Genomic DNA, 55,224 nt, shown 5'->3' with positions numbered 1-55,224 from the left:
GGCACGCGCAGGATCGAGGCGAAGATCGGCACCGTGGTCAGCACCAGCACGAGGCCGACGACGTTGCCGAGATACATCGAGGCGATCAGGCCCCAGACGAAATCCTTGTGCTCGACGAACAGCAGCGGCCCCGGGTTGAGGCCCCACACCATCAGCCCGCCGAGCAGGATCGCCGCAGTTCCCGAACCCGGAATGCCGAGTGCGAGCATCGGCAGCAGCGCCGAGGTCCCCGACGCATGGGCTGCCGTCTCCGGCGCGAACACGCCCTCGATCCGACCCTTGCCAAAACTCTCCTGATCCTTGGAGAAGCGCTTGGCGAGGTTGTAGCCCATGAACGAGGCCGCGATCGCGCCGCCCGGCGTGATGCCGAGCCAGCAGCCAATCACGGACGAGCGCAGCAGCGTCACCCAGTATTTCGGCAGGTCCTTCCATACCGACAGCACGACGCGGAGCGAGATGCCTGCCGCGTGTCCGCGCAGCGCCAGGCGCTCCTCCATCGTCAGCAGGATCTCGCTGATGCCGAACAGGCCGATGACGGCGACGAGGAAGTTGATGCCGCGCAACAGCTCCGCAGAGCCAAAGGTCATGCGCAGCTGCCCGGACACTGTATCCATGCCGACGCCGGCGAGCAAAAGCCCGAGCGACATCGAGATCACAGTCTTGTGCTTGGCCTCGCGGCCGAGACCGACGAAGGAACAGAAGGTCAGCAGATAGACCGCGAAGAATTCCGGCGGGCCGAACTTCAGCGCGAATGACGAGATCATCGGCGCCAGGAAGGTGATCAAGAGCACCGCGACCAGTGAGCCGATGAAGGACGAAGTGAACGCGGCGGTCAGCGCTTCGGCCGCCCTGCCCTGCTGGGCCATCGGATAGCCGTCGAAGGTGGTCGCGACCGACCAGGCCTCGCCGGGGATGTTGAACAGGATCGAGGTGATGGCGCCGCCGAACAGCGCGCCCCAGTAGATGCAGGACAGCATCACGATGGCGGATGTCGGATCCATCGTGAAGGTCAGCGGCAACAGGATCGCGACGCCGTTGGGGCCGCCAAGCCCGGGCAGCACGCCGACGAAGATGCCGAGCACGAGCCCGACCATCATCAGCAGCAGCGTCTTCCACGTCAGCAGGACGGCAAAGCCGTGCAGCAAGAGACCGAAGGCTTCCATGTTTCGAAATCCTGTCGATCGCTCAGTAACCGAAGGCCGCTTCAAGCGGCCCCTTCGGCATAATGACATCGAATGCGATGTCGAAGGTCACGAACATCGCGGCGGTGAAGATGAAAGCGGTCAGCAGCGACTTCCATAGCGCGATCTTGCCGACGATGCGCATGAAGCCTGCGATCAGGAGGAAGCTCGCGACATAGAGGCCGAGATATTGGGTGGCGAGGCAGAACAGGAAGGTCGGCACGAACACCGCCATCACCCGGCGCAGCTGCGCCCGGGTGATGAAGGTCTCCGCCGCCTCGCGACGCGAGACGAAGGCGGCGCCCAGGCCATAAAGGCTGGCGGCGCCGAGGATGACCGAGAGATAGAACGGGAAGTAGCCCGGCTGCGGCCCGGTCGAGTCCCAAGACGCGCCGGTGCGCCAATTGTCCCAGCCGAGCACCACTGCGAGCGCGAGCAGCAGCAGCGAGACGACGATGTCGACGATGCCGGTAGAGACGACGGCAGGCGAATTTTCTTCAGGCGCGGTCGGATCGTCGACGACGATCTCAAGTTCTGTCTTGGACATGGACGAGACGGTCTCGGTTGCGAAGGCAACGATTGGGATAGCGTGCTGATGCAATCAACGTCAATGCAGCCTTCAGCTAACCTTGGAACGTTCGGGAAACGCGCTCGCAAGCGCAGCACGATCCGCACTGAGGACGCCGCGCTCGGTGATCAATCCCGACACCAGCCTCGCCGGTGTGACATCGAATCCGAAATTGGCGACCGTTGAGCCGTCGGGAACCACGCGCACGGTCTCGATCCGTCCATCCGCCGTACGCCCGGTCAGGTGCGTGACCTCGCTGGCCGCGCGCTGCTCGATCGGGATCTGCCTGATACCATCATCGATACTAAAGTCGATGGTCGGCGACGGCAGCGCGACATAGAACGGCACGCCGTTGTCGTGTGCAGCGAGTGCTTTCAGATAGGTCCCGATCTTGTTGCAGACGTCGCCATTGGCAGCGACGCGATCGGTCCCGACGATCGCAAGGTCGACCATGCGATGCTGCATCAGATGGCCGCCGGTGTTGTCGGGAATCACGGTGTGCGGCACGCCGTGATGGCCGAGTTCCCAGGCGGTGAGCGAAGCGCCCTGATTGCGCGGCCGTGTCTCGTCGACCCAGACATGGACCGGGATGCCGCGGTCATGCGCCTGGTAGATTGGTGACGTCGCCGTTCCCCAATCGACGGTTGCAAGCCAACCCGCATTGCAATGCGTCAGCACGTTCACCGGCTCGCCCGGCTTCTTGGTCGCGGCGATCGTCTCGATCAGGCCGAGGCCGTGACGGCCGATGTCGCGGTTGATCTCGACATCTTCATCGGCGATCTCGCGGGCGCGGGCATAGGCCGCATCCGCGCGGGCCGACGCTGCAAGCGGCGCGAGCGCGCGCTGCATCTCGTCTATCGCCCACTTCAGGTTGATCGCGGTCGGCCGGGACGCGGCCAACATCTTGCCGGCGCGCTCAAGCGCCGCGTCAGAAGCATCGGCGCGCATCGCAAGCGCCATGCCATAGGCCGCGGTCGCGCCGATCAGCGGCGCGCCGCGGACCAGCATCGAACTGATCGCCTCGCCGGCCTCGTCAGCGGTCGTGATCTTCGCGACAATGAATTCATGCGGCAGCCGGCGCTGATCGATCGCTCCGACCGACCGGCCGTCGGGCTCGAGCCAGATACTGCGAAAATGCCGACCATCTACTTTCATGTGCGTAACACCCGTCCGGCGACTGCATCGAGCTTGGCAAGAAGCTGCGGATCACGCGCTGTGGGCGCCGTGATCAGCGCGGTATCCAGCGCGCAATCCGTACCGATCGGACACGGCTCGTGCTCGCGCGGGAAATCCCGCGCCAGACGCGCGACCAGCGCCTTTGCCTTCTCGGCGTTCGAATTCAGCACGCGGATGATATCCTGCACCGTCACCGCATCATGCGCCGGATGCCAGCAGTCGAAATCGGTGACCATCGCCACGCTGGCGTAGCAGATCTCGGCCTCGCGGGCGAGCTTGGCTTCCGGCATGTTGGTCATGCCGATCACCGAATAGCCTTGCGCCTTGTAAGTCAGGCTTTCCGCGAGCGAGGAGAATTGCGGCCCCTCCATGCAGAGGTAAGTTCCGCCGCGGGCGAACGCGATGCGCTCGGCTTCGGCCGCGGCGGCGAGATGCTTCGCCAGCAACGGCGATACCGGATGCGCCATCGAGACATGCGCGACGCAGCCCTTGCCGAAGAACGAGCTCTCGCGCTTGTGGGTGCGATCGACGAACTGGTCGACCAATACGAACGTGCCCGGCGGCAGCTCTTCCTTGAACGAGCCGCACGCCGACAGCGCGACCAGGTCGGTGACCCCGGCCCGCTTCAAGACGTCGATATTGGCGCGGTAGTTGATATCGGACGGCGACAGCGCGTGTCCCGGGCCGTGCCGCGGCAGGAATACGATCGGCAGTCCCGCCATCTCGCCACGGCGCAGCGGCGCCGACGGCTCGCCCCAGGGACTCGCGATCGCTTCCTCGTGGACATTCTCCAGGCCCGGCAGATCGTAGATGCCGGATCCGCCGATGATCCCCAACACGGCTTTGGTCATGATCGCTCCACGGCTAGCCGGACGTCCGGCCATACTGCGGCGCAGTAATCACCGCGCCGCTGCCGCTTGCAAGGCAATTCCGGCCTGAGGGTACGCAAACCGCGACCGCTACTTCGCGACAAAACCCGCCGCATTCATGAGCGAGGCGTTCTGCTTGTCGTCATCCTCAAGGAACTCGACCATGTCCTTGCCGGTGAGGAAGATCGGCTTCAACGCCTGCTTCTCCATGTAGTCCTTGTATTCCGCCGTCTGCGTCACCTTCTGGAACAGGTCGACATAGAAGGCCTGCTGCTCCTGCGTGACCTTGCCCGGCAGGAACATCGCGCGCAGCATCAGATACTGCACGTCCAGCCCCTCCTCCTTGCAGGTCGGGATATCATTCCAGGATTGCGTGTCGGTGACCTTGGTCTTGTAGGAGATGCGCTCCTTGTCGAACACGCAGAGCGCGCGAACCTGGCCGGCGCGCCAGACCTCGAGATTTTCGCTGGGATTGTTGACGTTGGACTCGGTGTGGCCGCCGACCAGCTGGGTCGCGGCCTCGCCGCCGGACTTGTACGGCAGGTAGGAGAATTTCGCGCCGGTCTTCTGCTCCATGAACACGGTCAGCACGTGATCCTCGCGCTTCGAGCCGGTGCCGCCCATCTTGAACGGCGCGCTGGCCGCCTTGGCGGCATCGATGAACTCCTTCACCGTCTTTGGACCGTTCGCGTTGTCCCACAGCACGAACTGGTCGAGCGCAATCACCGACACCGGCGTGAGGTCGCGCCAGTTGAACGGAATCTTGGCCGACAGCGGCAGCATGTAGATCAGCGAATAGGCGATCAGAACCTTGTTCGGATCGCCCTCGCTGGACTTCATGTACATCAGCGCTTCCGCACCCGACGCTCCGCCCTTCAGCGACACCACCATCGGCTGCTTCATCAGGTTGTTCTTCTGGATCGCCGCCTGCATCATCCGCGCCATCTGGTCGGAGGCGCCACCGGCGCCGGCCGCAACCACGATCTCGACCGGCTTGCTCGGCTCCCAGCCGGCAAACGCCGGCGTGCTCAGCAGCAAAGCCGCGATGGCAGCCGTGGTTTTCACAATCTGTCCCACGTGTTTCTTCCCTATCTATTTGTTCGGCTTGGCAAAACCTGCGAGGTGGCGGGTGCGGTCATTGTGCCGAGAATAGGAGTGAGTTCAAGCCGCCGAACTGCCGCATGGCGTATGACTTTGGAATGAGGTGAGTGAGCGGACGGAGTCTCGCAGCCGGCCGCATACACCATCGTCGTCCCGGCGAAGGCCGGGACCCATACGCCGCAGCAAGAGTTGTGGGCGGGACTCGTCATTCCAGCATCGCGCAATGACGACCATTCGGGGTTATGGGTCCCGGCCCCCGTGCGCAATTGCGCACTAGGCCGCGACGACGCTGAATATGTTGCACGGTCCGTAAGAGCCCCGGTGCCGGCTGCTACTTGCCCTTGAAGTTTGGCGCGCGCTTGTTGAGAAAGGCGTCCATGCCTTCGCGAAAATCCTCGCTCATATAGGCGCGCAGGATCAGGTCTTCGCCTTCGTCGCGCGACAGCGTGCGGCGGATGCGGCGGACCGCTTCCTTGGTCACCTCTAACGTGATCGGCGCATGGCCGGCGACGAGCTTCGCGGTCTCGTCGGCCCGGCGCTGCAAGGTCTCAACATCGGGTACGACTTCGTTCAGCAGCCCGAGCGCCAACGCTTCCGGCGCTTCGACGAGGCGCGCCTTGAAGATCAGGTCCTTGGTCCGCGCCGGACCGATCAGCGACACCAGCCGCGAGATGTTGGACATCGAGAGGCAGTTGCCGAGCGTGCGCGCAATCGGGAAGCCGATCCGTGTCGCCTCGGTGCCGATGCGGATGTCGCAGCATGCGGCGATGCCGGCGCCGCCGCCGGTGCAGGCGCCGGCAATCGCGGCGATGACAGGCACGCGGCACTGTTCGAGCGTACCGAGCACGCGGTCGATCCGCGCCTCATAGTCCAGCGCATCCTGCGCGGTCTTGAACGCACGAAACTGCGAGATGTCGGTGCCCGAGGCGAACGCCTTGTCGCCAGCGCCGGTCAGGATCAACGCCTTGATCTGATGATCCTGATTGATGTTCTCGCAGATCGAGGCCATCTGCTCATACATCGCAAAGGTCAGCGCGTTGCGCGCCTGCGGCCGGTTGAACGTGATGCGCGCGATCCCGTCGGCGACGGAGTAGATCAGGTCTTCGGTCGGTGCGACGGGCGCGTTCATGTCTCGCTCTTTCTGTTCGTTACGATTCGATTTTCAGGCCAAGGCCTCAAGCGACTTTCGAGGCCTGCGATGGGTCGCGTCCCTTCAGGATATCCATCGCCGCCAGCACGCCGCCGCCACGATGCGGCACCTTGGCCAGATCAAGGCCCATCTCGACGCCGGACAGCGTGCCCATCAACATCAGGTCGTTGAAGTGACCGATGTGCCCGATCCGGAACACCTTGCCCTTGACCTTGTTAAGGCCGGTGCCGAGCGACATGTCGAAATTATCCAGCACAACCTTGCGGAAGTGGTCGGCGTCGTGGCCGTCAGGCACCCGCACCGCGGTCAGCGCCGGCGAATGCGCGCCCTGCTCCTGGCACTGCGTCTCCAGGCCCCAGACCTTGATCGCGGCGCGCGTCGCTTCGCTGTGGCGCTTGTGGCGGGCGAACACGTTCTCCAGCCCCTCCTCCTCCAGCATCTTCACCGCCTCACGCAGGCCGAACAGAAGGTTGGTCGCGGGCGTATAAGGCCAGGTGCCGGCCTTGTTGATGTTGATGACCTCCTGCCAGTCCCAATAGGAGCGCATCCCCGGATTGGCCTTCGCCACCGCCAGCGCCTTTTCCGACACGGCGTTGAAGCCGAGGCCGGGCGGCAGCATCAGTCCCTTCTGGGAACCGGCGATCGAGACGTCGATGCCCCAGGCGTCATGCTCATATTCCAGCGAGCCGAGGCCGGAGATGGTGTCGACCATCAGCAGCGCCGGATGCTTCAGCGTGTCGAGGATCTTTCGGACGTTGAGCGGATAGGTCACGCAGGCGGTGGAGGTCTCGTTATGGACCATGCAGACCGCCTTGATCTTGTGCGCCTTGTCGGCGGCAAGCCTGGCCTCGATCTGCTCGAGGTCGGCGCCGTGGCGCCAGTCGCCCGGAATGAAGTCGACGTCGAGCTTGAACTTGTCGGCGATGCCGTGCCACAGCACGGCGAACTGGCCGGTCTCGCACATCAGCACCTTGTCGCCGGGCTGCAAGGTGTTGACGATCGCGGCTTCCCAGGCGCCGGTCCCCGACGAGGGGTAAATGATCACGGGCTGCTTGGTGCGGAACACGCGCTGCATCGCAGACATCACGGCAAAGCCGATCTCGGCGAATTCGGCACCGCGGTGGTCCATGGTCGGCATGTCCATCGCCCGCAGCACCCGGTCCGGCACGTTGGTCGGTCCCGGAATCTGCAGAAAATGCCTTCCAGTATGCACAGTCATGAGCGTCTTTCCCGGTCTTGCCTTGGTCTTGGTAAGCCGCTCGCATATCACTATTCGCCGGGTTTGTCCTAGGCCCGGCGGGGGGCCGTCATGCATATCTGACGGCGCTCCGTCGGTGCCGGCAGCCGCTCATCCGGCGGCCACCACCTTGCCCGGCACCGTCAGCCCGCTCGCCTCCTCGAACGGCCGTTCGGGGTGCATCAGGAACGCCGAGAAACCGCCGAGCAGCAGCAGGCCCATCGACATCAGGAACGGCAGGTACCAGTTCCCGGTGGCGTCAATGACGAAGCCGGCAACCAGCGGCGAGACGATCGCCGCGAAGGCCGAGCCGGTGTTCATGATCCCCGCGGCGGTGCCGGAATATTTCGGTGCGATATCCATCGGGATCGACCACATCGGACCGATCACGAGCTCGGCGCAGAAGAAGCCCGCCGACAGGCACAGCGCGACCACCGTGATGTCGTGCACGAACAGGATCGGCATCAGCGAGAGCAGCGCACCGGCGAATCCCACGATCGTCACGCTGAGCCGCGCCAGGCGCACATTGCCTGTCCGCTCGAGGATGCGATCGGAGATGACGCCGCCGATGCTGTCGCCGACGACGCCGGCAAAGAACACGCCGGATGCGAACAGCGCCGAGTTCTTCAAGTCGAGGCTGTAGTTGTTCTTGAAGAACAGCGGCAGCCAGTTGAGGTAGAGCCACAGGCACCAGCCGTAGCAGAAATAGGTCAGGGTCACCGGCCACATCCGCTGCAACAGCGGTCCCCACGGCACCTTCGGCCGCTCGCCCAGTGGGCGCGGCGGCAAGGTCGCGAGCTCGGCCGCGGTGATCGAGGCATGATCCTTCGGCTCGTTGCGGAAGTACCATACCCACACGATACCCCACAGCAGACTGACGATACCGAGCACGACGAATGCGCCGCGCCAGGTCAGCCAGAGGATCAGGAGCGCGACGGCCGGCGGGGTCACCGCATTGCCGAGCCGCGCAAACGAGTGTGTCAGGCCTTGCGCGAAGCCGCGGCGGTTCGCCGGCGTCCAGTACTGCATCGCGCGCGTCGCGGTCGGAAACGTCGCGCCTTCGCCGAACCCGAGCGCGAACCGCGCGACGAACAGGGCAGCGAGACCATGGACAAAGCCGGTCATGATGGTCGCCGCAGCCCAGATCATGCCGCACCAGAACAACGTCTGGCGCGGTCCGAAGCGATCGCCGACCCAGCCGCCGATCACCTGGAACAGCAGATACGGATAGGCGAACGCCGAGAACACCAGGCCGAGGTGGGTGTTGGAGAGGCCAAGCTCCTTCTGGATGTCGCCGGCGGCGGTGCCGATGTTCACCCGGTCGACATAGGTGATGAAATACATCACGCAGAGCATGGCCAACACGACGTGGGTGGCCTTGAACCGGAGCCTCATATCCCCTCCCTGGTCTGCGATTTTCTGGTTGTTGGTGTCGCTAGGTGCCGACCACCTTCAGATGCGACGACGCATTGCGCTGGTCGCGCTGTTCGAGCAGCTTCATCGCAACCGCGACGCCACCCGCGCGGTGCGGCACGCCGGCGACCGACAGCCCCATCTCGACGCCGGTGAGCGCGCCAAGCAGCGTCAGCTCGTTGCACTCGCCGAGATGGCCGATGCGAAACACCTTGCCGGCGACCTTCGACAGGCCGGAGCCGAGCGACATGTTGAAATTGTCGAGCACGACCTTGCGGAACGCATCGGCATCATGGCCGGGCGGCATCAGCACCGCGGTCAAAACCGGCGAGAATTCCGCGGGCTCCTGGCACAGCACCTCGAGCCCCCAATGATTGACGGCGGCACGCGTCGCGGCGGCGAGCCGCTGATGGCGCGCGAACACGTTGTCGAGCCCCTCCTCCAGCAGCATCGCGATGGCCTCGCGCAGCCCGTAGAGCAGGTTCGTCGCCGGCGTATAAGGGAAGAAGCCGTTGGCGTTCGGCTTCAGCATCTCCTCCCAATCGAAATAGGAGCGCGGCATCTTGTTGCTGCGCGACGCGGCGCGGGCCTTTTCCGAAATCGCGTTGAAGCCGAGGCCGGGCGGCAGCATGAAACCCTTCTGCGAACAGCTGACGCTGACATCGACCTTCCACTCGTCGTGCCGGTAATCGACCGAGCCCAGCGAGGAGATGGTGTCGACCATCAACAGCGCTGGATGCGCGGTGCGGTCGATGGCGGCGCGGATGTCACCGATCCGGCTGGTGGCGCCGGTCGAGGTCTCGTTGTGGACGACCATCACCGCCTTGATGCTGTGCGCGGTGTCATCAGCGAGTTTTGCTTCGATCTGGCCGGGGTCGGCGCCGCGGCGCCAGTCACCGGAGATGAAGTCGACCTCGATGCCGAAACGGCCGGCCAGTTGCCGCCACAGGGTGGCGAAGTGGCCGGTCTCGACCATCAGGACCTTGTCGCCCGGCGACAGCGTGTTGACGATCGCGGCTTCCCAGGCGCCGGTGCCCGAAGACGGGAAGATCACCACCGGACCATTGGTCTGGAAGATTTTGGCGCTCCCTTCGAGCACCGTCCGGCCAAGCGCGGCGAACTCCGCGCTGCGATGGTCGATGACCGGCATATCCATCGCGCGAAGAATGCGATCCGGAACGGGGCTCGGCCCTGGAATCTGCAGAAAATGGCGCCCTTGATGCATGAGAACCTCCCAATCGCCGGATTCCGGCTCTTCGTGGAGCTATTTTGCATTCATTTTTTGTCTTTTCAATCCAATTTTGGTATTCGAATTGGAAGATCGACGCGACCGCGACGGCAAACTATTGTTCAGAATATGAAATCCGCGATTCCCGAAACCGGGGTTCCGATCACTCCGCCCGTCGCCGGCAATGGCGGCGACCGCCAGGAGACCTCGCTACACGGCGAGATCCTGCTGCGGCTCCGCGACCATGTGGTGGAAGGCAACATTCCCGAGGGCGCCCGTGTTCCGGAACGGAAGCTCTGTGAGATGCTGGGGATCTCCAGGACGCCCTTGCGCGAGGCGCTCAAGGTGCTGGCCGCCGAAGGCCTGATCGAGCTCTTGCCCAATCGCGGCGCGCGGGTGCGCCAGCTCAGCCAGCGCGACCTCGAGGAATTGTTCGACGTCATGGCCGGGCTCGAGAGCCTCGCTGGACGACTGGCGTGCGAGGTCATCACGGATGAGGAAATCGCGGCGATCGAGCGGCTGCACTACGAGATGTACGGCCACTATTTGCACCGCGACATGCACGGTTATTTCCAGAGCAACCAGCAGATCCACGAGAGCATAGTCGCGGCCGCGCGCAACGAGACGCTGAAGACGACCTACGCCAATTTCGCCGGCCGGATCCGCCGTGTGCGCTATTCCGCCAATTTCGCCCGCAAGCGCCAGCGCTGGGCCGAGGCGATGCGCGAGCACGAGGCGATCCTCGATGCACTGCGCCGCCGCGCCGGCAGCGAACTCAGCGACATCCTGTTCCAGCACCTGCGCAACAAGCGCGGCGCCGCCATCGAGCACCTCGCTGAGGGGCAGGACAGCGCCCCCGAGGCTGCGCCTCACGGCAGCTAGCCTTGCTCATTTTGCATTCATAATGTAACTCTGATCTCAACTGAATGAATAATCCGCGGGCAATATTGGTTGCGCCGTGGATCACATTGGATCTGGGATGAAGAACGCCTCATCGCTCGAACAGCGCCTGCGGTCCGACCTGACCGGCGACGTGTTTTTCGATGCCTTCAATCGCGGCCGCTACGCGACCGACGCCTCGTTCTACCAGATCATGCCGGCCGGCGTGGTGGTGCCGCGGACCATTGACGAGGCGCTGCGGACGCTTGCGATCGTCCGCGACGCCGGGCGGATCGTCACCCCGCGCGGCGGCGGCACCTCGCAATGCGGCCAGACCGTCAATGACGGCATCGTGGTCGACCTGTCCAAGCATCTGAACAGGCTCATTTCGCTCGACGTCGCGAACCGCACCTGCGTGGTCCAACCCGGCATCGTGCTCGACGACCTCAACCGACAGCTCAGGAAGCACGGGCTGTGGTTTCCGGTGGACGTCTCGACCGCGTCGCGCGCCACGATCGGCGGCATGGCCGGCAACAATTCCTGCGGCGGCCGCTCGCTGCGCTACGGCACGATGCGCGACAACACGCTGTCGATGGATGCAGCGCTTGCCGACGGCACGCTGCTGCATTTCGGCGAGGTGCCGCGCGATCTGACGCGGGTCAATGCGTCCGACAGCGGCTTGAGGCTGTTCCGCGACATGCTCGATCTCGGCGAGCGCGAGGCGCTCGAGATCGCGGACAAATTCCCCAAGGTGCAGCGCCGCGTCGGCGGCTATAACCTCGACGCACTGGTGCCGCGCAACGCGCCGAACAACATGGCACATCTTCTGGTCGGATCAGAGGGCACCCTCGCCTTCACGACGCAGGTCGAGCTCAAGCTGTGGCCGGTGATCCGCAACAAGGCGCTCGGTGTCTGCCATTTCGGCAGCTTCTACGAGGCGATGGACGCGGCCCAGCATCTGGTGAAGCTGCGGCCCATTGCTGTGGAGCTGGTCGATCGCACCATGATCGCGCTCGGCCGCGAGATCGCGATGTTCCAGCCGATCATTTCGGCCGCGGTGCGCGGCGATCCCGACGCGATCCTGGTGGTCGAGTTCGCCGAGGAAGATCAGGCCGACAATCTCGTCCGCCTCAAGCAGCTCGGCGCGCTGATGGGCGACCTCGGCTTCGGCTGGGACAAGCCGCAGCGCAAATGGGGCGGCGTGGTCGAGATCGTCGAGCCGGCGCTGCAGACCGGCATCGCCGATTTCCGCGCCGCCGGCCTCAACGTCATGATGTCGATGAAGCAGGAGGGCAAGCCGGTCTCCTTCGTCGAGGATTGCGCGGTGCCGCTGCCGCATCTCGCCGACTACACCGAACGGCTCAATGCCGTGTTCGCCAAGCACGGCACCCGCGGCACGATGTATGCGCACGCCTCCGAGGGCTGCCTGCATGTGCGGCCGGTGCTCAACCTCAAGCTCGAGAAGGACGTCAAGGCAATGCGCGCCATTGCCGAGGAAGCCTTCGCGATGGTGCGCGAATACAAGGGCTCGCATTCCGGCGAGCACGGCGACGGCCTGGTGCGCTCGGAATTCCACGAGACGATGTTCGGCGCGCGCATCGTCGCCGATTTCCGCGAGGTCAAGCAGCGCTTCGACCCCGGCAATACACTCAATCCGGGCAAGATCGTCGATCCGCCCGGGATGGACGATCGCTCGCTGTTTCGTTATTCGCCGGATTACCGCGTCGGCGAATTGAAGACCGTGCTCGACTGGTCGGCCTATCCCGGCGCCGGCGGCGGCTTCCAGGGCGCGGTCGAGATGTGCAACAACAACGGCGCTTGCCGCAAGCTCGAGGGCGGCGTGATGTGCCCGTCCTATCGTGCCACGCGCAACGAGAAGGACGTCACCCGCGGCCGCGCCAATACGCTGCGGCTCGCGATCTCAGGCCAGTTGGGTGCGGACGCGCTGGCCTCCGACGAGATGATGGAGACGCTGAAGCTCTGTGTCTCCTGCAAGGCCTGCCGCCATGAATGCCCGACCGGCGTCGACATGGCCAAGATGAAGATCGAGGTGTTGGCGGCGCGCGCGGCAACGCACGGCCTCTCGCTGCGCGACCGGCTGGTCGGCTATCTGCCGCGCTACCTCGATCTCGCCTCGCGCTTCGCCCCACTTGCGAACTGGCGCAACAACAGCCCGCTGCTGCGCGCGCTGTTCGAGAAAATCGCCGGGATCAGCGCCAAGCGTGCCTTGCCGGAATTTCGCCGCGACACCTTCCGGCCCGACGCCGAGGTGCTGGGTCCGGCGGGCGGACGCGAAGTGGTGCTGTTCGCCGACACGTTCAACCGCGGTTACGAGCGGGAGAATCTCGACGCCGCGATCGAGGTCCTGGTCGCCGGCGGCTATCGCGTGCATCTGCCGAGGCCATCGAACGGCGCGCGGCCGCCGTGCTGCGGGCGAACGTTCCTGTCGGCCGGGCTCGTCGAACAGGCCCGCGCCGAGCTCGACCGGCTGGTTGCGACCTACGCGCCTTTCGCGGCCCGCGGCGTGCCGATCATCGGCCTCGAGCCGAGCTGCCTGCTGACCCTGCGCGACGAGCTGCTGTCGCTGCGTTCGGACGACGCCGCAAAGAGCGTCAGCGCGCACGCGCTGCTGTTCGAGGAGTTTCTGGTGCGCGAGGCCGAGGCCGGACGCCTCGCGCTGCCGCTTGGCGCGGTCGCCGGCAAGGTCGTCGTGCACGGCCATTGCCACCAAAAATCCTTTGGCGCGTTCAAGCCAGTGGAGAAGGTGCTCCGCCTGGTGCCGGGCCTCGACGTCAAGATCATCGAGTCGAGTTGCTGCGGCATGGCCGGTGCGTTCGGCTATGGCGCGGACACCTATCAGGCTTCGATCGAGATGGCCGAGCTGTCGCTGCTCCCTGCGGTTCGCAGCGCCGACCAGGACACGCTGATCGTGGCCGACGGCGCCTCCTGCCGGCACCAGATCAAGGACGGCAGCGGGCGCACGCCGCTGCATGTCGCCAGCGTATTGGCGATGAGCCTGAAACGTGCGACATCGAAATCCAACCAATCATTGCCGACAAAGGACTAAGCCCATGGCTGAGCTCACTCTCGACACCGCCCGCAAGATTCTGGATGCCGCCCTCGCCAAGGGCGTCGAGAAGAAGCTGAAGCCGCTGGTCGTCACCATCCTCGACGCCCGCGGCGCGGTGAAGGTGACGGCAGCACAGGACGGTACCAGCCTGATGCGGGCCGAGATCGCCCACGGCAAGGCCTACGGCGCGCTGGCGCTCGGCATGGGATCGCGGGCGCTGTTTCAGCGCGCGCAAGAGCAGGCCTATTTCATCGATTCTGTGAACACGTTGGCGCAGGGCCGGCTGGTGCCGGTCCCCGGCGGCGTGCTGATCATGAACGGCTCGACCCTGCTCGGCGCCGTCGGCGTCAGCGGCGACACCTCAGACAATGACGAGATCTGCGCCGTGGCCGGCATCGAAGCGGCCGGCCTGAAGGCCAACGCGGGCTGAGCTGCCGGGCCTGCTCTGTCGGGCCTGCGTGGCCAGGGCCCGCACTCATAGATCTTGGTCGATGTCCGGTTCGCCCCGACATCGACCGCCTCCGTGCAACCGCAGCGACTCTCGCGATGGACGAAAAGGCGGCATCGCTGACGCGCTACCATGTCGCTGACGACGGCTTCGATCGAACGGCCTAGCCGTGAAGTTGCGCGTTGAGGCCGTCCCAGTTCGGAGTCCGCCTGGTTGCCTCAAGAGCGCCGCTCTGGGAGTTACGCCGAAACAGCAGGCCCTTCTGGCCCGAGAGTTCCTTAGCTTTCAGCACTCGGCCATCCTCCAAAAGGATGCGCGCGCCTGCCGTGACATAACAGCCCGCTTCGACGATACAATCGTCGCCCAATGAAATGCCGATACCGGCGTTGGCTCCGATCAGGCAGCGCTCGCCAACTGTAATCCTCTCTTTCCCTCCGCCGGACAGAGTGCCCATGATCGACGCTCCGCCACCAATGTCGCTGCCGCTTCCCACAACCACACCGGCGCTGATCCGGCCTTCGACCATGCAGGGACCGAGCGTGCCCGCATTAAAATTGCAAAAGCCTTCATGCATGACGGTTGTACCCGGAGCCAAGTGGGCTCCGAGCCTGACGCGATCCGCATCTGCAATTCTCACATCCGCGGGCGTCACGTAATCAGTCATGCGCGGGAACTTATCCAAGCCCGTCACTTCGAAGGCGAGGGAACGCTTTCGCGCTCCGAGTCGCGCGTCCGGTACACGAGAGGGTTCGCAGGGACCGAGAGTCGTCCAGGCAACGTTTGGTAACAGACCGAATATTCCGTCGAGGTTCAGGCAATTCGGCTGGACGAGCCGATGGCTCAGCAGATGGAGGCGAAGATATGCGTCGTGCACATCAGCCGGCGCCGATGCAAGGGAGTCAATTTCCGTACGAATGGCAACGATGTCGACATTGCGGATGTCGTCGTGTCGCGCACATCCGTCTGCCGCCTCACCCAACGACCTGGTGATCTCGTCGCTCGTCAGCCGTACCGTCGCCGCCTTGCCGGGCTGCGCAACCAGGCTCAGCCGAAGAAACCAGGAATCCAACACGCGACCGTCAGCGGCAATCGTCGCAAATCCCTCGCCGCTCGCGCCCCTCAGCTCCATCGTCATTTGAATTTCTCACATTACGATCCTACGCGTAGTGCATACGCGAGTTCTCGTAGAATTAGCAACTTCTGAACTCTCAAACACGTCCGCTTTGGGTCATTTTCGACGGATTCAGCGGGTATTGTCGGCAGGCGCAACCCCTGCCTATCGCCCGGTCCAGGTCGGCTTGCGCTTCTCGCCGAAGGCCTTGAGGCCTTCCTTGGCGTCCTCGGTCATCGCGAGCAGCGCGATCTGGCTTTCGGTGTAAGCGATGCTTTCGTCGAACGACATCGAGGCGATCGCGCGCATGGCGTATTTGCCGCGGCGGATCGCCGTCGGCGACTTGTCGACGATGCGGCCAATCAGCCAATCGACCTTGGCGTCGAGCTCGGCCGCCGGCACGACATAGTTGAGAAGGCCCGCGGCCTGCGCGGTCTTCGCATCGAACGGCTCGCCGGTCAGCGCCCATTCGTTGACGAGGCGTGGCGGCGCGATCGACTGCAGCAGGCTCAGCACCTGCATTGGAAACACGCCGACCTTCACCTCCGGCAGACCGAAGATCACGCCATCGCCGGCCACCGCCATGTCGGTCATGCACAACAGCCCCATGCCGCCGGCCATGCAGACGCCGCCGACCCGCGCGATCGCGGGCTTGGTCGCGTTCTGCGACAGCCGCAGCAGATCGGCATAATCGACATTCGGCCGCGAAAAATCCATTGAGAACGCCGCGCCGCTGTTCTGCAGATCGGCACCGGCGCAGAACGCCTTGTCGCCGGCGCCGGTCAGCACGATGACGCGCACGTCCTTGTCGTCATGTGCCTCGCGATAACCCCTGGCGATGCCCGCGATCACACCGGCATTGAGCGCGTTTCGCTTGTCCGGGCGGTTGATGGTGATCCAGTAGGCCTGCCCGCGCTTTTCCAAGAGAACGCTGTTGTCGGTCATGTTTCCCGCCTTCTTTCCTGCCCATGTGCTGTTGTCAGCCGCCATTTGCGGCAGGATCGGCACCGACTGCAAGCAGGATTATGCGACGGCCGGCGCCTTCCTGATCCAGACCTTGTTGTCGTGGAATGCGGCGCCGCCGACCGGAGCGACGGCTTCGGCCCCGGTCAACATGTTGATGCCGCGGCCGCCGATATGCGACTTGTTCGGATGGATCGACTCGGCGATCAGCACGCCGCGGCGAACGCCATCGAACAGCTTTGCAGTCAGCGTGGTCTCGCCGCGCGTGTTGCCGAGCGTCACGGCATCGCCATCCGCGATCGACAGGCCAGCCGCATCGTCGGGATGGATCATCACGGTCGGCGCGCCCTCGCGGGCCTGCGACGATGGCGTCTCGTTGAAGCTGGTGTTGAGGAAGCTGCGCGACGGCGACGTCGCGAGCCGGAACGGATGCTGCGCGTCCGCCTCCTCGATGATCGTCCAGTGGTCGGGCAGCGAGGGCATCTTGTCCCACGCGCCCATCAGCCCGCCTGAACCGACCGGCACCTTGCCCCAATCGACCTTGAAGTGGAACTTCTTGTCGGCATGGGCAAAGCCGTCGAGATAATGCGAGGTGCGGAAATCGGGCTGCAGATCGCGCCAGATGTCGGCCTCCAGCGCCCCGATATCGCCGTGCCCGCTCTTCTTCAGCGTCGCATCGATCAGCTGGCGCGGCGTCATGTCGAAGCCGGGATGCACGGCGTTCAGTCTGCGGCCGAGCCCCTGCAGCACCTCGTGGTTCGAACGGCACTCGCCGGGCGGATTGATCAGCTTCGGGCCGATCGAGATGTGCTGATGGCCACCGCCGTAATAGAGGTCGTCGTGCTCCATGAACATCGTCGCCGGCAGCACGATGTCGGCCATCTGCGCCGTCTCGGTCATGAACTGCTCATGCACCGCGACGAACAGATCCTCGCGGGCAAACCCCTGCCGCACCAGCGCCTGCTCGGGCGCCACCGTCATCGGATTGGTGTTCTGGATCAGCATCGCCTTGACCGGCCCGCCGCCGCGCAGCGCCTCGGCATCGCCGGTCAGGATGCGGCCGATCTTCGACTGATCGAGCACCCGCGTCGTGGGATCGATCGCGTCGTGGCCCTCGATGATCGACTCGTCGAAGCGCCAGATTCCGGCATTGTTGAAGAACGCGCCGCCGCCCTCATATTGCCAGGCGCCCGTGACGGCCGGAATGCACGACGCGGCGTGCATCTGGGCGGCGCCGTTGCGGCTGCGGGTGAAACCGTAGCCCAGACGGAAGAACGAACGCTTGGTCTGTCCGACCAACCGCGCGAACGCCTCGATCTCCGCGACCGGCACGCCCGAGATCGCCGACGCCCATTCCGGCGTGCGGGTCTTCAGATGCGCCTCGAGCTCGTCGGGGCAATCGGTATAGCGCGCGAGATAATCGCGATCGGCAAATCCCTCGCGGAACAGCACGTGCATCACGGCGCAGGCGAAGGCGCCATCGGTCCCCGGCCGCAGCAGGATCTTGATGTCGGCCTGCTTCATGGTCTCGTTGTTGTAGACGTCGACCGCCGCGATCTTGGCGCCACGCTCCTTCCGCGCGCGGGACGCATGCGTCATCACGTTGACCTGGGTGTTCACCGGGTTGGTGCCCCAGATCACGACGAGGTCGGACACGCCCATCTCGCGGGGATCGACGCCGGCGATCTTGCCGGTCCCAGCGGCAAAGCCGATGCGCGCGATGGTCGAGCAGATCGTGCCGTAGAAGCGCGAATACTTTTTCACATGCGACAGGCGATTGAGGCCATCGCGCATCACGAGCCCCATGGTGCCGGCGTAGTAATAAGGCCAGACCGACTCGGCGCCGAACTCGCGCTCGGCGGCATCGAAACGCGCGGCGATCTCGTCCAGCGCCTCGTCCCAGGAAATCCGGGCGAACTGTCCGGAGCCCTTTGGCCCGGTCCGGCGCAGCGGAACCGTCAGCCGCTCGGCGTGATGGATGCGCTCGGCATAACGCGCCACCTTGGCGCAGACCACGCCGGCCGTATAGGTCTGCTGTTTGGAGCCGCGCACCCTGCCGATCGAACGTCCTTCGATTACCTCGACGTCGAGCGCACACGCCGAGGGGCAGTCGTGCGGACAGGTGGAATGGCGGATGTCGACCTTGGCATGCTGGTTCATACCAAATTGGTAACATCAAATATCCCCTCCGCCGAGGGGCATTATTGACCCAGCCCGGGCAAAAACCGGGCATGAGCCATGCGACAACGGCCGAGACAGACTGCTATCGGCCTGAACCGTCGGTCAAACGCGGAAGATGCGGGTGTAGCGCGTCTTGATCGATTCGCCTTCCCGCTCCACCGCCGCCGGATCGTCCTTCATCGTCTTGATGTCCTTCAACGGCTTGCGCCCGGCTTTCTCCTGGGCCTGCGCGTGGACGGACCTGAGGCCGCCGATCTCGACATTGAGCTGCTGCCCCTCGCGCCCGAGCGCGAACGACTGAAACAGCCTTGCCGCATTGGGATGCGGACAGTCCTTGAAGATCCCATTGGGGCCGACGATGATCGGCGATCCCTCGGTGGCATAGACCGGCTCGACCGGGCGGCCGGCTTCCTTCAACTGAAAGATGTTGTACTCGTTGCCGTCGGCCATCACCGCGCGCTCGCCGAGATCGAGCTTCTTCGGCGGATCGGTCGAAGACTGCACCTGCATGATGTTCTGCTTGGCGAGACGCTCGAAGAAACCCCAGCCGAGATCACGCTGCATCTGATAGGTCGCGGTCATGATGGTGCCGCTATAGCCGGGATGCCCCTTCACGATCTTGCCCTTCCATTTCGGATCGAGCAGATCGGCAAAGCTCTTCGGCGCCTCCTCGGCCTTCACGAGATTGGTGTTGTAGGCAATGATCGACAGCCAGACCCGGAAGCTGGCGAACTGTCCGTCCGCATCGCGATGTTCGTCCGGATAGTATTTCGCGACCTCATCCGGGACATAGGGCGCAAGGATGCCGTCGCGCTTCCACACGATGAAATGTGCAGCATCGGAGGAATTGACGACGTCGACCGCGTGAATGTTGCTGGAATATTCCTGGCCGACCCGCTGGAACACACGCTCCGCGCCAGTGCGTTCGACACGCACGGTGATCCCGGCATATTTCGCTTCGAATGCCTTCGCCAGCTTCTCGGCGACCGGCAGGTCAGTCGAAGTGTAGTAGACGACCTGTCCTTCCTTCTTCGCGGCCTCGATCAGCGCCGGCGTCACCGGTTCCGCAGGTGGCGCGGCAGCCGTCACGCGCGTTGAAAAGGCGGCGCCCGCCAGCACGGCGCTGGAGCCCTTCAGCAGATCGCGCCGCGATAGCCCAGGATGTTTCCTCATTTGATTCCCCGCACGTGATGGCGAAGTTTGAGTACACCGCCCTCCCGCTCTCATTCCGATGCGCGAAGACGGAGTCTGTCGTCGACAGAGCCTTCAGGTTGCAGCTAGACTTCTGATCAAGAAACAAGACTAAAGTTGGGGGAGACGATCAATGGCGGGCTTTCGGTGCGCCTTGATGTGTGTCGCGGCATTGCTGACCGTGTCGATGTCGGGCTCACGTGCCGACGCCGAGGATTACCCTGCGCGGCCGGTCAGGATCATCGTTCCCTTCGGCCCCGGCGGTCCGGCCGACGTCGTTGCGCGGCAGATCGGCAGCATCCTGCAGGAAAGCCTCGGCCAGCCCTTTGTGGTGGAGAACCGCACCGGCGCCGGCGGCGTGATCGGCACGCTCGAGGTCGCCAAGGCGCCGGCCGATGGCTACACCCTGCTGATGATGTCGAACACCCAGACCGCGAATGAATCGCTGGTGCCCCAACGCAAATACGAGCTGATGCGCGACCTCGTGCCGGTCGCATCCCTGAACACTTCGGATCTCGTGATCGTGGTCCACCCCGCCGTGCCGGCAACGACGTTGCAGGAATTCATCGCGCTCGCAAAGGCGGAGCCCGGAAAGCTGAACTACGCTTCGTCGGGCCAGGGGACGCCGTATCACATGGCGGGCGAATTGTTCAAAGCCATGGCCGGGATCAACGTCGTGCACGTGCCCTACCGCAACAGCGGCGAAGCCCGCAGCGGCGTCATCGGTGGCCAGGTCCAGATGATGATCGATGCCGTGCCGGCGATGGCACCGAATGTTGCCGAAAACCAGGTCCGCGCGCTTGCGACCACCGGCAAGACCCGTTCCGCGGTGCTGCCCAACATTCCGACAGTCATCGAGGCGGGCGTTTCCGGCTATGAGGCGACGATCTGGCTCGGCCTGATGGCGCCAGCGGGTACGCCGAAGCCGATCATCGACAAACTCAACATGGCCGTAATCGCCGCGATCAAGCGGCCGGAGGTCGCGAAGCTCTGGGCCGAACAGGGCGCGGTGCCGATGACGATGACGCCGGAAGCATTCGACACGTTCCTGCGCGCCGATATCGTGAAGTGGGCGGACGTCGTCAAACGACTGGACAAGACCGAATAGTCACGTGACGGCAGGACCGGGGTGATGGAACAGTGCACATGAAGACGTTGAATATCCTGAGCGGCGGCGCGGCGCAGGGACTGGTGCGCAGCCTTGCGCCTGCGTTTAAAGCCGAAACCGGCCTCGGCATTGCCGGTGATTTTGGCGCAGTCGGTGCCATGGCCGACAGGTTGCGGGCCGGCGTTCCGACCGACGTCGTCATCCTGACCTCTGCGCTGATCGCGACGCTTGCCGACGAAGGGCTGGCTGTGCGCAGCTCGATCGCCGACCTCGGCCGCGTTGAAACGGCGCTTGCGGTCCGCGCGGGCGATCCAGCGGCACAAGCCGAGGACGCAGCAAGCCTGCGGACAGCGCTGCTCGCCGCGGACGCGATCTTCGTGCCAGATACCGAGGCGTCAACCGCCGGAATTCATGTCGCCAAGGTGCTGGCACAACTCGGCATCACTGACGTCGTCGCCGACCGGCTGAAGATCTTCCCGAACGGCGCGACTGCGATGCGGCATCTGGCCGAGTCCCGAGACCGGCGACCGATCGGTTGCACGCAATCGACCGAGATCATCAGTACCCCGGGTGTCAAGCTTTCGGGGACCTTACCGCCGGGATGCGGGCTCGCGACCATGTATACGGCTGCCGTTGCAACGCAGGCATCGGCTGCACCGCAGGCGCAACGCCTGATCGGGCTGCTGACGTCGACGGATGCGTCTGAGCTACGCAGTCAGGCTGGTTTCGTTTCCGGCCCGATGTCGTAGCTAGCGCGCCAACTGGGTGAGACCCGTCGGCGGCCCATCGACCGCCGTCCAGCCGCCGTCGACGAACAGCGTGCTGCCGCTGACATAGCTCGCTGCGTCGGATGCAAGATAGGCGACGGCGGTGGCGACTTCGTCGGCGCTGCTCCAGCGATTGAACACGGTGTGGCCGGCATAGAGATTGTAGATGTCGGGCCGCTGCTTGAACGGGCCGGTCAACGCGGTTTCCGCGATGCTCGGCGCGATGGCGTTGACGCGGACGCCGGAGCGGCCGACCTCGGACGCGAAGCCCTTGACCAGGAGACCGATCGCGGCCTTGGTCGAACCATAGACCGCAAGCCCCGGCTCGATCGTCACCGCGCGCACCGAGGAGCAAGCAATCAGGCTGCCGCTCTGATGCTGGACCATGATGCGGCCGAACGCCTGGAAGAACCAGACCGTGCCCTTGATGTTGAGGTTGATGACGCGGTCGAGATCCTCCTCGGTGTAGTCGAGGATGGTCTTGCGGATGTTCAGCCCCGGCGTGGTGACGGCGATGTCGACGCGCTGCAATTCCGCGAGCGCCTTCGCCGCCAGCGCCTCGACGTCGGCACGATCGGCCGCATCGCAGGCGGCGGCCGTTGCCGATCCACCCTTCTCCCGGATCGCTGCGGCGGTCACCTCCGCACCCTCCAGCGTACGATCGGCGCACAGCACGCGCGCGCCAAGCGAGGCCAGCGCTTCAGCCGAGGATTTGCCGATACCGGAGGCGGCGCCCAGCACCACGGCGGTCTTGCCGGTGAGATCGAACAGCTTGCGGTAGTCGGTCACGTGACCTCCCGGGATGTGAGCGAAGCTCGTTTGCCTTCAGCGATCGCTTCATATACTAATATATCAGTTTTGAGAGCAAGAATGCCTGCCCGCTCGCCGAAAAAATCGGAGCTCCGCAACCTCGCCGGCCGCCGGCGGACCGGTCGTCCACGAACCGCAACGGCGGCGGCGCGGATCTATGCCGAACTGCGCGCTGAACTTGTCTCCTTGCAGCGCAGACCTGGCGACCCGATCGTCGAGGCCGAGATCGCGCGCTCCTATGGCGTCAGCCGGACGCCGGTGCGGGAAGCCATCCTGCGCCTGTCGGACGAAGGCCTGGTCGAGATTTTCCCGCAGTCGGGCATCTTCGTGTCGCGCATCCCGCTCGCCGCTCTCCCGGAGGCAATCATTGTCCGCAGGTCGCTGGAGGAAACCACGACCCGCATGGCGACCGAGCGCGCCAGCGCCAGCCAGATCCTCGGCCTGCACGCGATCCTCGAACGCCAGCGCGAGGCCCAGAGGGCCGATGATCGCGAGTCATTCCATCAGGCCGACGAGGCCTTTCACGCCGCCATCGCCGAAATTGCCGGACACCCCGGCATCTGGAAGCTGATCCTGCAGGTCAAGGTTCACGTCGACCGCTTCCGGTGGCTCACCTTGCCGCAGCGTGGGCGGATGGCCGAGGTCATCGCCGAGCACGAGGCCGTCATGGCCGCGATGGAGGCACGCGACCCGGCAGCCGCCGGGGCGGCGATGACAAGACATCTCGAACGGCTGCTGGCCGACATCGCGGCCACCCAGCACAACAATCCGGAGTTCTTCGACGAGCAACGCCAGCCGGCATGACCGCGGCCGGACTCCGGCCAGACATTTTTGGGAGGAATGACAATGAACCGTACAGATCGATCGCGGACTCGCGGCGCCGGGCTCAACCGTCGTGACATCATCAAGATCGGCGCCGGCCTGGGCGCGGCCGTTGCGACGTCGGCGCGGACAGCCTTCGGCCAGTCGAAGGCGGTGTTCAAGGCGTCAGACGTGCAACCGCCGGGCTATCCGACCGTGGTCGCAACGGAAAACCTCGGCAAGAAGCTCGCGGCGGCGACCAACGGCCGCCTCTCGCTGCAGATGTTCCCTTCGATGCAGCTTGGCGGCGAGAAGGAAACCATCGAGCAGACCCAGATCGGCGCGATCCAGATGCTGCGCGTCAGCGCCGGCTCGATCGGGCCGATCGTCGATGACATCAACGTCGTCAACATGCCCTTCCTGTTCAAGAACATGGCGCATGCCGAGCGGATGATGGACGGCCCGATCGGCCAGGAGCTGCTGGACAAGATCACGGCAAGCCCGAATGCCGGGCTGGTCGCGCTGTGCTGGATGAATTCCGGGGCACGCAGCCTCTACAACACCAAGCATTCGATCAAGACGATCGCAGACATCAAGGGCCTCAAGTTCCGCGTCATCGGCAATCCGATCTTCATCGACATGATGAACGCGCTCGGCGGCAACGGCGTTGCGATGGGCTATGATCAGGTGTTCAGTGCGTTGCAGACCGGCGTCATCGACGGCGCCGAGAACAATCCCCCGAGCTATGTCTTCAGCAATCATTACACCGCGGCGAAGCACTTCTCGCTCACCGAGCACCTGATCGTTCCCGAGGTGCTGGTGTTCTCGAAGCGAGCCTGGTCCGCGCTGTCGGCCGACGACCAGACGCTGACCAGGAAGCTTGCCCGCGAGGCGCAAATGGAAGAGCGCGGGCTCTGGAACACATACGAGCAGCAGGCGATGGAAAAGGCGAAAGCCGCCGGCTGCGAGATCATCGAGATCGCCGACAAGACGCCCTTCCAAAATGCGGTCAAGCCGGTCTGGGACAAATACGGCCCGAAATACCAGGACATGATCGGACGCATCCAGTCTGCCTGATGCGGCACCACGCGGGAAATCGACAACATACGGGAAATGGACATGGCCGGATCGTATCGCCGCGCGATGGACTATCTGTATCTGGCCTGCGTCATCACGGGCTCTGCCGCGCTGATCCTGATTTCAGCGGTCATCCCCTGGGCAGTGTTCACGCGCTACGTCCTGAACAGCGCCGCCTCCTGGCCCGAACCGCTCGCGGTGCTGCTCACCATCGTCGTGACGTTCATCGGCGCGGCGGCGGGATATCGGCTCAACCTGCATATGAATGTCGGCTATTTCGCCGGCAAGCTGCCGGACCCGCTCCGGGGGCTCGCCGACCTCGTCGTGCAACTGCTGATGGGACTGGTCGCGCTGTTCATGATGATCTGGGGCTATCGGCTCGTCGAGGTGACCTGGCACAACACGATCGCCGACTTTCCGTCGCTGTCGGTCGGCGTCACCTATCTTCCGATTCCGATCGGCGGCGCCTGCCTGCTGCTGTTCATCATCGAGCGGATATTCCTCGGTGCACCGCCCGATCCGATCGGCCCGCATCGTGACGCATCGATCGACTGACCGCGAGAAGCCATCATGGACATCTCCATCCTGCTCGCGACCATGCTGCTCTGTTTTCTGATCGGCATGCCGATCGCCTACTCGCTGGCGATGGCGGCCATCGTCGGCGCCTTGTGGATCGGCATTCCGCTGGAAGCGGTGATGCTCAAGATCTCCGACGGTGTCAGCAAGGTCGCGATGCTGACGATCCCGTTTTTCGTGCTGGCCGGCGCCATCATGGCCGAGGGTGGCATGGCCCGTCGCCTGGTCGCGTTTGCCGACGTGCTGGTGGGGTTGACCCGTTTGCGCGGCGGCCTTTCGATCGTCAACGTGCTGGCGACGACATTCCTGAGCGGCATTTCCGGATCGGCCGTCGCCGATACATCCGCGATCGGTTCGGTGATGATCCCGCAGATGGAGCGGAACGGCTATCCGCGCGTGTTCGCGACCAATCTGACGATCACCTCGTCGGTTCAGGCCCTTCTGGTGCCGCCGAGCCACAATGCGGTGCTCTACTCGCTGGCAACGGGAGGAACGATTTCGATCAGCGCTCTCTTCATGGCCGGCGTATTCCCGGGGCTGCTGCTCGGCTTCTCACTGATCATTCTGTGCCTAGCCGTCGCCTATCGCGAAAAGCACCCGCACGGCCAGACCGTGCCGGCCAAGGACGCCATCCGGATCGCCATCGATGCCTCCTGGGGTCTCATCACCCTGGTCATCATCCTGGGCGGCATTCTCGGCGGCATCTTCACCGCAATCGAGGCCGGCGCCATCGCCTGCATCTGGGCCTTCTTCGTCACCATGTTCATCTATCGCGACTATCGCTGGCGCGACCTGCCGGTGCTGCTGCATCGCACGCTACGCACCGTCGCGATGGTGATGACGCTGATCGCCTGCGCCTCAAGCGTCGGCTACATCATGGCCCTGACGCAGATGCCGGCCAAGATGACCGCCTTCTTCCTGTCGATCTCCGACAACAAGTACGTCATCCTGCTCCTGATCAACGTCCTGCTGCTGGTGCTCGGCACGCTGGTCGACATGGCGCCATCGATCCTGATCGCAACGCCGATCCTGTTGCCGGTCATGAAGAACTTCGGCGTCGATCCGGTCCATTTCGGCATGATCATGCTGCTCAATCTCGGCATCGGCCTGTGCCATCCACCGGTCGGCGCGATCCTGTTTGTCGGCTGCGCGGTCGGCAAGGTCACGATCGAGCAGGTCATGCGCAAGATCTGGCCGTTCTACGCGGTGATGTTCCTTGTCCTGATGTGCGTGACCTATCTGCCGGAAGTCTCGCTTTGGCTGCCGCGGCAGCTTCAGGTCCTGCACTGAGGACAAGCGGCACTGTTCCGTCGTCCTTGCACAAAGGCCGGCATCAAGCCGGTCTGAGCAGATCAACATTGCGCAACACGCACAGCGTGTGATCTTGCGACCGCCAGCCGTCATCCCTAGGCTTGCCATCCATAACAAAAAGACCAGGGAGGCGATCGTCATGAGCACAAGGCGTGATTTCCTGAAAGCGGGAGCGACGGCGGCAGCAGGTATCGTGTTCTGCGGCTGCGGGCTCGTCCACAACGCGAATGCACAGCCGTCGCGGCAGAAGTTACCGGTCAGCGTCGACGGCAAGCGCGTGAAGACGATCGACATTCACTCGCATTGCCACTTCCGCGAGGCCGGTGCCCTGCTCGGCGCCGATGCCGGGAAACTGCAGCTGCCGCCGGTCAACGGCGCTGTGGAAGCCTTCATCGAGATCGACAAGCGTCTGGCGGCGATGGACGCGCAGGCCGTCGACATGGAGGTGCTCTCGATCAATCCGTTCTGGTACGACCGCGATCGCGACCTCGCCGGCAAGATCGTGAAAATCCAGAATGAAAAGCTCGCCGAACTCTGCGCCTCGAAGCCCGAGCGGTTTGCGGCCTTCGCCTCGCTGACATTGCAGGCGCCGGACCTTGCGGTGCGGGAGCTGGAGACTGCGGTGAAGAAGCAGGGGCTGAAGGGTGCGGCGATCGGCGGTGTCGTCGATGGCGTCGAATTCTCCGATCCCAGGTTTCATCCGGTGTGGGCCAAGGCCGAGGAACTCGGCGTCCCCCTGTTCATCCATCCGCAGGGCGTTCCGGAGCTCGGCAAGCGGCTCTCCGGCAACGGCTGGCTCGGCAACACGATCGGCAACCCGCTCGAGACCACGATCGCGCTCTCGCATCTGATCTTCGAGGGGACGTTCGATCGCTTCCCCGGATTGAAGGTCATCGCCGCGCATGGCGGCGGCTACCTCCCCTCCCATGCCGATCGCTCGGACCATCCCTGCCTGGTCGGACCGAAGGGATGCAATCCGGAGATCAAGCTCCAGAAGGCGCCGACCGAATATCTCAAGCAGATCTACTTCGACTCCCTGATCTTCACGCCGGAGGCGATCCGGCACCTCGCCGCCCAGGTCGGCGCCGGCCAGATCGTGCTGGGAAGCGACTATCCCTATCCATGGCAACTGGCGCCGGTCGACCACATCTTCGCCTGCGCGTCGCTGAGCGACGACGACAGGGCGAACATTCTCGGCCGGACTGCAGCGAAGCTGCTCGGCGTTACCGCGTGATGATCGCGGCCGACCATTGGACGATTTGAATTGCCGTCGTCGCGCCCTTGTGCGCGACGACGGCATCAAGCATCAGTTGGCCTTCACCGTCCGCATCTCATTGCGCGGCAAAGCGGTGGGCGCCGGCTGCGCCATCCTGGGCAGCGGGTTGGTGTCGACGGCGTCGGTTCCGACGAACTCGGCCTGTGCCGCGTCCGATATCCATTTGACCGCGGCCGGGTGACTGACCAGCATCCCGATCAAGGCAACGATCACGAGCACCGGCAACGCGATCAGCTTGATGCTGAAGCTCTTGTAGTTGCTTTCCGGGTCCTGACGTCGGTTGTCGAAAGAGCCCTGCATGGATTCCTCCACAGTGCGGCCGTGATCCACCCGGGGCTCACTTACCGCAGAGCACGCAAGGCCGATGTGAATGGTTTCACAGGCTTTGTCCGGCTCACCGTTTCGTGAAGTGCAGAACTCGACGAGCGGCCGGCGCGGCTACTCGCCGTCATCAGCCCCGGCGTCAACCAGCGCCTGAAGCGACTCGGGCTTCAGCACCACGATCGCGCCATGCTCGAGCCTGACCCAGCCGCGTGTCGCCCAGGCGCGGAGCTGCTTGTTGATGCTCTCACGGGTCATTCCGACCATCTCGCTGATCTCCTGCTGGGTGATCGAGATGGTGCGCCCCTGCGGCTTGTGCTTGTCGCTCAGGCGCAGCAGCGCGCTCGCGAGGCGGCCGGGCAGGTCCTGCAAGATCACCTGCTCGACCTGATCGCTGGTCCAGCGCAACCGCGCGCACAGCAGCTCGATGAACTTCATCGCCAGCGTCGGCTGGCTGCGCACGAACGGAATGAACTCGCGCCGGTCGATGACGAACAGCTCGCAATTGGTGTTGGCGGTGGCGTCCGCCGTCCGCGACAGGCCGTCGAGCAGCGCGATCTCGCCGAAGATCTCGCCTGCCTCGATCAGGTTCAGAATGGCGTTGCGGCCATCCGGCGACGAGATGCTGATCTTCACCGTGCCCGAGATCACCGCAATCAGGCTGGTGCCCGGATCACCCTTGGAGAAGATCGTCGTCCCGCGCTTCAGCGTGATGTGCTTGGCATAGCGGCAGAGCTGATCGAATGCCTCGGGCTCGAGATCGGCGAAATAGGGATGCTTGCGCAGCACCGATAGTTTGTTGTTCGAAAACAACGGCACGCCGGCAGTTCGTTCAATGGGCGGCGCACCGGTCATCGTGATCCAGACTGATTGTGTTGCGTTCAATCGGCGCGCCAACAGCGCGACACCGACAGAGCCATCGATCAATGAAAGCGGAAACGACTATAACCCCACCGCGGGCCTACAGCAACAAAAGGTCCGATCCGCCGGCAGCGGGCTAGAAGGCATCCAAGCTACAATTTGGAATAAATACGTGCCTATGCAACGCTCAATTGCAGGCAGCGGCTGCCCGTGATCCGGAATATCCGGTCCAGCAATGACGATCTCGCCTGGCAAAAACCCGTCTGTGCGAGGGCCGCAAACTCACAACAGCTTGCCGTCTGGGCCAAAGAACGGGTGCGGCCCATCAAACCGACCGATCGGGACCTGGTGCGTCACCAACTGTCCAAAATCCTGCCCGGGAAACCACGTGTGCAAGTGAAATGCAGGGGGCTCCACCTTGAACGACGGTTCGCGGAGCTGCCCGAGGTCCAGGTCGACCGCATGGTTCGGTGCGGGGCAAATTGTCACGGGAAGCCCCGCGAGGGTGGTCAGCATCGCACGGTGGACGTGCCCGCACGCAATCAGCCGCACACGCGGGTGACGCTTGACGATTCCCGCCAACTCGTCGGCATTGAAGAGGTCTTGCCGGTCCATGTGCCAGATGCCGCCCTTGAATGGCGGGTGATGCAGGAAGAGCAGCGCCGGCCGGTCGGCTGCGGTCGCCAGCGCCTCGTCCAGCCATTGCAACGTGGACGCTTCGAGCAAGCCGTGAGGCTTACCGGCAACGCTTGAATCGAGCAGCAGGACATCGAGACCATTTACTTCGATCTTCTGGTCGAGCGGGCCTGCGGCGCGAACATAGGGTGCGGCCGGAAACGCTTCTCGCATCCACTCCCGCGAGTCGTGATTACCGGGAATGCCGGCAAACGGCAGGCGCAGCGGCGCGAGCAATCGCTTGAGATAATCGTATTCCTCGACCGACGGCGTATCGACAAGGTCGCCCGAGATGACGACGAAATCGGGCGCCGGCTCGAATGCGTTGAGTTCAGCCACGCAGCGCTCGAGCGCCTTGGCGGTGTCGACCCGGCCGTAGGCCAACGTTCCCGGCGGCTTGATGTGAAGGTCGGATATCTGGGCGATGAGGACAGGTTTCGACGGCATCGATCGATCTCAGGGTTCGGAAGGCAGAAGACGAAGCGCGTCGGCCGCGATCGAAAGCCCTACTCGATCGCCGACCTTGGCCTGGATCGTGTTGGGCGCGTCAACGTTGAGCGGCTTGCTCGATGCACCACTCACGACAATCCGCTGCCGGTCGCCGATGAAGCTGACGGAATCGACGACGCCCGAGAGCGCCTCCGTCCCGGCGTTCGTCACGCGAATGGTTTCGGGGCGGATCATGACGGTCGCGTTCGCGGTCGTCGCACCGCCCTCGATCGACAATCGCCCGCCGGGCAGGATCAATATGCCGTTCTCGATCGGAGCTTCCACGATATTCGCCGCTCCGATGAATTCCGCCACAAAGCGATCCTTCGGTACGAAGTAGACCTCGCGCGGTGCGCCGATCTGGGCAATCGCACCTTTCCGCATCACCACGATGCGGTCGCCCAATTCCATTGCTTCGGCCTGATCATGCGTGACGTAGATCGTCGTAATGCCGAGTGCTCGCAACAACCGGTTAAGCTCAGTCCGCAGCCGATCACGCAGGGCGGCGTCAAGCGCGGTCAACGGCTCGTCAAGCAACAAGATGCCCGGTCGGATCGCGACGGCGCGGGCCAATGCGACGCGCTGGCGCTGTCCGCCCGAAAGCTGGTCGATACGGCGGTTCTCCAAGCCCGTGATGTTCGTCAGAGCGACCAGTTCGGCGACGCGCGCGGCCCGCTCGTCCCTGGCAACGCCGCGGATCTTCAGCCCGTAGGCGATATTGTCCGCCACGGTCATGTTAGGGAACAAAGCGTAGGACTGAAACACCATCCCAACATTGCGCCGTTCGATCGGGACCGAGGTCATATCCTTGCCGTCGAACAGCACCTTGCCGCCGGCGTCCGGCAGTTCGAGGCCGGCGATGATGCGCAGCATCGTGGTCTTGCCGCACCCGGACGGCCCGAGCAGCACCAGCGTCTCGCCGCGCGCAATGTCGAGGGTCGCGGGATCAAGCGCGCGCGTGCCGTCGGCAAAGGTCTTGCCGCACGCCTCGATCCGCACCGCTGCACCGTGCCCCGCCGTACTCATCGCTTGTGGTCCCTATCGGCCAGCAGTTGCATCGCAACCAGGAGCGGAATGATCATCACGAAGAAGATCAGCGTGTAGGCTGAAGCGACTTCGAGCCGCATCGAGGCATAGCTGTCCGCGAGCCCGATGGGCAATGTCTTCGTCAACGGCGTATGCAGCATCCAGGTCAGGTTGAATTCACCGAGCGACAGCGTGACCACCATCAATGCGCCAGCCAGAATTCCAGGCAGCGCGTTCGGCACGATGACGTCGCAGAACCGCCGCCACGGCGACGCCCCCAGCGAGGCCGCCCCTTCATCCAGCGTCTTGATATCCACGGTGGCAAACACCGCCATCACCGATCGCACCATGAACGGCATGGTGAAGATCACGTGGCCGACCAGGATGAAGAGCCAGGAACGGCGAAAGTCGCCGAAGCTGCCATAGGCGAGCAGAAGTGCCAGCGCGATCGCGAGCCCCGGAATCGCCAGCGGCAAGGTGATGATCTCCTCGACGATGCGGGCAAGCCGACCTCCCCGCGCATGCAGCGCATAGGCCGCGGGAACACCCGCAAGCAAGGTGACCGCCAGCGTCGCGAATGCGATCACGAAGGAGAGCAAAATGGTGCCGGCATAGAGCTCCCAGACCTGCGCGACCCATTGCAGCGTTACGCCGGATTGGATGCCCCGGAAGTAATTGACGGTCACCCCGGCGGAGATCGAAAGCCCGGCGGGCACCACCAGGAACGCCGCAACGAGCAGCGTGAAGATGAACTGGCCGGTGAAGATCAGGCGATCGCGCATGCTTTTACCCGGCCGCCGCGACCGCGCTGCCGCTGAACGTGCGGGCGAGCGCAAGGATGAGCCAGGTGATCAAGCCAAGCCCGACCGACAGCGCCGCCGACGTGGCGAAATTGGCGGCCAGTGTGAACTCGGTGTAGATCAGCATCGGCAGCACATCGATGTTCGTCGCCAGCGTGAAGGCGGTGCCGAACGCGCCCATCGCGGTTGCAAACGCGATCGCGCCGGACGCGACGAAAGCCGGCGCCAGAGCCGGCAGCACGACGTCACGCTGCACCGCCCAGGGACTGGCGCCAAGCGAACGTGCCGCTTCCTCCAGACCAACATCGAGCTTCTGCACGGCCGCCATGATCGTGAGGATCACGCGCGGGATCGAGAAGTAGAGATAACCCAGGAAGAGCCCGTAGATCGAATAGGCGAAGACGAACTTCTCGCCGAAGATCCGGTTCGACAGATCGCCGATCAGCCCTTGGCGTCCGGCCAGCAGGATAATCATGAAGCCGACCACCACGCCGGGAAAGGCCAGCGGAAAGGTCAGCATCGCGATCAGCACGGCCCGCCCGGGGAAGCGGTGCCGCTGCAGGAACATTCCGGCAATCGTCGCCACGATCAACGTGACGACCGTGGCTGCCGCCGCGAGCAGCACGGTGTTGAACAGCGTCGCGCGATAGCGGCCTTCGGTCAGGACGGCGAGATATCCGGCGAGCCCGTGCGGACCTTCAGCGCCCGCAACCACCAGCCGCGCCATCGGCAACAGGAAGAATGCCGTGGTCACGACCGCAAGCGGCAGCAGGCAGAGCCAAACGAAGGACTTTTGCGACATCGGAAGAATGGTGCCCCGCGAAAGGCACCATATTGCCTCAGCGAATCTCGGCGAGATAGCGGTCGACGAAGGCTTTTTGCACGTTTTCCATCTCGCCCCAGTCGACGCTCTTGGCGCGGGCATAGTCGCTGTCGGGGAGGAATTTGCCCTTCACGGACGCCGGCAGTTCGATCGGGCGGGCCGGACGCAGATAGGCATTGGTCCAGATCGCCTGCCCCTTGTCGGACAGGAGATAGTCCATCACCTTCTTGGCCTTCTCCTTGTCGGGCGCGTTCTTCACGAGGCCGACGACATAGGGAAACACTACCGAGCCTTCGCAGGGAATGACGAACTCGAAGTTGCCCTTTTCCGAATATTTCGCGCGATAGGCGTTGAAGTCGTAATCGAACAGGATCGGCATCTCACCGGAGACGACGCGGGCATACGACGTCTGCTTGGGCACGATCGGATCGTTCTTGCGCAGTTCCTTGAAGAAGGTAATCGCCGGATCGAAATTGCTCGGGGAGCCGCCCAGCGCCAGGTTGACGGCAACCGCGCCGACATAGCCGACGGCCGCCGAGGACGGGTCGAGATAGCCGACCATGCCCTTGTAGTCGGGCTTCAGCAGGTCCTTCCAGCAAGCCGGCACCGGCTTCCCGCCGAGCGCGTCCTTGTTGACGAACAGGCCGAGCGTGCCGGAATGGATCGTGGTCCAATAGCCGTCCGGGTCCTTGAGGCCTGCAGGGACCTGATCCCAGTGCGCCGGCTTGTAAGGCTCGAGCGCGTCCTGCGCTTTGGCCTTCATGCCGAAGGTCACGCCGAAATAGCCGATATCGCCGACCGGATTGCTCTTCTCGGCCAAGATCTGGGCCAGTGCCTGGCCGGAGTTCTTGTTGTCATGCGGGATATCGTAGTTGAGGTCCGCCTTGATCGCCTTCAGCATCGAGGCCCAGTCAGCCCATTCCGGCGGGCAATTGTAGCAGATCACGTCGGCTGCCTTGGCGGATTGCCACGGCGCGATCAGTGTCAGCGCCAGCAACGCAAGGACGAGGCGGACGGTCTTCATGGGAGGCTCCGGTCTGGGAGAGGATGCAATCGGGATTTCAACATCAACCGGGGGACCAAGTATAGGCCGCGTATGAACGTTTTGCGACGCGCTTGCTGCCGTGCAGCAAAGCGAGCTCCCCCCATGCCGGCCGTCGGATGCTCGCGGCAGCCGGTCGTTTCGCGTTAGGCTGCCAGGCAAAAGAGGAAGCGCTCATGTATCAGCCGCCCGGCGTCAAGACATCGTCCGACCTTCCCGTCTCCGATCAGATGAAAGCCTGGGTTCTTGGTGACCCCGACCAGATCCACCTTTCCGAGAAGCCGACGCCGGTCCCATCGCGCGCCGAAGTGCTGGTGCGTATCGACGCGGTTGCGATTTGCGCAACCGACCTCGAGATCATCCATGCCGGGTCGCCGGCAAGCATTCAGGGTGGCCTGCCCTTCAACAAGAACTTTACGCCAGGTCACGAGTACATGGGCACGGTTGCCGCACTCGGGCCTGACGTCGACGAATTCAGGATCGGTGAACGGGTCAGCGTCGAAATCCATGCCGGCTGCGGCCAATGCAAACGCTGCCGCCAGGGCATGTACACGTCCTGTCTCAACTATGGAAAGCCCGACAAGGGGCACCGCGCCAACGGCTTTACGACCGATGGCGGGTTCGCCGAATACGCGGTCAACCATATCAACACGCTGACGCGCGTCCCCGATACCATGAGCGACGCGGAAGCGACGCTCGTGGTGACAGCCGGGACATCTATGTACGGCTTGACGGAATTGGGGGGATTGGTGGCCGGCGAGAGCGTCGTGGTGATCGGCCCGGGGCCGATCGGACTGCTCGCAGTTGCTGTGGCCAAGGCGCTTGGCGCAAGCCCGGTCATCCTGACCGGGACGCGCAACAAGCGGCTGGCGATCGGCGGGGAATTGGGGGCCGATCGCGTCATCAACATCAACGATGAAAACGCCGTTGAGGTCGTGAAGCAACTAACAGGTGGGATTGGCGCCGACTATGTCGTCGAATGTGCCGGCACCGAAGCGACACTCAACCAGGCCATTCACATGACCAATCGCGGCGGCAAGATCTGCCTGGCCGCCTTCCCGCACGAGGCCGCGACGCTGGACATCGCGCATCTCGTGCGAAACAACATTTACGCCTACGGCATCCGCGGCGAAGGCCGCAGCGCCACGCATCGCGCGATGGAACTGATGGCGGCGAAGCGTTTCGATGCGACCAAGATCCACACGCATACGTTTCCGCTGGCCGACCTGCCGACGGCGCTCAGATATGCGCGGGATCGTGTCGACGACGCGATCAAGGTCGTGGTGACCAATCGCAAGGCCGACGCGATCGCGCGCGCTGCCGAGTGAGGTCCTTCCGGGGCTGCGCGGAGGAGCGCTGCCTGGAACGCCTGCTCACACCGAGCAGTATCGCTCCTTGATCTCCTCATCTGCCAGCAGCGCTTGCGCCGACGCCTGATGCACCACGGAGCCTTGATCCAGGACATAGGCACGATCGGCGATGCCCAGCGCGAGTTCGACGTTCTGCTCGACCAGCAGAACCGTCGTTCCCTGCGCCTTCATGCTTCGGAACAGCTCGAACATCTCGTCGACCAGGACAGGCATGATGCCCTCCGAAGGCTCATCCAGCATGATCAGGTCGGGCTTTGCGATCATGGCCCGCGCGATCGCCAGCATCTGCTGCTCGCCGCCGGACATCGTCACCGCCTCTTGATCCATGCGCTCGGCCAGCCGCGGGAATATCACGGCGATCTCATCGAGCAGCTCAGCTTCCCGCTTCTTCGCAGGTGACGCGACCAGGCCGAGCCGAAGATTCTCCCGGACCGACAGGCCCTGCACAATGCGACGCTCTTCGGGAACATAGGCCAGGCCCAGCGCGAAGCGCACATGCGCCGGCTGGCGCAGCAGCTCCTCACCCCTGAAGGTGACCGAGCCGCGTGTCCGCCCCATCAAGCCCATGATCGATTTCAGCGTCGTCGTCTTGCCGGCTCCATTGCGGCCGATCAGGCAAACGATCTCGCCTTTGGTCACCTCGAGACCGATGTCTTGCAACGCGTGGCTTGCACCGTACCAGGCATTGAGCTTGCTGACCTGCAGCATCCTGTCAGTGCTCCCTCTGACCGAGATAGACACGCTTCACCGCCTCATTCTGCCGGACCTCCTGCGGCGTGCCCTCAGCAAGCAGCTCTCCATGGTGCAGCACGAGGATGCGGTCGCTGATCCCGAGCACCAGCTTCATCTTGTGCTCGACGAGGATGACCGTGCGCTCCTTTGCGAGCTTCACGATCAGATCCATCATGGTCCGGGTCTCCTCCGGGCTCATGCCGGCCGTGGGCTCATCCAGCAGCAGCAACCGGGGTTGGCTCGCAAGCGCCATGCCGATCTCCAGCGCCCGCTGCTCGCCATGCGCCAACGTCTTGGCGGCGCGTTCTCGGGATTCCCACAGCCCGACCAGAGCCAGCAGCTCGTCAGCCCGCTCGACCAGTCCGGTCAGGCGGGCACGGGGACGCCAGATGTCGTATCGCGACACCAGCGCCTGCAGACCGACACGGATGTTCTCACGCGTCGTGAGCTGCGGAAACACGCTGGTGATCTGAAAGGATTTTGCGATCCCCATGTGAGCAAAGCGATGTTGCGGCAAGCCCGTGACATCCCTGCCCTCGAACTCAACACTGCCCTTCGTCGGCTGAAAGGCGCCGCACAGCAAGTTGAAGTAAGTGCTCTTTCCAGCCCCGTTCGGACCAATGATGGAGGTGATCGCTCCTCTGGAAAACTCGGCCGAGATGTTGTTCAGAGCGACAAACTTCCCGAACGTCTTGCCGACGCCCCTGGTGCGCAGAATGATTTCGCTGACTTGACCCGCTGCGGTCGTCATCGCTTGCCCCGCGCGATCAGCGTGCCCCAGATCCCGGCGGGGAAGAACAGCACGCATGCAATGAAGATGGCGCCAACGATCAGTTGCCAATGAACGGTCCACACGGAGACGATGTTCTCCAGGACCAGGAAGACCGCCGCGCCGACCATCGGCCCGAAGAACGTCCCCATGCCGCCCAGCAGCGCGATCATCACGACCAGGCCCGAGGTCTCGTAGTGCAGGATCTCGATCGGAACGATCGACAGATGCAGAGCCTGCAACGCACCCGCGAGACCACAGAAACCGCCCGACAAGACGAAAGTCAGCAAGCGTGTCAGGGTCACGTCATAGCCCGATGCGCGGGCACGCATCTCGTTCTCCCGCACCGCTTCAATGACGGCACCGAATGGCGATGCGAGAATGCGCGACATCACGAAGAATGCGGCGATCACGAAAGCCGCAATGACGTAGTACCTGATCATTGGATTGATGAAATCGATCCGCAGGCCGAACAGATCGATGGTGCGGACATTGATGCCGCGGAGGCCGTTCTCGCCGCCGGTCAGATCAACCGCCTGATAGAACAGGTAATAGACACATTGCGACAGAGCCATCGTGACCATGGCGAAGTAGATGCCGCGGGTCCTGATCGCGAGCACGCCGATCAACAGCGCCATGAGCAGGCCACCGGCGATCCCGGCCGCAATCGCCGCATACCACGGCCAGCCGAAGTGCACGATCGCGATGCCACAGAGATAGGCACCGGTTCCGAACAGCGCCGCGTGCCCGAACGACAAGAGGCCCAGATAACCAAACACGAGGTTGAACCCGAGGGCGTACAGCCCGTAGATCAGAATGTTCACGGCGAGCGCCGTGAACGGCATCACCAACGGGAAGATTAGGATGACCGCCGCAACAATGCTGGCGCGATGCCGCGTTGCGAACTCGTACCAGCCACCCGTCGTGGCACGAGGCTGTTTGATCGACTGAGTGGTTTCGGTCATGCCGGTCTCAGCTCATCAATCCGGCGCGGCCGAAGAAGCCCTGGGGACGAACAATGAGGACGATCGCCATCAGGGCAAAGATCGAGACCTTAGCCATCTCGGGGGCAAACAGCGAGGTCATGCTGACCACCACACCGACCAGGAGGCCCGCCAATACGGCACCGCCGATCGATCCCATACCTCCAACGACCGTCACCACGAACGCCTCGGCGAGAATCGTGCCGCCCATCTCCGGAATGACGCCCTGGAGGGGAGCCGCCAGCAGGCCGGCGAAGCCCGCAATCGCGGTGCCGATCCCGAACACGATCAACCAGACCCTGGAAACATCGACCCCAAGAACGCGGACGATCTGCGGATCGCGCGCGCCGGCGCGGATAATCAGGCCGAAGCTGGTCTTCTCCAGAAACAGCCACAGCGCCAGCAGGACGACGGCCGTCGCGCCGATCACAAACAGACGGTAGAGTGGGAAATAGCCGACACCGATGTCGACGGCGCCCTGCAGAACCTCGGGCGTATCGAACGGATAGCCGGTCTTGCCAAAGGCAATGCGCACGCATTCGACCATCACGTAGCTCAGCCCGAAGGTCAGCAACAGCGGATAGTCGATGCCGCGGCCGTAAAGCGGCCGGATCAGCACGCGCTCAACGGCAAGGCCGAACAGTCCAATCGCGATCGGCACAGCAACGAGGCAAATCCAGAAATTGCCCCCGATCGAGATCAGATAAAGTCCGACATAGGCGCCGACCATGTAGAAGGCGCCATGGGCGAAGTTGACGACCGTCAGCATCCCGAAGATCAGCGAGAGGCCGATCGCAAACAGCACGTAGATTGCGCCGAGCGCCAACCCGGCAAACAGCTGCAGCGCAATCAGGTCAAAGCTCAGGCCCGCCATTTGTCCCCCTCGGCACGACGCGCACCGCTTTGCAGCGCGCGCCGGCGCATGGCTCAGCTCTTGTGACCGAGCGCCTCGCAGGTGCGCAGGTACTTCTCGTTAGGCTCTTCGGTCGACAGAACCTCGAACACGTCGGACTCGTTCTTCATGTCCTTGGACTTCGACTTGATCACGAGCACCGACTGCACCGACTGGTGATCGCATTTGCGATAGTACTGCGGCCCCTTGTAGTAGTCGTACTTGAGCGATTCCTGTGCAGCGACGACCTTGTCGGTCTCCACGCTGCCGGCTCCCTTGACCGCCTCGAGCACGGTCCGCACGCCACCGTAGCCGAGCGCACCGTAATCGGTCGGCAACTTGCCGTCATACATCTTGCGAAACGCGTCGTTGAACGCCTTGGTCGAGGCAAACTTGTCCTCGATGCCCCAGTAGAACGAGCAGCCGCCGACAACGCCTTCGAATGCCTGGGGGCCTGCCGCGACGCGGCTGGCATGCGAGAGCAGTGGTGCAATGATCTGGATCGATTTCTTGATGCCGAAGTCGGTGGCCTGCTTCAGGGCGATCTGCTGGTCGCGACCGAAATTGCTGATGCAGAGAATGTCGGGCTTCAGCGCCTGGAGGCGCGGCAGCAGGGTCGAGAAGTCAGTCGTCCCGAGCGGATGGCGGATGTCGCCGAGGTTCTCGATGTTGAATTCCTTGCCGACCTCGAGGAAGCCGCGAACCATCTCGTGACCGTAGGCGTAGTCCGCCGTGAGGAACGCAACCTTCTTGCCGAACTTGGCGAAGGCATAGCGGCCGACCGCGCCTGACGTCATGTGCGGGTTCAGCGCTTCGTGGAACGTGTATTTGCTGAAGTCAGCGGCCTCGTTGATGGCGTCGGACTGGCTGATCGAATTGAAGATGACGCCGCGTTCCTTGGTGACGTTGTTGATCGCGAGCTGCACCGCCGCCGACAGACTGCCGACGACAAAATTCACCCTCTCCTTCTCGACGAGCTCCAATGTCCGCGTGGCCGCCTCTCCCGGATTGAGCTTGTCGTCGCGCACGACGAGCTCGGCTTTGCGGCCGTTGAGACCGCCGGCGTCATTGAATTGGGCGACGGCCAGCTGACCGGCCCGTACCTGATCCTGGGCCTCGGCGCCATAGGGACCGGTCAAGGGAACAGGAAAGCCGATCTTGATTGGTGCTTCCTCGGCCTGCAGCAGATTGATGCGAAAAGGCGAGACGGCGAGAGCGGCGCCGGCGCTTGCCGTCGTCAGCAGACGACGCCGCGATATCGATCCGGCTTTGGTGACCTTCTTCGTCATGACTATCCTCCCCAAGAACTGTCTGTTATTTGCTTATCGTCTTGTCTTTGCCCGGGACGTCTCCACCTCAGATTCGTCCCAAGGCCGTCAGGATAACCTGAGGCGTGAGCGGAATCTCGGTAATTGTTGCGCCGAACGGCCGCAGCGCATCATTGACCGCGTTGGCAACCGCGGCTGCCGCGCCGGCCGTGCCCGCCTCGCCCGCCCCTTTGGCTCCCAGCTCCGATTCCAGTGTCGGAGACACCACGTGCCCTATCTCGATGTCGGGCATCTCGCCCGACATCGGGACCAAATAGTCCGCCATATTGGCGTTGGTCAGCTGACCACGCTCGTCGTAGACGCATTTCTCGAACAGCGCCGCGCCGAGTCCCTGCACAACCCCGCCCCGGATCTGCTCGTCGACCAGTTGCGGGTTGATGATGGTGCCGCAATCTTCGACAACCCAATGCTTCAGCAACGTCACGAACCCGGTCTCGGTATCGACCTCAAGCCATGAGGCCTGGACGCCGTTGGTGAACGCAAAGGGATACTGACGCGGTACGAAATGCCGGGTCGCCATCAACTCGGGCTGGATGCCGGGCGGAAGGGTGTCCGGTCGGAAATAGACGATCCGCGCCAGCTCGTTCAGCTCGATCCGCGACACGCCGTCGTCGGCATTGACGATGCGGTTGTCGACGATATCAAGCCCGGCCGGCGTCGATTGCAGAATGGCTGCCGCGACATCCAGAATATTCCGGCGCAAGACCTTGGCTGCCTGCAACGCGGCTTCGCCGCCGATACCAGCGCCGCGCGAGGCCCAGGTGCCGCCGCCATAGGGCGTATTGTCGGTGTCGCCCAGGGTCACCCGGACTCTGTCCATCGAGACGCCAAGCACGCTGCCGACGATCTGGGCCGTCAGCGACTCCGACCCCTGCCCCTGCTCCGTGATGCTGGTCTGGCAGATCACCGAGCCTTGCGCGTCGAGCCGAACCGCAACACCATCCTGCGATGAAATCTTCGCGCCGCCAACGCCGTAAAAGGCGGCACTGGGATTGGTGACCTCGATGAAACTGGCGATTCCGATGCCCCGATAGACGTTTTGGGCTCGCAAGGCCGCCTGCTCGGCGCGCAATGCGTCGTAGTCCATCATCTGAAGCAGCTTGGCCAACGAAGCATGATGCGAAAGCTGCTCGAACTTCATGCCCGAGGGGGATGCACAGGGATAACCATCGTCGGCGATCAGGTTGCGCCGGCGGATCTCGACGGGGTCCATGCCGATCTTGGCTGCGGCCAAATCGACCAGGCCCTCGGTGACCGAACAGGCAATCGGGTGTCCGACCGCCCGGTACTGGCACATCACGTTCTTGTTCTGGAAGACGACGCGCGCCCGCGCCCGGTAGTTCGGCGTGACATATGGCCCGCCGACCAAGTTGACCACCTGATTGGCCTCGATGGCGCTGGTGCGCGGATACATCGAATAGGGACCGATCCCCGTCAGGTCGTCGATCTCGAAGGCCGTGATGGTGCCGTCTGGCCTGACGCCGATCCGCCCCCTGCATCGATGATCGCGGGCGTGAATGTCCGTGTTGAAGCTTTCGATACGGTCAGCCACGAATTTGACCGGCCGGCGCAACAGCTTCGATAGCGCGTATGTCGCCATTTCGTCGGCATAGATGTGAACCTTGATGCCGAACGAGCCCCCAACATCCTTGCAGACCACCCGGACCTGCGCCTCCCTCAATCCGAGATGCAGGGCTGCAATGTTCTGCACCATGTGGGGCGCCTGCGTGCCCTGATAGATCGTCAGCCGCGCCTCGGCCGCATTCCAGTCGGCAACCACTGCACGCGGTTCAAGTGTTACGCCGGTGTGCCGCCCAAATACGAATTCGGCCTCGACGACCTCGGACTCCGACAATGCGTGGTCGACGTCGCCGGCATCGAGTGTCCGTTCAAAGGCAAGATTGTCACCGAGCGAGGCGTGGATGACAGGCGTTGCCGGATCGAGCGCAGTGCGCATATTCGTGACCGCCTCGAGCTCCTCGTAGTCAACGGCAATCTGTTCCATTGCATCTTCGGCCGCCGCACGGCTGGTTGCGACAACCGCCGCGACCGCTTCACCCTGCCAGCAGACCCGATCGACCGCGATCGCGTGCTGCGGCGCCGACTTCAGTCCCTTCAGATGCAACAGCACGCCGACCCACGGCGTGATCACAGCCTCGAGTTCCCGCCCCGTCACGATGGCAATGACGCCGGACATACGTCGCGCCGCGTCGGCATCGATCGCCACGATTCTGGCATGGGCGTACGGCGACCGCAGGAAGACCGCATGCACCATGCGCGGCAATTCCAGATCACTGACGTATTGTCCACGCCCTTGCAGCAACCTGTCGAGGTTCGGCCGCGGCACCGTCTTGCCGATATAGGAATTCGGGCGATCGAGCACCGAAAGCGTGTCTGCCGCCGCGCGGGTCACGGTCATGCCGGCCGCTCCGCGCGCATTCGAGCTGTCGCCTCCACCGCATCCACGATGGCCTGATAGCCGGTGCAGCGGCAATAATTGCCGGAGAGATGCTCGCGGATCGCTTGCCGATCAGGTGCGGGCGAATGCTTCAGCAGATCCTGCGCCGTCATCAGCATCCCCGGCGTGCAGTAGCCGCACTGCAATGCATTGCGTTCGCGAAATGCCGCCTGAAGATCGGCGATTTCACCGCTGTCGGAGATCCCCTCGATTGTCTCGACTGACGCGCCATGCGCCTGGACCGTCAGCATCAGGCAGGAGCGAACGACCTCGCCATCGATCCGAACAGTACAGGCACCACAGACGCCGTGCTCGCAACCGACATGAGTTCCGGTCAGCTTAAGATTTTCCCGGAGAAAGTCAGCGAGGTTGATCCGCGGCAGCACGAAGGCATCGATCGGCTCACCGTTGACCAGCAGCGAGACCGATACCGGAGCACTCACTTGGTCACTCCCGTTGCCAGCTCGGGTCGCGCGAGCAAATCGGCCACGCAGCGCCGGAGCAAGACAGTGGCGAGGTGTCGGCGCATGGCCGCGGTAGCCTGTTGATCCTCCGGCGGGTCGAGCTCGTTGGTCAGCGCTGCCGCAGCTTCCGCCAGCAATCCGCGATTCACGCATGCATTGACCAGCTTGCCGGCGGCGGCTGCCAGCAGAGGCCGATCGCCAACCGCAAAGAAGCCCAACCGAAGATCCGAGAACCGGCCAGCAGCAACAACAGCAAGCGCGGCGAGACCAACGACGGCGTAGTCGCCATGCCGCCGGGCGTATTCCTGAAAAAAGAACGTCGAGCCCTGGCCGGTGACTGGCACCTCGATCGCGACAAGCAATTCGTCCGATGATAGTGCCGTTTCGAAGATTCCTTTGAAAAATTTGGTCGCAGCAATCCGCCGCTCGCCCGTCGGACCGCGAGCAACGATCGTGGCGTCAAGCGCCACGACACAGGCCGGCAGCTCCGACGCAGGATCGGCGTGAGCGAGGCTTCCGCCAATCGTTCCGCGGTTGCGGATCGCGGGATGAGCAACGTGGCTGACGGCATCCCGCAACAGCGGAGCGTGCAGCGCAATCTCCGGCGATCTGAGCAAGTCGACATGCCGGGTCAGCGCGCCAACGACGAGGACGCCTCCCCTCATCGCAATGCCGCGCAACTCGGCGAGGCCACCGATATCGACCACAATCTCCGGGGATAGAAGCCGCAGGTTCATTGCCGGCATCAGGCTCTGGCCGCCCGACAGAACCTTCGCCTTGTCGCCATGCACGGCAAGCAACTCCAGCGCATTCACGACGCTGGTCGCGCGGGCGTAGGCGAAAGCCGCAGCTTTCATGTGGGCGTGGCCTCCCGGCCCAATTTTGGTTTGCCAGATTAGAGGGCCGCCCTGTTCAAAGGTCAAGCTTGTTTATCGAGTGATTATTTGTGCGTCAGGACTTGTCTTCGCCTTGGGAAGGCCGCAGGTTCCTTGCCAACTAAAGTTCAACGCGCAGGGAGGCGGATCATGAAGCTCGGGTTCTTTACGATGCCGATCCATCCTCTCGACAAGGACTGGCGGCAATCGCTGCGGGAGGATCGGGAAGCCTTCCTGCTTGCGGATGAGCTCGGGTTCACGGAAGCGTATGTCGGCGAGCATGTCACCGACAAGGCCGAGAACATCACCTCCAGCATCGCGTTCATTGCCTGGCTCGCAGCGGCAACCAAACAGATCAAGCTTGGAACCGGCACCGTCAACATGCCGAACACCCACCCGGCAGCGGTCGCCGCGTCGATCGCCATGCTCGATCACATGCTTGATGGCCGCTTCATATTTGGAATAAGCCCCGGCGGATTGCTGTCCGACGCGGAGATTTTTGGCAATCTCGACGCTGACCGCAATGCCATGTTCCTCGAGGCAATCAATCAGGTCCTCGACATCTGGGCCGGCATGCCACCCTATGATCTGCAGGGCAAATATTGGAATGTCTCGGTCAGAAAGACTCTGATCGAGGATATCGGCCAGGGAATCGTCGCGCGCCCGTTGCAGGCTCCATACCCGCCGATCGTGGTGACCGCAGTCGCGCCATTTTCAAAAGGCGTCACGGAGGCCGCTGCGCGCGGCTGGGATCCGATCTCGGCAAACTTCCTGATGCCCGCCTGGGTAAGGAGTCACTGGCCCAAATACGTCGAGGGGTGTGAGCGCGTGAACCGAGTAGCCAACCCTGCCAATTGGCGCGTCGCCAAGAGCGTGTTCGTGGCTAAGGACGCCGCAACGGCGAAAGCCTATGCTACGGCGCCCGACAGTCCCTACGTGTACTATTATCACCAGCTATTCACGAAGCTGAAGCGCGGCGGCCGGCTCGAGCTGTTCAAGACACGGCGGGACCAGCCCGATGCGGAGATCACGCTGGAGTCGATTTGCGACAAGCTCATCATCTACGGCACGCCTGAAAGTGTGGCCGACCAATTGCTGGCGTTTCAGGAAGACATCGGCACCTTCGGAACCCTGCTCTATGCCGGCAAGGACTGGAAGGATCGCGAGCTGGGCCGTCAATCGATGATCCTGATGGCCGAGAAGGTCTTGCCGCGGATCAATGCCGCCGGCACCGGCTAATCAACGCAAGGGAGTATCGACATGGCCTTTACCGATCGCATTCCGTACCAGGCGCAAGTCGATAGGCCGAAGCTGACGTTGCCTCATGGCAAGAAGCTTGCCGTCTGGGTCATTCTCAACGTCGAGGAATGGCGCATTGGGAATGCGATGCCGCGTACCGTGCTGAGCCCACCGATGGGCCAGCCTCTGTTGCCCGACGTGCCGAACTGGTCGTGGCACGAATACGGCATGCGTGCCGGCTTCTGGCGGCAATTCAAGGCACTCACCGACCGAAAGATACCGGTGACCCTGGCTGCGAATGCCAATGTCTGCAACAGCTATCCGCGCGTCGCGTCGGCGGCGCTCGAGGCGGGCTTCGAATTCATGGGACACGGATTCGTCCAGGGACCGATGCACAAGGTGGAGAACCAGGCGGATGCAATCAAGCGCGCGGTCGACACCATTGCCGGATTCACCGGCAAACCACCGCGATCATGGGAGAGCCCGGGCCTGACCGAAACCGAAGAAACGCTCGACCTCCTGCGCCTCAACGGGATCGAATACGTGGCCGACTGGGTGATTGACGATCTCCCGCAAGAGATCGCCACGCCGCACGGAATTGTCACGACGATTCCCTATTCGGTCGAGACCAATGACATCGTCATTCACGCCCTGCAGCACCTGCCGTCGGAACAGTTCCTGACGCGCTGCACCGACCAGTTCGATCGGCTGTATCTCGAAGGCGCGGAGAATGCTCGTATCATGGCGATTTCGGTGCATCCCTACATCACAGGGGTCCCACATCGAATCAAGTACCTTGAAGCCCTGCTCGACTACGTCATCGGCCATGACGGCGTGGCGCTCATGACGGCGAGCGAGATCGGCGACTGGTATCGGGATCAGATCGCGCAGAACTAGTCCTCAGCCGACGACCTTGATCGGCACCCTCCGTCGATCGGTCGCGCTCTCCGCCATCCGCTCAAATCCCGCGAGGAAGATGTCCAGCGCATCACTGATCATCTGCGCCTTGTCCTCGAGGACAGGCGCTTCGTAGATATATTTGCGTACCCCGTAATAGAAAATGCCGCCGTGAAACACCCAGGCCAGTTCCAGTTCGGCAGCGCTGGGCCGGCTCTGCGTCGCGAGGCCGGCGTCGTGGCGGCACTCCCTGAGAATGCGGGTCAGAATCTTGTCCTTGACCATGCCAACATACCAGCGATTGATATCGAGACCCTTCAGGCCCGAGTAAAGGTAGATCCTCAGCCATCTTCGATTGAAGATAGCGTCTGTATAAACTTCGTAAAATTCTTGCAGCCGCGCGCGGAGCGGACGAGATCGATCGGACAGCAATTTCTCCCAACCGATTTCAAGGGGTTCGAGATAGACCTTGCGGTAGACCTCCTTGATGAGATCGTCCTTGCTCGGAAAATAGCGGTAAAGCAACGGCTGCGTCACACCGAGTTTGCGAGCGAGAGCACGCGTGCCGCCGCCGAACCCCTCCTCCGCAAAGAGTTCGGTCGCCTTGGTGACGAATTCACTGCGACGGTCGTCAGCTGATAGTCGCTTCTGCTTGGTACGAAAAACTCGCTTGACGGGCATCTTTCGATTCATGATGGCTTGTCACCATCGTCAGCCAAGAACCGGCCAAAACCTCCCCGCGAGAACAGCAGCGGACTGTTGACGCTGTAAGCATAGGCTTCCACAGCGCCCAGGAAAATGACGTGATCACCGCCGTAGTAGCGGTTGGCGGCACGGCACTGGAAATTTGCGAGCACGTCGGCAAGCACTGGAGCGTTCCCGAGGCCTGGAGTCCAGCTCACACCCGCGAACTTGTCACCCGACGATTTGGCAAACTGCATCGCCAACGTCTGCTGTGACGCATCGAGGACATTGACCGTGAAGTGGCTGGCATTCTGGAAGATCGGCAGCCCCTGCGAAAACATCCCCAGGCTCCAGAGCACCAGCGGCGGATTGAGCGACACTGACGCGAAGGAATTGCAAGTAATTCCGTACGGCCGTCCTTCGGCCGACATTGCGGTGACGATCGTTACACCGGTCGCAAACGTACCGAGCGCATTGCGGAAGTCACGGGGATCGATCGTCGAACTGTCGCTTGCGAGCTCATTGGCCGGATCCGGCGGATGTTTGGGTGAGTCGGACATCCGGCCAGCCTCAAAGCGTCAGGTTTTCGGACGGCAGCCCAAGAGCCACCCGCCCGTAATTGGTACCTGCCGCGTCGAAATTGAAGGCAAGATGCGAGTTCACCGCATGCGCATCGCGGAATTGACGCTGCAACGCACCTGAGGTGAACAGGCTGCGCGCGCCGCTGGCCGTAAAGAGGAGAGAGACGGCTTCGGTGCACAGATTGACCGCGAACGCACCATCGCGCCGGAGCTTCGTCTTCGCAGCAATGCCCGGGATGTCGCCACGCCGAACCTCCGCAAGTACCTCGACGCAGTTGGTGCGCATGATCAGCCGCGCGGCATCTATCTTCGCCGACGCTTCAGCGATCTTGATTTGTGTGCTCTGCAGATCCCCGATCTTGGCCCGGTTATATGTCGAGGCGCGATGCCGCGCGATCTCGACATAATCGTCGAGGCAAGCCTGGGCATTTCCTAGGCCGACCCCAGACAGCACATAGGGAAACAACGAGAAAACCGGAAGCATGTAGAGCGCGTTCGGATTGACAACGCTGCCTGGCGTCGCGCCACCGGCAAGATCGCTGACGGCAACCGTCATATGCTCGGGAACGAATGCGTCGGCCACCCGCACATCGTTCGACCCGGTTCCACGCAAACCAGCAGCATTCCAGGTGTCTTCGATGCTGTAGTCCCGCCTGTTCAGCAGGAACAGCCGATACTCGACACCATCGGCCTCATCATCCGACGCAACCACGCTCGCGAGCATGTTCCACCCGCATGCTTCTACCCCGGATGAGAACGGCCAATGACCACTCAGCACGTACCCGCCACTCGTCTTCTTGGCGCGACCTGCCGGGAAGACAAACGAAGACGCGATCAGCGTGGCCGGATCCTCTCCCCACACCGCGCTCTGCGCCTCCGGCGCGAACATGCCCAGCATCCAGTGGTGGCTTGCAAGATTGGCAAAATTCCAGGAGACCGAGGCGTCGCCCTGCCCCAGGGCGTCGGCACAATCGACCAGCGCAACATAGTCGAGTTCGCTGCCCCCGACGCGCTTCGGCTGCAGAATTCGGAAAAGCCCACTATCGTGCAGATCCCGCTCGGTTTCGGGTGGCAAATGGCGCAATTCTTCGGTCCGCTGCGCCCGCTCGCGCAAAAGCGGAACGAGCGCCCTAGCTCGTGCGACCATGAGCGAATAGCAATCCATATCAGGGCCTGGTGGCACCTTCGCGTCGAGCCCGCGGCCAACCTCAACCATGGCCTCTTCCTTCGTTCGACCTCCAAACATTCACACGACCGGCCGATCGGCTCAGTTTATCGAGCGATCACCAGAGATCAAGACGTGCAGGCCTTCATCCGGCAAATTCAAAAAGCGCGGAGCTCTTAACTGCCGCCACCCGGCATCCCGTGGCGGAGCGCTCAGCCATATTTCGTCCGCGCGGGACAGGGCATTCCAGCATTCTCCCGCCCGTAACTTGATGCGCGATCCGGGCTCGCGACCGCGGCTTGCCGAAGCGGCTACCCGCGAACCGGAAACGCCGCAAGGCCCGGTGGCCAATCGACCACCGGGCGCTCGACGTCGTCAAACTGGCGGCAACGGTCCGATCCACCTCGCGGGATCTAGACGAGTTCCTTCCGCCAATACAGCGTGTGCTGCCATGCCCATGGCGAGTCGGGTTCGAAGAGCCGATACCCCTGACGGATGAAGTTGTTCGCCGAGAATCGATTATCGGTCGTATCCGAAACGATCGCCTTCCAGCCGGCCCGCCGCGCTCGCGCCTCCAGCGCCCGAGTAAGCCGCACTTGCAGGCCGTGGCCACAGTGCGGCATCGCGACCCCGACGCGGCACAGATATCCGGCGTTGGCAACATGGGTTGACGAAACTACGCCCGCGAATGCTATCGGCTTCAGCCCGCGGAAAGCAATCCACCAATACCCCTGCTCGAAGTCGGGCACACGAGTCCCATCGCAGAAGGTCAGCTGATGGAGCTCGGCGAGCGCATCCGCAACCTCTTCGTCCTGCGGATCAACCTCACGTATCCTGTACATCGTTCGCGCCTCGACATACTATTGTCCGCTAGGTTGCTTGGCTCTCCAGCTTGGAGGGAGATGTGCTCACTCCCCGCAACACTGGCTATTTTCCAAGCGTGGCCTTGATACCCAACCAGATGGCGCCGACGAATCCGGTAGCGATCACGGTGATCACTGCCTTGAATGTGTAACTTTGCGCCTGCTCTACGCTCTTTCGCCACCGCCGGAGGTGCTGGAAGTCCGCGCGCAATTCTCGCTGGTCCCCCTCTTCAAAGCCGAATGATGTCAAGACAGTCGCAATGGTCTTGACCACTACGGCGTCGATGTCGCTTCTGCGCACACGATCCTGTTCGATCAACGTAGCCATCACGATTGCCTTGACATCGGCTTCGCGCATCGGGTCACCGTCGTATGATGCGGGCGACATTCTCAAACGTTCGCTTTCCAAAGTAGAAGCCCATGATCATGCCGGCCCAGGTGCTCACATCTCCGGCGAGCTGCGGCGTAGTTCCAAGCCCGAGAACCTTGTCCCAGATGACGCATTTTCCCGATCCTCGGCCGCCGAACGCTCCCTTGTAACGTGCCGGCTGTAACAGCGACTCGAACACTTTTGCGGTTGGAATTTTCAGAATCGACAAGGTTACTCTCGATAGGCAAAGCGGCTCGCGAGTCGGGCGGATGCCTCGACGATCCCTGGCGATCGTCAGCCGTGAACTGTCACTGACGAGGACGCGGCCGGATCAGGCCGGCAAGCCAGTCATTGAAATCCGTCTGCGGAACATCGGAATTGTCCGGAAGGCCAAAGACCGACGGCGGCAGGTTCGCATAGGCTGCCCGCTGAACGGGCTTGTCGGTCTCGTCGCCCCCGAAGGCGCACCCGCTGCCGGAGCGGACGCTGGAAAGCGTTCATCGAACGTAGCGGGCCGCCCCAGGTGAGGAATGGGAGCCGGCGGTAAGAAGGGCACAGGCAACGCTCCACCTCGAATTCGCTCTCGCCTGTCCCGGGTACTCGCATCAGCCGTCGGACAGGTGCTTCCTTGCTCGCCGGTCGCTGCGAAGGCTCGTCGGGCGGCGCTACGAACGATCGCGTCTCGTAAAGCGGTTGCGACGATGTCGCTGATCCCGGCGAAAACTGCCCGCCGGTACCGAACCGGCCGAAGGCGCCAGGCCCCGCTTGGCGCAGCATTGAAATAGTCATGGCGCGGATCGCGCGCCCCAGCCTCGCGCGGCAACAACCCGCTTGGAGGAAACGCCGGATGATTGCGCGAGTTCAGCGGATCATTACCGTAGAGCTTTCCCAAGAAGCGGATCGGCGTCATAGAGTGCCTGTGCTTGAGCGTGGTCGAGAAGGCCGCGAAATTCTCTCTGTATCCGATCAACAAAAGCCTCTTTGCGATTTGCCTTCGGTATCGAGAGTAGACCGATCAATCCAGCAATTGCCCTTCCGGCAACTGGTGCGTACGACATACAAAATCTCCGTTCGATCCAAGGCCGACTTTGCGGCGAGGGCCATCCCGCAAAATCGTTGCGTGCAGTCAGATGGTTGCAGACCTGGCCCACCTGGGCTCGTCCGCGATCGCGTCCGTACTGAGGAATAGAGCGTCAAGAATACATCGACCTGGGCGCAGCTCAGTGAATGAAGAACAGAATCACCATAAGCCCCGCACAAAAAACCAGGAGCCCGATCAGGGTGGCCAGAGTGGCTTCGATCTCCAGACGGCCGTCTTCGCAATATCGATAGCCAAGCCAGTTGAACTTCTGAGAAGCCAGGACTGAGCCGACCCGGACCTTACCGAAAGAGATGATCGGCAAGATCAGCCGGGCCATGACGTATCCAAATAACCACCAGATTGACTCAAAGGTCGAGAGGAGCAGTGTCATACTCACCGCCTGGAGCGCACGAAGACGCTTATCGGTCATAGCCATCGACAATCACCAGCATGACACAAAGCACTAGCGGCCGAATAGGCTGCTTTCAGTCGCTCAATGGCACCATTGCGCTCGGACACGCAATGATAGATATCATGCCGGACTACGCACTGGTAGAGCGATTCTGGCGAGCAATCACACGATAGCGCAAGCGACCCCCATAGCGGTCTGGGTTCTCGATGATGTGATTGAACCCGACGAGGCGATCAGCGGCAGAATGTGCGATCGCCGCAGATCCGGCACACCAGATCACTCGCTTGCTCAGGCCCTCCAATATCTCTTCGCAACAAGTACGAAACGGGCCGCCCAACTAGGCTCGTTACATCATCCTACGAACCATAACACCGCTGCCAGATAGAGCGCACAGATGACAAGACCGATCCCGCTGGCGACGCCCGCCCCTAGCTCCAACCGCCCAAAGCCTTCACGCCTGCTGCCAAGCCAACCAAACTCTTCCTCGTCGCAATTGTAGGCGGCGACCCGAATTTGTCCAAACGAGACGACCGGCAAAATGAGCCGCGCCACGGTGTATCCAATCACGTCAACGAGGAAGTAGAAGAACACCTCAACAAAGGCTTGAACAACCCACATTGGCCCCTCGCCATGGCGGCGCTCTGCTTGAACCGGCCATGATTAAGATCACGCAGCGTGCACGTAGGTAAGTGCACCCCGGCGAGCCGAGCACACGGTGCCGCGAGTGGCCACGCTAGCGGTCCGAGTTCTCGATGACGTGATTGAACGTTTCGGAAAGACCTACGACAAGTGACTCCAGCGAACCGTTGGGCTTGATGAACAGCCACAGCAACTCCTAGGTAACCTCGTCCTCAACCTCGTCGGGTTCGACGATGATCCGCTCGATGCGGTGCACAAGCTCCAGCGCTCCGTCGCCATTTTCGATCGCCTGCGGCGCCTTGCCCCAGCCCCGATCGAGGATGGCGTTGGCGGCGGAGACGCGGGCAGCAGGTGTTGCGCTGGTCGATCGCATGACGCCGACCAACACGTTGATCGCGCTTCTCGTATGGCTCCTCGCGAGCGAGCGGATTTGTGTAATCGTCTTCGCCACCTCACTTCTCCTGCCAATCGGACGGGAGATATTCACTCGGAGCCGTGTCTGCGTGATCCGGTTCGGGATCGGGCAACGCCGAGCGAAATGCGATCGTGGGAAAGTCCGTCCGTTCGCGATCCTGCCGCGGTCGCGGGATGAACTGGATGATCTCGGCGCTCATGCCGCCTCCAGCAATGCAATGGCGATCAGACTCACGACCGCGAGCGATATCAGATAGGCAGTCATGCAAACCTCGTTGATCGGCCAACAGCGCGCGATGCGGCCATGAATGAATTTGCGGCAGATCGCGCAGCGGGCAGCGATCTTTGGGGCGCGAACCTTATCCCTGACGAATGGGGCCGCCGGCGGCGCCGGCTTGCGCCGCGCCGCAGGACCGGCGCGTTCGCGCGCGCCGGCCAATTCGTGCTCGCTTTAAAGGTTCGGACGGCGGCGCGCTGACGACGCTTAGGCGACGGGCTGGGAGGATGTGGCGTCGTGACGTTGCGGCCGCCGTCCGATCGGTGAAACGGCAAACAAAAAGCCCGCCGCGGATGGCTCCGCGCGGGCTCAACAATTTCTGATTTTCAGATTATGCCCCTGAGTTGCCCGACGAGTCAACCGCTTTTTGCAAGCTGCATGTGATCAACAAAAATGCAACGCGCCAGCTGCTACAGCGGCTCGCACACTTTTGCAGTGGGAATTTCAAGACCGAGGCAAGACAGTTTCCAGGCTCTACCCGGCATTCATCGCAACGACAGTCATTGCAGTACATGCAGCCATAGAAAGAATTGTGCGGCAGATCGCGCAGCAGGCGGCGATCTTTGGGGCGCGAACCTTATCCCTGACGAATGGGGCCGCGGGCGGCGCCGGCTTGCGCCGCGCCGCTGGACCGGCGCGTTCGCGCGCGCCGGCCAATTTCGTTGCTTGTTTAGATGGTTCGGACGGCGGCGCGCTGACGACGCTCAGGCGACGGGCTGGGAGATGTGGCGTCGTGACGTTGCGGCCGCCGCCCGATCGGTGAAACGGCAAACAAAAAGCCCGCCGCGGATCGCTCCGCGCGGGCTCAATAATTTCTGATTTTCCGATTATGCCCCTGAGTTGCCCGACGAGTCAACCCGTTTTTGCGAACTGAATGCGATCGGTAAAATATGATGCGTCGGCTTCGACGGTGAGAAACCTCCTTCACCGAAAGTCCGCGCATGATGCCGGAATCGCAACACAAACTGGCGTCGGTCGCCCTATGCTTGTCGTGATGATGTCAGTGTGCCGCTGAGTTGCCCGACTCGTCAAGCGGACGAACGGCTCGCAGCACCTTTTAACGACATCAGGACAGTTTTTGGCTCGCGTCAGTTCAACCGACCCGCGCCGCCGTTAGATTGCAGGGAGGAAGCGCCGATGTATTTCGTTGCTGCCGTGCTCGCGGTCCTGTCCGGCCTGTTCTATGCCGCGGGCCATCATCAGATCGGCTCCATCGGTGCCACCATGTGCCAGTATGGCGGCATCTTCTGCGACAGCCCGGTGCTGGTTCTCGTCGGTGCGGGATTTGCCGCAGCGTGGGGCATGCTCGTTAGCGTGCGCTGATCATCCCGCGCGAACGCCCGCACCTACTGCGGCGGGATCGGGTTTGCCGGCTGAGCAGGCTTTGGGCCGGGCGGAGCAGGCTCAATCGGCGCCCTGGGCTCCGTCGGCATCACCTTTGCGCCAGCCGCACGTGCGGCCTCGCCGGTCGTCGAGTAATTGGCGGAAGCGGCCGGCTGCACCTTCGGCTTGCTCAACGGACCGTGGTCGACAACCAGCATGCCCAACACGCCGAGGATAGCAACCACCGCCGCAACCAGCAGCGGCGTGCCGCCATGCCGATTTCGATGCTCAATCGGACGGCCATCCGATATGCCATGCGCTTGCATTGTCATCATCGTCTCCTCCACGGAAACAAGCCGCGACCGGCACGTAAGTTTCCGGTTCCCCGATGCGAAAGCGAGACGCGTTGGTGGAACCAATCCATAGCCACCGAATTTCCACGATATGCGGCTCGGATAGCCAAAGGTGACGGCACCCGGCCTTCAGTGAAATCGCGGCACGGCACATGAGCTCCGAAACACCCGAGTCTCCGCTTCAACCCACGCTCGGTGAGCGAGCGATCGACACCGCGACGGATGTTTCGCGCACCATCACGGAGGTGTCTGACGGACTTCGCGCGGCCGCCGATCGCCTCAGCGAGGCGATCGCAAGCTCACGCCGGCCGGGCGGAGCCCTCGCCACCGTAAGCGCGGTCACGCGCGAAGCGCCGCTCGCAAGTCTGTTCGTTGCGTTTCTGCTCGGCATTGCCGTCGCGCGCCGACGCTAGGCGTCAATGCGCGGCGAGGACTGTTCTAGAACTTGCCCTTCGTGGCGTCCTTGGTTGCGGACATCACGCTTCCGCTGATCTGCCGCATATGTTCGCCGGCATTGGTGAACTGGCTGCGCAGGAATTCCGACTGGATCCGCATCGCCTCCTGCAGATCGGTCGCGTGCACGAGCTTGCGCGCATGCTCGAACGCCGCCTTCATGTTCTGCTCGGTGAACGACAGCGCCTGTTTGGAAATCTCGGTACCGGTGCCCGGCATCGCCGTCATCGACTTGCTCGCGGCGTCAAAGAACAGGCTGAAGGCCTGTTCGGCCTGGTCGATGGTCTTTTCCGCGAGATCGCGGAGCTCGGCGGGAACTTCAAGCTTCGGTTCAATCATGATCGCGCCCCCTAGAATAAGCGTCGGCAGACGTTAGCATAGATTGTGACGGCGTCAGCGCCGTATCGCCAACGATGAGAGGTCCCGTTCGCTCCGGTGGCCGAGGAAAAATTACCTAGCGGCGACAGGACTGCGCCATCGCCGGATTCCAATCATGTCAGCACTGTGGCATAGTGATTCGGCCTCGTCGTTGGTCGCGTTTTCGTCTCGCGTCTCTTGGGGAATAAGGGGATCCGATGCTGCGCGCCGTTCGTCCGACACCGACCTGCACCCGCTTCAAGACCAGCATAGAGATGCCGTGCATGAAGTGCGGCACACAGATGCGGCTTGCCTTGATCGAGCCGCGCGACCAAGTCTACGACGTGCTGACCTATCAGTGCGCGCCCTGCAATTCCGGCGAAAGCTTCCTCAACGCGCGCTAGGCTGCCGGCACGTTCAGTCGTTCAACACCGCGGCTCCCGCTTCCGTCAGCTCGGGCTCGCCGTCATGCAGTTCGACCAGACCAAGCTCGGCGAGGATGTCCAGATCCTCGTCGCTGACCGGCGACAATTTGAGCCTGCCGGCCTGGATATCCCGAAGGGTCCAGCGCAAGCCGATGGCGCGCTCGAGTGAAAATTCAGCGAATGGATTGTTTGCCATTCGCCACGACTAGTGCCGCATTTGGATCAGACTTTGTCTTTGCCGCGGCGGCGTCATGGACAGCACAGATCGATGGCGAGCTGGCGCGATCGAGG

The 55,224-nt window shown here is 63.0% G+C and carries 59 protein-coding genes (1 of these 59 running past the window's edge); 17 read left to right on the top strand and 42 right to left on the bottom strand.

What is annotated here, in order from left to right; translation table 11 throughout:
- The 9 genes from FBZ93_RS19855 to FBZ93_RS19815 form a co-directional block, all read right to left on the bottom strand.
- Positions 1-1,163, bottom strand: the 5' portion of a protein-coding gene (locus FBZ93_RS19855) for a tripartite tricarboxylate transporter permease (protein ID WP_146987695.1). It extends 349 nt beyond the left edge of the window; the window shows 1,163 of its 1,512 coding nt (coding positions 1-1,163); the start codon lies at positions 1,161-1,163; the stop codon falls past the left edge of the window.
- A gap of 22 nt (positions 1,164-1,185) precedes the next feature.
- On the bottom strand, positions 1,186-1,728 hold the full coding sequence (locus FBZ93_RS19850; protein ID WP_146987694.1) for a tripartite tricarboxylate transporter TctB family protein: 543 nt from the start codon (positions 1,726-1,728) through the stop codon (positions 1,186-1,188).
- 72 nt (positions 1,729-1,800) lie between these two features.
- Positions 1,801-2,904 carry an S-methyl-5-thioribose-1-phosphate isomerase gene (gene mtnA, locus FBZ93_RS19845; RefSeq protein WP_146987692.1) on the bottom strand — a complete coding sequence of 368 codons (1,104 nt, stop codon included), beginning with the start codon at positions 2,902-2,904 and terminating at the stop codon, positions 1,801-1,803.
- Entirely contained in the window at positions 2,901-3,776 is an 876-nt protein-coding gene (locus FBZ93_RS19840) for an S-methyl-5'-thioadenosine phosphorylase (protein WP_146987690.1), read from the bottom strand. Before FBZ93_RS19840 ends, mtnA begins: the two co-directional genes overlap by 4 nt.
- Positions 3,777-3,884: 108 nt before the next feature.
- Positions 3,885-4,862, bottom strand: coding sequence for a Bug family tripartite tricarboxylate transporter substrate binding protein (locus FBZ93_RS19835; RefSeq protein WP_433995433.1), 978 nt, complete (start codon positions 4,860-4,862; stop codon positions 3,885-3,887).
- A 364-nt stretch (positions 4,863-5,226) separates the two neighbouring features.
- Complete coding sequence (locus FBZ93_RS19830; RefSeq protein WP_146987687.1) at positions 5,227-6,024, bottom strand: enoyl-CoA hydratase/isomerase family protein; 798 nt, start codon at positions 6,022-6,024, stop codon at positions 5,227-5,229.
- 46 nt (positions 6,025-6,070) lie between these two features.
- Positions 6,071-7,264, bottom strand: a complete 1,194-nt coding sequence (locus tag FBZ93_RS19825) for a pyridoxal-phosphate-dependent aminotransferase family protein (protein WP_146987685.1) — start codon at positions 7,262-7,264, stop codon at positions 6,071-6,073.
- Positions 7,265-7,393: 129 nt separating this feature from the next.
- Entirely contained in the window at positions 7,394-8,677 is a 1,284-nt protein-coding gene (locus FBZ93_RS19820; protein WP_146987683.1) for an MFS transporter, read from the bottom strand.
- 40 nt (positions 8,678-8,717) lie between these two features.
- On the bottom strand, positions 8,718-9,920 hold the full coding sequence (locus FBZ93_RS19815; protein WP_146987681.1) for a pyridoxal-phosphate-dependent aminotransferase family protein: 1,203 nt from the start codon (positions 9,918-9,920) through the stop codon (positions 8,718-8,720).
- A 132-nt stretch (positions 9,921-10,052) separates the two neighbouring features.
- Here FBZ93_RS19815 and FBZ93_RS19810 point away from each other — a divergent pair, with 132 nt between their 5' ends.
- The 3 genes from FBZ93_RS19810 (at position 10,053) to FBZ93_RS19800 (ending at position 14,302) form a co-directional block, all read left to right on the top strand.
- Entirely contained in the window at positions 10,053-10,805 is a 753-nt protein-coding gene (locus tag FBZ93_RS19810; protein ID WP_146987679.1) for a GntR family transcriptional regulator, read from the top strand.
- Between the two features lie 97 nt (positions 10,806-10,902).
- Complete coding sequence (locus tag FBZ93_RS19805; RefSeq protein ID WP_146987678.1) at positions 10,903-13,869, top strand: FAD-binding and (Fe-S)-binding domain-containing protein; 2,967 nt, start codon at positions 10,903-10,905, stop codon at positions 13,867-13,869.
- Between the two features lie 4 nt (positions 13,870-13,873).
- Complete coding sequence (locus FBZ93_RS19800; RefSeq protein WP_146987676.1) at positions 13,874-14,302, top strand: GlcG/HbpS family heme-binding protein; 429 nt, start codon at positions 13,874-13,876, stop codon at positions 14,300-14,302.
- Between the two features lie 181 nt (positions 14,303-14,483).
- Here FBZ93_RS19800 and dapD read toward each other — a convergent pair whose 3' ends face one another.
- The 4 genes from dapD to FBZ93_RS19780 all read right to left on the bottom strand — a co-directional run bounded on the left by dapD (position 14,484) and on the right by FBZ93_RS19780 (position 19,748).
- The gene (gene dapD / locus FBZ93_RS19795; RefSeq protein WP_146987674.1) at positions 14,484-15,455 is read right to left on the bottom strand and encodes a 2,3,4,5-tetrahydropyridine-2,6-dicarboxylate N-succinyltransferase; all 972 of its coding nucleotides are present in this window, start codon (positions 15,453-15,455) and stop codon (positions 14,484-14,486) included.
- Positions 15,456-15,596: 141 nt separating this feature from the next.
- The gene (locus FBZ93_RS19790; protein WP_146987672.1) at positions 15,597-16,376 is read right to left on the bottom strand and encodes an enoyl-CoA hydratase/isomerase family protein; all 780 of its coding nucleotides are present in this window, start codon (positions 16,374-16,376) and stop codon (positions 15,597-15,599) included.
- A 78-nt stretch (positions 16,377-16,454) separates the two neighbouring features.
- Entirely contained in the window at positions 16,455-18,554 is a 2,100-nt protein-coding gene (locus FBZ93_RS19785; protein ID WP_146987670.1) for a molybdopterin oxidoreductase family protein, read from the bottom strand.
- Positions 18,555-18,677: 123 nt separating this feature from the next.
- Positions 18,678-19,748, bottom strand: coding sequence for an ABC transporter substrate-binding protein (locus tag FBZ93_RS19780; protein WP_167529115.1), 1,071 nt, complete (start codon positions 19,746-19,748; stop codon positions 18,678-18,680).
- Between the two features lie 175 nt (positions 19,749-19,923).
- Between FBZ93_RS19780 and FBZ93_RS19775 the strand changes: the two genes are divergently transcribed.
- Both FBZ93_RS19775 and FBZ93_RS19770 read left to right on the top strand, forming a co-directional pair.
- Positions 19,924-20,874 carry a tripartite tricarboxylate transporter substrate binding protein gene (locus tag FBZ93_RS19775; protein WP_167529140.1) on the top strand — a complete coding sequence of 317 codons (951 nt, stop codon included), beginning with the start codon at positions 19,924-19,926 and terminating at the stop codon, positions 20,872-20,874.
- A 38-nt stretch (positions 20,875-20,912) separates the two neighbouring features.
- Positions 20,913-21,623 (top strand): molybdate ABC transporter substrate-binding protein, encoded by a 711-nt coding sequence (locus FBZ93_RS19770; protein ID WP_146988129.1) that lies wholly within the window; start codon positions 20,913-20,915, stop codon positions 21,621-21,623.
- Here FBZ93_RS19770 and FBZ93_RS19765 read toward each other — a convergent pair whose 3' ends face one another.
- A complete protein-coding gene (locus FBZ93_RS19765) occupies positions 21,624-22,430 on the bottom strand; it encodes an SDR family NAD(P)-dependent oxidoreductase (protein ID WP_146987666.1) in 807 nt (268 codons plus the stop codon).
- Between the two features lie 81 nt (positions 22,431-22,511).
- Between FBZ93_RS19765 and FBZ93_RS19760 the strand changes: the two genes are divergently transcribed.
- The 5 genes from FBZ93_RS19760 (at position 22,512) to FBZ93_RS19740 (ending at position 27,450) form a co-directional block, all read left to right on the top strand.
- Positions 22,512-23,255 (top strand): GntR family transcriptional regulator, encoded by a 744-nt coding sequence (locus FBZ93_RS19760; RefSeq protein WP_146987665.1) that lies wholly within the window; start codon positions 22,512-22,514, stop codon positions 23,253-23,255.
- A gap of 42 nt (positions 23,256-23,297) precedes the next feature.
- Positions 23,298-24,329, top strand: coding sequence for a TRAP transporter substrate-binding protein (locus tag FBZ93_RS19755; protein WP_146987663.1), 1,032 nt, complete (start codon positions 23,298-23,300; stop codon positions 24,327-24,329).
- Between the two features lie 42 nt (positions 24,330-24,371).
- Positions 24,372-24,884 carry a TRAP transporter small permease gene (locus tag FBZ93_RS19750; protein ID WP_146987661.1) on the top strand — a complete coding sequence of 171 codons (513 nt, stop codon included), beginning with the start codon at positions 24,372-24,374 and terminating at the stop codon, positions 24,882-24,884.
- A 15-nt stretch (positions 24,885-24,899) separates the two neighbouring features.
- The gene (locus FBZ93_RS19745; RefSeq protein ID WP_146987659.1) at positions 24,900-26,195 is read left to right on the top strand and encodes a TRAP transporter large permease; all 1,296 of its coding nucleotides are present in this window, start codon (positions 24,900-24,902) and stop codon (positions 26,193-26,195) included.
- 160 nt (positions 26,196-26,355) lie between these two features.
- The gene (locus FBZ93_RS19740; protein ID WP_146987657.1) at positions 26,356-27,450 is read left to right on the top strand and encodes an amidohydrolase family protein; all 1,095 of its coding nucleotides are present in this window, start codon (positions 26,356-26,358) and stop codon (positions 27,448-27,450) included.
- Positions 27,451-27,522: 72 nt separating this feature from the next.
- Here FBZ93_RS19740 and FBZ93_RS19735 read toward each other — a convergent pair whose 3' ends face one another.
- Together FBZ93_RS19735 and FBZ93_RS19730 are read right to left on the bottom strand one after the other, a co-directional pair.
- Entirely contained in the window at positions 27,523-27,822 is a 300-nt protein-coding gene (locus tag FBZ93_RS19735) for a hypothetical protein (RefSeq protein ID WP_146987656.1), read from the bottom strand.
- Positions 27,823-27,930: 108 nt separating this feature from the next.
- A complete protein-coding gene (locus FBZ93_RS19730; RefSeq protein WP_146988127.1) occupies positions 27,931-28,668 on the bottom strand; it encodes a Crp/Fnr family transcriptional regulator in 738 nt (245 codons plus the stop codon).
- Between FBZ93_RS19730 and FBZ93_RS40685 the strand changes: the two genes are divergently transcribed.
- The gene (locus tag FBZ93_RS40685) at positions 28,613-28,888 is read left to right on the top strand and encodes a hypothetical protein (RefSeq protein WP_167529108.1); all 276 of its coding nucleotides are present in this window, start codon (positions 28,613-28,615) and stop codon (positions 28,886-28,888) included. The genes FBZ93_RS19730 and FBZ93_RS40685 overlap by 56 nt on opposite strands.
- A gap of 68 nt (positions 28,889-28,956) precedes the next feature.
- Here the strand turns inward: FBZ93_RS40685 and FBZ93_RS19725 are convergent, their stop codons facing one another.
- Genes FBZ93_RS19725 through FBZ93_RS19705 form a run of 5 tightly spaced genes read right to left on the bottom strand, consistent with a single transcriptional unit; the run spans position 28,957 to position 33,511 of the window.
- Positions 28,957-29,796 carry a phosphodiesterase gene (locus tag FBZ93_RS19725; protein ID WP_146987654.1) on the bottom strand — a complete coding sequence of 280 codons (840 nt, stop codon included), beginning with the start codon at positions 29,794-29,796 and terminating at the stop codon, positions 28,957-28,959.
- A 9-nt stretch (positions 29,797-29,805) separates the two neighbouring features.
- Positions 29,806-30,864: an ABC transporter ATP-binding protein gene (locus tag FBZ93_RS19720; protein ID WP_146987653.1), complete on the bottom strand. Its 1,059-nt coding sequence runs from the start codon at positions 30,862-30,864 to the stop codon at positions 29,806-29,808.
- Complete coding sequence (locus FBZ93_RS19715) at positions 30,861-31,646, bottom strand: ABC transporter permease (protein ID WP_146987651.1); 786 nt, start codon at positions 31,644-31,646, stop codon at positions 30,861-30,863. Before FBZ93_RS19715 ends, FBZ93_RS19720 begins: the two co-directional genes overlap by 4 nt.
- A gap of 4 nt (positions 31,647-31,650) precedes the next feature.
- Positions 31,651-32,466, bottom strand: a complete 816-nt coding sequence (locus FBZ93_RS19710) for an ABC transporter permease (RefSeq protein WP_146987649.1) — start codon at positions 32,464-32,466, stop codon at positions 31,651-31,653.
- A gap of 37 nt (positions 32,467-32,503) precedes the next feature.
- Positions 32,504-33,511, bottom strand: a complete 1,008-nt coding sequence (locus FBZ93_RS19705) for an ABC transporter substrate-binding protein (protein ID WP_146987648.1) — start codon at positions 33,509-33,511, stop codon at positions 32,504-32,506.
- A gap of 137 nt (positions 33,512-33,648) precedes the next feature.
- On the opposite strand from FBZ93_RS19705, the gene FBZ93_RS19700 reads away from it, so the two are divergent.
- On the top strand, positions 33,649-34,857 hold the full coding sequence (locus tag FBZ93_RS19700; protein ID WP_246667561.1) for a zinc-dependent alcohol dehydrogenase: 1,209 nt from the start codon (positions 33,649-33,651) through the stop codon (positions 34,855-34,857).
- Positions 34,858-34,902: 45 nt separating this feature from the next.
- Here FBZ93_RS19700 and FBZ93_RS19695 read toward each other — a convergent pair whose 3' ends face one another.
- The 8 genes from FBZ93_RS19695 to FBZ93_RS19660 form a co-directional block, all read right to left on the bottom strand.
- A complete protein-coding gene (locus tag FBZ93_RS19695; RefSeq protein WP_146987646.1) occupies positions 34,903-35,607 on the bottom strand; it encodes an ABC transporter ATP-binding protein in 705 nt (234 codons plus the stop codon).
- A gap of 4 nt (positions 35,608-35,611) precedes the next feature.
- Positions 35,612-36,382, bottom strand: a complete 771-nt coding sequence (locus FBZ93_RS19690; protein WP_146987644.1) for an ABC transporter ATP-binding protein — start codon at positions 36,380-36,382, stop codon at positions 35,612-35,614.
- Positions 36,379-37,365: a branched-chain amino acid ABC transporter permease gene (locus FBZ93_RS19685; RefSeq protein WP_146987643.1), complete on the bottom strand. Its 987-nt coding sequence runs from the start codon at positions 37,363-37,365 to the stop codon at positions 36,379-36,381. The genes FBZ93_RS19690 and FBZ93_RS19685 overlap by 4 nt, the downstream gene beginning before the upstream one ends.
- 7 nt (positions 37,366-37,372) lie before the next feature.
- The gene (locus FBZ93_RS19680; protein WP_146987641.1) at positions 37,373-38,257 is read right to left on the bottom strand and encodes a branched-chain amino acid ABC transporter permease; all 885 of its coding nucleotides are present in this window, start codon (positions 38,255-38,257) and stop codon (positions 37,373-37,375) included.
- Positions 38,258-38,310: 53 nt separating this feature from the next.
- A complete protein-coding gene (locus FBZ93_RS19675) occupies positions 38,311-39,564 on the bottom strand; it encodes an ABC transporter substrate-binding protein (RefSeq protein ID WP_146987639.1) in 1,254 nt (417 codons plus the stop codon).
- Between the two features lie 67 nt (positions 39,565-39,631).
- Positions 39,632-42,022 carry a xanthine dehydrogenase family protein molybdopterin-binding subunit gene (locus tag FBZ93_RS19670; RefSeq protein WP_146987637.1) on the bottom strand — a complete coding sequence of 797 codons (2,391 nt, stop codon included), beginning with the start codon at positions 42,020-42,022 and terminating at the stop codon, positions 39,632-39,634.
- On the bottom strand, positions 42,019-42,504 hold the full coding sequence (locus FBZ93_RS19665; protein ID WP_146987635.1) for a (2Fe-2S)-binding protein: 486 nt from the start codon (positions 42,502-42,504) through the stop codon (positions 42,019-42,021). The genes FBZ93_RS19670 and FBZ93_RS19665 overlap by 4 nt, the downstream gene beginning before the upstream one ends.
- Positions 42,501-43,382: an FAD binding domain-containing protein gene (locus tag FBZ93_RS19660; protein WP_146987633.1), complete on the bottom strand. Its 882-nt coding sequence runs from the start codon at positions 43,380-43,382 to the stop codon at positions 42,501-42,503. The genes FBZ93_RS19665 and FBZ93_RS19660 overlap by 4 nt, the downstream gene beginning before the upstream one ends.
- A 168-nt stretch (positions 43,383-43,550) precedes the next feature.
- On the opposite strand from FBZ93_RS19660, the gene FBZ93_RS19655 reads away from it, so the two are divergent.
- Both FBZ93_RS19655 and FBZ93_RS19650 read left to right on the top strand, forming a co-directional pair.
- Entirely contained in the window at positions 43,551-44,639 is a 1,089-nt protein-coding gene (locus tag FBZ93_RS19655) for an LLM class flavin-dependent oxidoreductase (RefSeq protein WP_146987631.1), read from the top strand.
- A 21-nt stretch (positions 44,640-44,660) separates the two neighbouring features.
- Entirely contained in the window at positions 44,661-45,536 is an 876-nt protein-coding gene (locus FBZ93_RS19650; RefSeq protein WP_146987629.1) for a polysaccharide deacetylase family protein, read from the top strand.
- 3 nt (positions 45,537-45,539) lie between these two features.
- Here the strand turns inward: FBZ93_RS19650 and FBZ93_RS19645 are convergent, their stop codons facing one another.
- From FBZ93_RS19645 to FBZ93_RS40680, 10 genes are all read right to left on the bottom strand, one after another.
- Positions 45,540-46,229, bottom strand: coding sequence for a TetR/AcrR family transcriptional regulator (locus FBZ93_RS19645; RefSeq protein WP_146987627.1), 690 nt, complete (start codon positions 46,227-46,229; stop codon positions 45,540-45,542).
- Positions 46,226-46,780 (bottom strand): flavin reductase family protein, encoded by a 555-nt coding sequence (locus FBZ93_RS19640; protein ID WP_146987625.1) that lies wholly within the window; start codon positions 46,778-46,780, stop codon positions 46,226-46,228. Before FBZ93_RS19640 ends, FBZ93_RS19645 begins: the two co-directional genes overlap by 4 nt.
- Before the next feature lie 10 nt (positions 46,781-46,790).
- The gene (locus tag FBZ93_RS19635) at positions 46,791-47,966 is read right to left on the bottom strand and encodes an acyl-CoA dehydrogenase family protein (RefSeq protein WP_146988124.1); all 1,176 of its coding nucleotides are present in this window, start codon (positions 47,964-47,966) and stop codon (positions 46,791-46,793) included.
- Positions 47,967-48,379: 413 nt separating this feature from the next.
- On the bottom strand, positions 48,380-48,808 hold the full coding sequence (locus FBZ93_RS19630; protein ID WP_146987623.1) for a GNAT family N-acetyltransferase: 429 nt from the start codon (positions 48,806-48,808) through the stop codon (positions 48,380-48,382).
- An 85-nt stretch (positions 48,809-48,893) separates the two neighbouring features.
- Complete coding sequence (locus FBZ93_RS19625) at positions 48,894-49,187, bottom strand: hypothetical protein (RefSeq protein WP_208764032.1); 294 nt, start codon at positions 49,185-49,187, stop codon at positions 48,894-48,896.
- Positions 49,188-49,191: 4 nt separating this feature from the next.
- Complete coding sequence (locus FBZ93_RS19620; protein ID WP_146987621.1) at positions 49,192-49,428, bottom strand: hypothetical protein; 237 nt, start codon at positions 49,426-49,428, stop codon at positions 49,192-49,194.
- 991 nt (positions 49,429-50,419) lie between these two features.
- The gene (locus FBZ93_RS19615) at positions 50,420-50,716 is read right to left on the bottom strand and encodes a hypothetical protein (protein WP_146987619.1); all 297 of its coding nucleotides are present in this window, start codon (positions 50,714-50,716) and stop codon (positions 50,420-50,422) included.
- 327 nt (positions 50,717-51,043) lie between these two features.
- Positions 51,044-51,310, bottom strand: coding sequence for a hypothetical protein (locus FBZ93_RS19610; RefSeq protein ID WP_146987617.1), 267 nt, complete (start codon positions 51,308-51,310; stop codon positions 51,044-51,046).
- Between the two features lie 217 nt (positions 51,311-51,527).
- Positions 51,528-51,782 carry a hypothetical protein gene (locus tag FBZ93_RS19605; RefSeq protein WP_146987615.1) on the bottom strand — a complete coding sequence of 85 codons (255 nt, stop codon included), beginning with the start codon at positions 51,780-51,782 and terminating at the stop codon, positions 51,528-51,530.
- A 1-nt stretch (position 51,783) separates the two neighbouring features.
- On the bottom strand, positions 51,784-51,945 hold the full coding sequence (locus FBZ93_RS40680) for a hypothetical protein (protein WP_167529114.1): 162 nt from the start codon (positions 51,943-51,945) through the stop codon (positions 51,784-51,786).
- A gap of 1,214 nt (positions 51,946-53,159) precedes the next feature.
- On the opposite strand from FBZ93_RS40680, the gene FBZ93_RS19600 reads away from it, so the two are divergent.
- Positions 53,160-53,345 carry a hypothetical protein gene (locus tag FBZ93_RS19600; RefSeq protein WP_074125408.1) on the top strand — a complete coding sequence of 62 codons (186 nt, stop codon included), beginning with the start codon at positions 53,160-53,162 and terminating at the stop codon, positions 53,343-53,345.
- A gap of 23 nt (positions 53,346-53,368) precedes the next feature.
- Here FBZ93_RS19600 and FBZ93_RS19595 read toward each other — a convergent pair whose 3' ends face one another.
- The gene (locus tag FBZ93_RS19595) at positions 53,369-53,671 is read right to left on the bottom strand and encodes a hypothetical protein (protein ID WP_146988120.1); all 303 of its coding nucleotides are present in this window, start codon (positions 53,669-53,671) and stop codon (positions 53,369-53,371) included.
- Between the two features lie 179 nt (positions 53,672-53,850).
- Here FBZ93_RS19595 and FBZ93_RS41345 point away from each other — a divergent pair, with 179 nt between their 5' ends.
- Entirely contained in the window at positions 53,851-54,111 is a 261-nt protein-coding gene (locus tag FBZ93_RS41345) for a hypothetical protein (protein WP_146987613.1), read from the top strand.
- 25 nt (positions 54,112-54,136) lie between these two features.
- Here FBZ93_RS41345 and FBZ93_RS19585 read toward each other — a convergent pair whose 3' ends face one another.
- The gene (locus FBZ93_RS19585; RefSeq protein ID WP_021080362.1) at positions 54,137-54,490 is read right to left on the bottom strand and encodes a phasin; all 354 of its coding nucleotides are present in this window, start codon (positions 54,488-54,490) and stop codon (positions 54,137-54,139) included.
- Positions 54,491-54,726: 236 nt separating this feature from the next.
- On the opposite strand from FBZ93_RS19585, the gene FBZ93_RS19580 reads away from it, so the two are divergent.
- Positions 54,727-54,912 carry a hypothetical protein gene (locus tag FBZ93_RS19580; protein WP_050419149.1) on the top strand — a complete coding sequence of 62 codons (186 nt, stop codon included), beginning with the start codon at positions 54,727-54,729 and terminating at the stop codon, positions 54,910-54,912.
- A gap of 13 nt (positions 54,913-54,925) precedes the next feature.
- Here the strand turns inward: FBZ93_RS19580 and FBZ93_RS19575 are convergent, their stop codons facing one another.
- The gene (locus FBZ93_RS19575; protein WP_146987611.1) at positions 54,926-55,129 is read right to left on the bottom strand and encodes a hypothetical protein; all 204 of its coding nucleotides are present in this window, start codon (positions 55,127-55,129) and stop codon (positions 54,926-54,928) included.
- Positions 55,130-55,224: the final 95 nt, after the last annotated feature.

Source organism: Bradyrhizobium macuxiense, from assembly GCF_007993935.1.
Classification (GTDB): domain Bacteria; phylum Pseudomonadota; class Alphaproteobacteria; order Rhizobiales; family Xanthobacteraceae; genus Bradyrhizobium; species Bradyrhizobium macuxiense_A.
This window is presented reverse-complemented; position numbering and strand designations above follow the sequence as displayed.

Excerpts from the sequence above, each read along its gene's own strand:
- FBZ93_RS19750 (WP_146987661.1), top strand. The coding sequence starts at position 24,372 with ATGGCCGGATCGTATCGCCGCGCGATGGACTATCTGTATCTGGCCTGC.
- FBZ93_RS19575 (WP_146987611.1), bottom strand. The coding sequence starts at position 55,129 with ATGGCAAACAATCCATTCGCTGAATTTTCACTCGAGCGCGCCATCGGC.
- FBZ93_RS19585 (WP_021080362.1), bottom strand. The coding sequence starts at position 54,490 with ATGATTGAACCGAAGCTTGAAGTTCCCGCCGAGCTCCGCGATCTCGCG.
- FBZ93_RS40680 (WP_167529114.1), bottom strand. The coding sequence starts at position 51,945 with ATGAGCGCCGAGATCATCCAGTTCATCCCGCGACCGCGGCAGGATCGC.
- FBZ93_RS19725 (WP_146987654.1), bottom strand. The coding sequence starts at position 29,796 with ATGCCGTCGAAACCTGTCCTCATCGCCCAGATATCCGACCTTCACATC.
- FBZ93_RS19680 (WP_146987641.1), bottom strand. The coding sequence starts at position 38,257 with ATGGCGGGCCTGAGCTTTGACCTGATTGCGCTGCAGCTGTTTGCCGGG.
- FBZ93_RS19695 (WP_146987646.1), bottom strand. The coding sequence starts at position 35,607 with ATGCTGCAGGTCAGCAAGCTCAATGCCTGGTACGGTGCAAGCCACGCG.
- FBZ93_RS19730 (WP_146988127.1), bottom strand. The coding sequence starts at position 28,668 with ATGACCGGTGCGCCGCCCATTGAACGAACTGCCGGCGTGCCGTTGTTT.
- FBZ93_RS19650 (WP_146987629.1), top strand. The coding sequence starts at position 44,661 with ATGGCCTTTACCGATCGCATTCCGTACCAGGCGCAAGTCGATAGGCCG.
- FBZ93_RS19645 (WP_146987627.1), bottom strand. The coding sequence starts at position 46,229 with ATGAATCGAAAGATGCCCGTCAAGCGAGTTTTTCGTACCAAGCAGAAG.
- FBZ93_RS19670 (WP_146987637.1), bottom strand. The coding sequence starts at position 42,022 with ATGACCGTGACCCGCGCGGCGGCAGACACGCTTTCGGTGCTCGATCGC.
- FBZ93_RS19790 (WP_146987672.1), bottom strand. The coding sequence starts at position 16,376 with ATGACCGACAACAGCGTTCTCTTGGAAAAGCGCGGGCAGGCCTACTGG.
- FBZ93_RS19615 (WP_146987619.1), bottom strand. The coding sequence starts at position 50,716 with ATGGCTATGACCGATAAGCGTCTTCGTGCGCTCCAGGCGGTGAGTATG.
- FBZ93_RS19600 (WP_074125408.1), top strand. The coding sequence starts at position 53,160 with ATGTATTTCGTTGCTGCCGTGCTCGCGGTCCTGTCCGGCCTGTTCTAT.
- FBZ93_RS19700 (WP_246667561.1), top strand. The coding sequence starts at position 33,649 with ATGCTCGCGGCAGCCGGTCGTTTCGCGTTAGGCTGCCAGGCAAAAGAG.
- FBZ93_RS19805 (WP_146987678.1), top strand. The coding sequence starts at position 10,903 with ATGAAGAACGCCTCATCGCTCGAACAGCGCCTGCGGTCCGACCTGACC.
- FBZ93_RS19660 (WP_146987633.1), bottom strand. The coding sequence starts at position 43,382 with ATGAAAGCTGCGGCTTTCGCCTACGCCCGCGCGACCAGCGTCGTGAAT.
- FBZ93_RS19830 (WP_146987687.1), bottom strand. The coding sequence starts at position 6,024 with ATGAACGCGCCCGTCGCACCGACCGAAGACCTGATCTACTCCGTCGCC.
- FBZ93_RS19745 (WP_146987659.1), top strand. The coding sequence starts at position 24,900 with ATGGACATCTCCATCCTGCTCGCGACCATGCTGCTCTGTTTTCTGATC.
- FBZ93_RS19655 (WP_146987631.1), top strand. The coding sequence starts at position 43,551 with ATGAAGCTCGGGTTCTTTACGATGCCGATCCATCCTCTCGACAAGGAC.
- FBZ93_RS19840 (WP_146987690.1), bottom strand. The coding sequence starts at position 3,776 with ATGACCAAAGCCGTGTTGGGGATCATCGGCGGATCCGGCATCTACGAT.
- FBZ93_RS19815 (WP_146987681.1), bottom strand. The coding sequence starts at position 9,920 with ATGCATCAAGGGCGCCATTTTCTGCAGATTCCAGGGCCGAGCCCCGTT.
- FBZ93_RS19640 (WP_146987625.1), bottom strand. The coding sequence starts at position 46,780 with ATGTCCGACTCACCCAAACATCCGCCGGATCCGGCCAATGAGCTCGCA.
- FBZ93_RS19850 (WP_146987694.1), bottom strand. The coding sequence starts at position 1,728 with ATGTCCAAGACAGAACTTGAGATCGTCGTCGACGATCCGACCGCGCCT.
- FBZ93_RS19755 (WP_146987663.1), top strand. The coding sequence starts at position 23,298 with ATGAACCGTACAGATCGATCGCGGACTCGCGGCGCCGGGCTCAACCGT.
- mtnA (WP_146987692.1), bottom strand. The coding sequence starts at position 2,904 with ATGAAAGTAGATGGTCGGCATTTTCGCAGTATCTGGCTCGAGCCCGAC.
- dapD (WP_146987674.1), bottom strand. The coding sequence starts at position 15,455 with ATGACGATGGAGCTGAGGGGCGCGAGCGGCGAGGGATTTGCGACGATT.
- FBZ93_RS19775 (WP_167529140.1), top strand. The coding sequence starts at position 19,924 with ATGTGTGTCGCGGCATTGCTGACCGTGTCGATGTCGGGCTCACGTGCC.
- FBZ93_RS19675 (WP_146987639.1), bottom strand. The coding sequence starts at position 39,564 with ATGACGAAGAAGGTCACCAAAGCCGGATCGATATCGCGGCGTCGTCTG.
- FBZ93_RS19625 (WP_208764032.1), bottom strand. The coding sequence starts at position 49,187 with ATGCGCGAAGCCGATGTCAAGGCAATCGTGATGGCTACGTTGATCGAA.
- FBZ93_RS19820 (WP_146987683.1), bottom strand. The coding sequence starts at position 8,677 with ATGAGGCTCCGGTTCAAGGCCACCCACGTCGTGTTGGCCATGCTCTGC.
- FBZ93_RS19630 (WP_146987623.1), bottom strand. The coding sequence starts at position 48,808 with ATGTACAGGATACGTGAGGTTGATCCGCAGGACGAAGAGGTTGCGGAT.
- FBZ93_RS19720 (WP_146987653.1), bottom strand. The coding sequence starts at position 30,864 with ATGAGTACGGCGGGGCACGGTGCAGCGGTGCGGATCGAGGCGTGCGGC.
- FBZ93_RS19715 (WP_146987651.1), bottom strand. The coding sequence starts at position 31,646 with ATGCGCGATCGCCTGATCTTCACCGGCCAGTTCATCTTCACGCTGCTC.
- FBZ93_RS19810 (WP_146987679.1), top strand. The coding sequence starts at position 10,053 with ATGAAATCCGCGATTCCCGAAACCGGGGTTCCGATCACTCCGCCCGTC.
- FBZ93_RS19785 (WP_146987670.1), bottom strand. The coding sequence starts at position 18,554 with ATGAACCAGCATGCCAAGGTCGACATCCGCCATTCCACCTGTCCGCAC.
- FBZ93_RS19780 (WP_167529115.1), bottom strand. The coding sequence starts at position 19,748 with ATGAGGAAACATCCTGGGCTATCGCGGCGCGATCTGCTGAAGGGCTCC.
- FBZ93_RS19760 (WP_146987665.1), top strand. The coding sequence starts at position 22,512 with ATGCCTGCCCGCTCGCCGAAAAAATCGGAGCTCCGCAACCTCGCCGGC.
- FBZ93_RS19710 (WP_146987649.1), bottom strand. The coding sequence starts at position 32,466 with ATGTCGCAAAAGTCCTTCGTTTGGCTCTGCCTGCTGCCGCTTGCGGTC.
- FBZ93_RS19705 (WP_146987648.1), bottom strand. The coding sequence starts at position 33,511 with ATGAAGACCGTCCGCCTCGTCCTTGCGTTGCTGGCGCTGACACTGATC.
- FBZ93_RS19580 (WP_050419149.1), top strand. The coding sequence starts at position 54,727 with ATGCTGCGCGCCGTTCGTCCGACACCGACCTGCACCCGCTTCAAGACC.
- FBZ93_RS19740 (WP_146987657.1), top strand. The coding sequence starts at position 26,356 with ATGAGCACAAGGCGTGATTTCCTGAAAGCGGGAGCGACGGCGGCAGCA.
- FBZ93_RS19635 (WP_146988124.1), bottom strand. The coding sequence starts at position 47,966 with ATGGATTGCTATTCGCTCATGGTCGCACGAGCTAGGGCGCTCGTTCCG.
- FBZ93_RS19610 (WP_146987617.1), bottom strand. The coding sequence starts at position 51,310 with ATGTGGGTTGTTCAAGCCTTTGTTGAGGTGTTCTTCTACTTCCTCGTT.
- FBZ93_RS19690 (WP_146987644.1), bottom strand. The coding sequence starts at position 36,382 with ATGACGACCGCAGCGGGTCAAGTCAGCGAAATCATTCTGCGCACCAGG.
- FBZ93_RS19825 (WP_146987685.1), bottom strand. The coding sequence starts at position 7,264 with ATGACTGTGCATACTGGAAGGCATTTTCTGCAGATTCCGGGACCGACC.
- FBZ93_RS41345 (WP_146987613.1), top strand. The coding sequence starts at position 53,851 with ATGAGCTCCGAAACACCCGAGTCTCCGCTTCAACCCACGCTCGGTGAG.
- FBZ93_RS19800 (WP_146987676.1), top strand. The coding sequence starts at position 13,874 with ATGGCTGAGCTCACTCTCGACACCGCCCGCAAGATTCTGGATGCCGCC.
- FBZ93_RS19685 (WP_146987643.1), bottom strand. The coding sequence starts at position 37,365 with ATGACCGAAACCACTCAGTCGATCAAACAGCCTCGTGCCACGACGGGT.
- FBZ93_RS19770 (WP_146988129.1), top strand. The coding sequence starts at position 20,913 with ATGAAGACGTTGAATATCCTGAGCGGCGGCGCGGCGCAGGGACTGGTG.
- FBZ93_RS19595 (WP_146988120.1), bottom strand. The coding sequence starts at position 53,671 with ATGCAAGCGCATGGCATATCGGATGGCCGTCCGATTGAGCATCGAAAT.